This is a genomic window from Streptacidiphilus albus JL83, from assembly GCF_000744705.1.
GTDB lineage: Bacteria > Actinomycetota > Actinomycetes > Streptomycetales > Streptomycetaceae > Streptacidiphilus > Streptacidiphilus albus.
Genome location: NZ_JQML01000001.1, coordinates 5,319,983 through 5,374,921 on the forward strand (window position 1 = coordinate 5,319,983; position 54,939 = coordinate 5,374,921).

At 73.0% G+C, this 54,939-nt stretch carries 55 protein-coding genes (2 of these 55 only partly in view); 28 read left to right on the top strand and 27 right to left on the bottom strand.

Annotated elements, in window-relative coordinates:
- On the top strand, positions 1–91 hold the 3' portion of the coding sequence (locus tag BS75_RS48455) for a hypothetical protein (protein ID WP_156164281.1). Its footprint begins 86 nt before the window's first position; only the last 91 of its 177 coding nucleotides appear in the window; its start codon lies off the left edge, out of view; the stop codon is at positions 89–91.
- 10 nt (positions 92–101) lie between these two features.
- Here BS75_RS48455 and BS75_RS44680 read toward each other — a convergent pair whose 3' ends face one another.
- From BS75_RS44680 to BS75_RS23245, 5 genes are all read right to left on the bottom strand, one after another.
- A complete protein-coding gene (locus BS75_RS44680; RefSeq protein WP_052069637.1) occupies positions 102–842 on the bottom strand; it encodes a maleylpyruvate isomerase family mycothiol-dependent enzyme in 741 nt (246 codons plus the stop codon).
- 49 nt (positions 843–891) lie between these two features.
- Positions 892–2,001, bottom strand: coding sequence for a ferritin-like domain-containing protein (locus tag BS75_RS23230; RefSeq protein ID WP_034089634.1), 1,110 nt, complete (start codon positions 1,999–2,001; stop codon positions 892–894).
- 130 nt (positions 2,002–2,131) lie between these two features.
- Positions 2,132–3,700: an aldehyde dehydrogenase family protein gene (locus BS75_RS23235; RefSeq protein ID WP_034089635.1), complete on the bottom strand. Its 1,569-nt coding sequence runs from the start codon at positions 3,698–3,700 to the stop codon at positions 2,132–2,134.
- A gap of 142 nt (positions 3,701–3,842) precedes the next feature.
- Positions 3,843–4,466, bottom strand: a complete 624-nt coding sequence (locus BS75_RS23240) for a TetR/AcrR family transcriptional regulator (protein WP_034089636.1) — start codon at positions 4,464–4,466, stop codon at positions 3,843–3,845.
- A gap of 119 nt (positions 4,467–4,585) precedes the next feature.
- Positions 4,586–5,479: an HhH-GPD family protein gene (locus tag BS75_RS23245; protein WP_034093609.1), complete on the bottom strand. Its 894-nt coding sequence runs from the start codon at positions 5,477–5,479 to the stop codon at positions 4,586–4,588.
- A 159-nt stretch (positions 5,480–5,638) separates the two neighbouring features.
- On the opposite strand from BS75_RS23245, the gene BS75_RS23250 reads away from it, so the two are divergent.
- Complete coding sequence (locus tag BS75_RS23250; RefSeq protein WP_034089637.1) at positions 5,639–6,436, top strand: hypothetical protein; 798 nt, start codon at positions 5,639–5,641, stop codon at positions 6,434–6,436.
- 25 nt (positions 6,437–6,461) lie between these two features.
- On the opposite strand, the gene disA is transcribed toward BS75_RS23250, so the two are convergent.
- Positions 6,462–7,568, bottom strand: a complete 1,107-nt coding sequence (gene disA, locus BS75_RS23255; protein ID WP_034089638.1) for a DNA integrity scanning diadenylate cyclase DisA — start codon at positions 7,566–7,568, stop codon at positions 6,462–6,464.
- A gap of 123 nt (positions 7,569–7,691) precedes the next feature.
- On the bottom strand, positions 7,692–9,251 hold the full coding sequence (gene radA, locus BS75_RS23260) for a DNA repair protein RadA (RefSeq protein WP_034089639.1): 1,560 nt from the start codon (positions 9,249–9,251) through the stop codon (positions 7,692–7,694).
- 136 nt (positions 9,252–9,387) lie between these two features.
- Here radA and BS75_RS23265 point away from each other — a divergent pair, with 136 nt between their 5' ends.
- Complete coding sequence (locus BS75_RS23265) at positions 9,388–11,214, top strand: BACON domain-containing protein (protein ID WP_156164282.1); 1,827 nt, start codon at positions 9,388–9,390, stop codon at positions 11,212–11,214.
- A gap of 90 nt (positions 11,215–11,304) precedes the next feature.
- Here the strand turns inward: BS75_RS23265 and BS75_RS23270 are convergent, their stop codons facing one another.
- Together BS75_RS23270 and BS75_RS23275 are read right to left on the bottom strand one after the other, a co-directional pair.
- A complete protein-coding gene (locus BS75_RS23270) occupies positions 11,305–12,114 on the bottom strand; it encodes a hypothetical protein (RefSeq protein WP_034093611.1) in 810 nt (269 codons plus the stop codon).
- Between the two features lie 52 nt (positions 12,115–12,166).
- A complete protein-coding gene (locus tag BS75_RS23275) occupies positions 12,167–12,982 on the bottom strand; it encodes an AIM24 family protein (RefSeq protein WP_081982534.1) in 816 nt (271 codons plus the stop codon).
- 156 nt (positions 12,983–13,138) lie between these two features.
- Between BS75_RS23275 and BS75_RS23280 the strand changes: the two genes are divergently transcribed.
- The 3 genes from BS75_RS23280 (at position 13,139) to BS75_RS23290 (ending at position 16,217) form a co-directional block, all read left to right on the top strand.
- The gene (locus BS75_RS23280; RefSeq protein ID WP_034089640.1) at positions 13,139–14,074 is read left to right on the top strand and encodes a Ppx/GppA phosphatase family protein; all 936 of its coding nucleotides are present in this window, start codon (positions 13,139–13,141) and stop codon (positions 14,072–14,074) included.
- 522 nt (positions 14,075–14,596) lie between these two features.
- Positions 14,597–15,412: a sugar phosphate isomerase/epimerase family protein gene (locus BS75_RS23285; protein ID WP_174515105.1), complete on the top strand. Its 816-nt coding sequence runs from the start codon at positions 14,597–14,599 to the stop codon at positions 15,410–15,412.
- Positions 15,413–15,455: 43 nt separating this feature from the next.
- Positions 15,456–16,217 carry a class I SAM-dependent methyltransferase gene (locus tag BS75_RS23290; protein WP_034089641.1) on the top strand — a complete coding sequence of 254 codons (762 nt, stop codon included), beginning with the start codon at positions 15,456–15,458 and terminating at the stop codon, positions 16,215–16,217.
- Here the strand turns inward: BS75_RS23290 and BS75_RS23295 are convergent.
- Positions 16,214–17,872 (bottom strand): IS1634 family transposase, encoded by a 1,659-nt coding sequence (locus BS75_RS23295; protein WP_197091885.1) that lies wholly within the window; start codon positions 17,870–17,872, stop codon positions 16,214–16,216. The genes BS75_RS23290 and BS75_RS23295 overlap by 4 nt on opposite strands.
- 219 nt (positions 17,873–18,091) lie before the next feature.
- Between BS75_RS23295 and ilvD the strand changes: the two genes are divergently transcribed.
- The gene (ilvD, locus tag BS75_RS23300) at positions 18,092–19,936 is read left to right on the top strand and encodes a dihydroxy-acid dehydratase (protein ID WP_034089642.1); all 1,845 of its coding nucleotides are present in this window, start codon (positions 18,092–18,094) and stop codon (positions 19,934–19,936) included.
- 69 nt (positions 19,937–20,005) lie between these two features.
- Positions 20,006–20,506, top strand: a complete 501-nt coding sequence (locus BS75_RS23305; RefSeq protein ID WP_034089643.1) for a hypothetical protein — start codon at positions 20,006–20,008, stop codon at positions 20,504–20,506.
- Positions 20,507–20,542: 36 nt separating this feature from the next.
- On the opposite strand, the gene BS75_RS46845 is transcribed toward BS75_RS23305, so the two are convergent.
- Together BS75_RS46845 and BS75_RS23315 are read right to left on the bottom strand one after the other, a co-directional pair.
- Positions 20,543–20,869 (bottom strand): SCO2583/SCO2584 N-terminal domain-containing protein, encoded by a 327-nt coding sequence (locus tag BS75_RS46845; protein ID WP_034089644.1) that lies wholly within the window; start codon positions 20,867–20,869, stop codon positions 20,543–20,545.
- A gap of 66 nt (positions 20,870–20,935) precedes the next feature.
- Entirely contained in the window at positions 20,936–21,400 is a 465-nt protein-coding gene (locus BS75_RS23315; protein ID WP_042439918.1) for a hypothetical protein, read from the bottom strand.
- Between the two features lie 300 nt (positions 21,401–21,700).
- Here BS75_RS23315 and proC point away from each other — a divergent pair, with 300 nt between their 5' ends.
- Positions 21,701–22,510 carry a pyrroline-5-carboxylate reductase gene (gene proC, locus BS75_RS23320; RefSeq protein WP_034089645.1) on the top strand — a complete coding sequence of 270 codons (810 nt, stop codon included), beginning with the start codon at positions 21,701–21,703 and terminating at the stop codon, positions 22,508–22,510.
- Positions 22,511–22,552: 42 nt separating this feature from the next.
- Positions 22,553–23,203: an HAD family hydrolase gene (locus tag BS75_RS23325; protein WP_034089646.1), complete on the top strand. Its 651-nt coding sequence runs from the start codon at positions 22,553–22,555 to the stop codon at positions 23,201–23,203.
- A 28-nt stretch (positions 23,204–23,231) separates the two neighbouring features.
- On the opposite strand, the gene BS75_RS44690 is transcribed toward BS75_RS23325, so the two are convergent.
- Complete coding sequence (locus BS75_RS44690; RefSeq protein WP_052069640.1) at positions 23,232–24,767, bottom strand: M23 family metallopeptidase; 1,536 nt, start codon at positions 24,765–24,767, stop codon at positions 23,232–23,234.
- A gap of 277 nt (positions 24,768–25,044) precedes the next feature.
- Between BS75_RS44690 and BS75_RS23335 the strand changes: the two genes are divergently transcribed.
- The 7 genes from BS75_RS23335 (at position 25,045) to BS75_RS23360 (ending at position 31,410) form a co-directional block, all read left to right on the top strand.
- A complete protein-coding gene (locus BS75_RS23335; protein ID WP_042439919.1) occupies positions 25,045–26,277 on the top strand; it encodes an MFS transporter in 1,233 nt (410 codons plus the stop codon).
- Positions 26,274–27,437, top strand: a complete 1,164-nt coding sequence (locus BS75_RS23340) for an acetoin utilization protein AcuC (RefSeq protein WP_034089647.1) — start codon at positions 26,274–26,276, stop codon at positions 27,435–27,437. Before BS75_RS23335 ends, BS75_RS23340 begins: the two co-directional genes overlap by 4 nt.
- Positions 27,438–27,517: 80 nt before the next feature.
- Positions 27,518–28,369 carry a phosphatase gene (locus BS75_RS23345; protein ID WP_152646134.1) on the top strand — a complete coding sequence of 284 codons (852 nt, stop codon included), beginning with the start codon at positions 27,518–27,520 and terminating at the stop codon, positions 28,367–28,369.
- 125 nt (positions 28,370–28,494) lie between these two features.
- Positions 28,495–28,704 (top strand): helix-turn-helix domain-containing protein, encoded by a 210-nt coding sequence (locus BS75_RS23350; protein ID WP_030261033.1) that lies wholly within the window; start codon positions 28,495–28,497, stop codon positions 28,702–28,704.
- A gap of 202 nt (positions 28,705–28,906) precedes the next feature.
- Positions 28,907–29,005: a 30S ribosomal protein bS22 gene (locus BS75_RS46850; RefSeq protein ID WP_003948845.1), complete on the top strand. Its 99-nt coding sequence runs from the start codon at positions 28,907–28,909 to the stop codon at positions 29,003–29,005.
- A gap of 207 nt (positions 29,006–29,212) precedes the next feature.
- Entirely contained in the window at positions 29,213–30,283 is a 1,071-nt protein-coding gene (locus BS75_RS23355) for an NAD-dependent epimerase/dehydratase family protein (RefSeq protein WP_034089649.1), read from the top strand.
- Complete coding sequence (locus tag BS75_RS23360) at positions 30,283–31,410, top strand: lysophospholipid acyltransferase family protein (RefSeq protein ID WP_081982535.1); 1,128 nt, start codon at positions 30,283–30,285, stop codon at positions 31,408–31,410. The genes BS75_RS23355 and BS75_RS23360 overlap by 1 nt, the downstream gene beginning before the upstream one ends.
- Before the next feature lie 72 nt (positions 31,411–31,482).
- Here BS75_RS23360 and BS75_RS23365 read toward each other — a convergent pair whose 3' ends face one another.
- The 3 genes from BS75_RS23365 to BS75_RS23375 form a co-directional block, all read right to left on the bottom strand.
- A complete protein-coding gene (locus tag BS75_RS23365; protein ID WP_034089650.1) occupies positions 31,483–32,709 on the bottom strand; it encodes a DUF5667 domain-containing protein in 1,227 nt (408 codons plus the stop codon).
- 201 nt (positions 32,710–32,910) lie between these two features.
- Positions 32,911–33,732 (bottom strand): ECF subfamily RNA polymerase sigma factor, BldN family, encoded by an 822-nt coding sequence (locus BS75_RS23370; RefSeq protein WP_042439920.1) that lies wholly within the window; start codon positions 33,730–33,732, stop codon positions 32,911–32,913.
- Between the two features lie 395 nt (positions 33,733–34,127).
- Positions 34,128–35,075: an HAD family hydrolase gene (locus BS75_RS23375; RefSeq protein ID WP_034093619.1), complete on the bottom strand. Its 948-nt coding sequence runs from the start codon at positions 35,073–35,075 to the stop codon at positions 34,128–34,130.
- Positions 35,076–35,156: 81 nt separating this feature from the next.
- On the opposite strand from BS75_RS23375, the gene BS75_RS23380 reads away from it, so the two are divergent.
- From BS75_RS23380 to hemB, 6 genes are all read left to right on the top strand, one after another.
- Positions 35,157–35,438, top strand: a complete 282-nt coding sequence (locus tag BS75_RS23380) for a glutaredoxin family protein (RefSeq protein WP_034089651.1) — start codon at positions 35,157–35,159, stop codon at positions 35,436–35,438.
- A gap of 263 nt (positions 35,439–35,701) precedes the next feature.
- The gene (locus BS75_RS23385) at positions 35,702–36,568 is read left to right on the top strand and encodes a redox-sensing transcriptional repressor Rex (protein WP_034089652.1); all 867 of its coding nucleotides are present in this window, start codon (positions 35,702–35,704) and stop codon (positions 36,566–36,568) included.
- Positions 36,569–36,590: 22 nt separating this feature from the next.
- Positions 36,591–37,946, top strand: coding sequence for a glutamyl-tRNA reductase (locus BS75_RS23390; protein WP_042439922.1), 1,356 nt, complete (start codon positions 36,591–36,593; stop codon positions 37,944–37,946).
- 113 nt (positions 37,947–38,059) lie between these two features.
- A complete protein-coding gene (hemC, locus tag BS75_RS23395) occupies positions 38,060–39,085 on the top strand; it encodes a hydroxymethylbilane synthase (RefSeq protein WP_034089653.1) in 1,026 nt (341 codons plus the stop codon).
- Entirely contained in the window at positions 39,082–40,749 is a 1,668-nt protein-coding gene (locus BS75_RS23400; RefSeq protein ID WP_034089654.1) for a bifunctional uroporphyrinogen-III C-methyltransferase/uroporphyrinogen-III synthase, read from the top strand. Before hemC ends, BS75_RS23400 begins: the two co-directional genes overlap by 4 nt.
- A 6-nt stretch (positions 40,750–40,755) precedes the next feature.
- Positions 40,756–41,754: a porphobilinogen synthase gene (hemB, locus tag BS75_RS23405; RefSeq protein ID WP_042439923.1), complete on the top strand. Its 999-nt coding sequence runs from the start codon at positions 40,756–40,758 to the stop codon at positions 41,752–41,754.
- A 170-nt stretch (positions 41,755–41,924) separates the two neighbouring features.
- Here the strand turns inward: hemB and BS75_RS23410 are convergent, their stop codons facing one another.
- The 3 genes from BS75_RS23410 to BS75_RS23420 all read right to left on the bottom strand — a co-directional run bounded on the left by BS75_RS23410 (position 41,925) and on the right by BS75_RS23420 (position 43,037).
- Complete coding sequence (locus BS75_RS23410; RefSeq protein WP_042439924.1) at positions 41,925–42,263, bottom strand: hypothetical protein; 339 nt, start codon at positions 42,261–42,263, stop codon at positions 41,925–41,927.
- Positions 42,264–42,324: 61 nt separating this feature from the next.
- A complete protein-coding gene (locus BS75_RS23415) occupies positions 42,325–42,666 on the bottom strand; it encodes a hypothetical protein (protein WP_034089655.1) in 342 nt (113 codons plus the stop codon).
- Positions 42,667–42,698: 32 nt separating this feature from the next.
- Positions 42,699–43,037 carry a hypothetical protein gene (locus BS75_RS23420; protein WP_042439925.1) on the bottom strand — a complete coding sequence of 113 codons (339 nt, stop codon included), beginning with the start codon at positions 43,035–43,037 and terminating at the stop codon, positions 42,699–42,701.
- Between the two features lie 414 nt (positions 43,038–43,451).
- On the opposite strand from BS75_RS23420, the gene BS75_RS23425 reads away from it, so the two are divergent.
- On the top strand, positions 43,452–44,105 hold the full coding sequence (locus tag BS75_RS23425) for a hypothetical protein (protein ID WP_034089656.1): 654 nt from the start codon (positions 43,452–43,454) through the stop codon (positions 44,103–44,105).
- Positions 44,106–44,191: 86 nt separating this feature from the next.
- Here the strand turns inward: BS75_RS23425 and BS75_RS23430 are convergent, their stop codons facing one another.
- From BS75_RS23430 to BS75_RS23445, 4 genes are all read right to left on the bottom strand, one after another.
- Positions 44,192–44,578, bottom strand: a complete 387-nt coding sequence (locus BS75_RS23430) for a hypothetical protein (RefSeq protein ID WP_034089657.1) — start codon at positions 44,576–44,578, stop codon at positions 44,192–44,194.
- Between the two features lie 91 nt (positions 44,579–44,669).
- The gene (locus BS75_RS23435; RefSeq protein WP_034089658.1) at positions 44,670–44,921 is read right to left on the bottom strand and encodes a chaplin; all 252 of its coding nucleotides are present in this window, start codon (positions 44,919–44,921) and stop codon (positions 44,670–44,672) included.
- A 41-nt stretch (positions 44,922–44,962) separates the two neighbouring features.
- Positions 44,963–45,205, bottom strand: coding sequence for a chaplin (locus BS75_RS23440; RefSeq protein WP_034089659.1), 243 nt, complete (start codon positions 45,203–45,205; stop codon positions 44,963–44,965).
- A 206-nt stretch (positions 45,206–45,411) separates the two neighbouring features.
- Positions 45,412–45,654, bottom strand: coding sequence for a chaplin (locus tag BS75_RS23445; RefSeq protein ID WP_034089660.1), 243 nt, complete (start codon positions 45,652–45,654; stop codon positions 45,412–45,414).
- 208 nt (positions 45,655–45,862) lie between these two features.
- On the opposite strand from BS75_RS23445, the gene BS75_RS23450 reads away from it, so the two are divergent.
- Positions 45,863–46,105 carry a chaplin gene (locus tag BS75_RS23450; protein ID WP_034089661.1) on the top strand — a complete coding sequence of 81 codons (243 nt, stop codon included), beginning with the start codon at positions 45,863–45,865 and terminating at the stop codon, positions 46,103–46,105.
- A 177-nt stretch (positions 46,106–46,282) separates the two neighbouring features.
- On the opposite strand, the gene BS75_RS23455 is transcribed toward BS75_RS23450, so the two are convergent.
- Positions 46,283–46,639 carry a chaplin gene (locus BS75_RS23455; RefSeq protein WP_042439926.1) on the bottom strand — a complete coding sequence of 119 codons (357 nt, stop codon included), beginning with the start codon at positions 46,637–46,639 and terminating at the stop codon, positions 46,283–46,285.
- Positions 46,640–46,846: 207 nt separating this feature from the next.
- Between BS75_RS23455 and BS75_RS23460 the strand changes: the two genes are divergently transcribed.
- Entirely contained in the window at positions 46,847–47,446 is a 600-nt protein-coding gene (locus BS75_RS23460; protein WP_152646135.1) for a hypothetical protein, read from the top strand.
- A gap of 21 nt (positions 47,447–47,467) precedes the next feature.
- On the opposite strand, the gene BS75_RS23465 is transcribed toward BS75_RS23460, so the two are convergent.
- Positions 47,468–49,555 (bottom strand): carbohydrate binding domain-containing protein, encoded by a 2,088-nt coding sequence (locus BS75_RS23465; RefSeq protein WP_042439927.1) that lies wholly within the window; start codon positions 49,553–49,555, stop codon positions 47,468–47,470.
- 377 nt (positions 49,556–49,932) lie between these two features.
- Between BS75_RS23465 and BS75_RS23470 the strand changes: the two genes are divergently transcribed.
- Both BS75_RS23470 and BS75_RS23475 read left to right on the top strand, forming a co-directional pair.
- Entirely contained in the window at positions 49,933–51,453 is a 1,521-nt protein-coding gene (locus tag BS75_RS23470; protein WP_408022598.1) for an SDR family NAD(P)-dependent oxidoreductase, read from the top strand.
- Positions 51,450–53,516: a hypothetical protein gene (locus tag BS75_RS23475; RefSeq protein WP_042439935.1), complete on the top strand. Its 2,067-nt coding sequence runs from the start codon at positions 51,450–51,452 to the stop codon at positions 53,514–53,516. The genes BS75_RS23470 and BS75_RS23475 overlap by 4 nt, the downstream gene beginning before the upstream one ends.
- An 18-nt stretch (positions 53,517–53,534) precedes the next feature.
- Here the strand turns inward: BS75_RS23475 and BS75_RS23480 are convergent, their stop codons facing one another.
- Positions 53,535–54,221: a DUF1707 SHOCT-like domain-containing protein gene (locus BS75_RS23480; RefSeq protein WP_081982536.1), complete on the bottom strand. Its 687-nt coding sequence runs from the start codon at positions 54,219–54,221 to the stop codon at positions 53,535–53,537.
- 103 nt (positions 54,222–54,324) lie between these two features.
- Positions 54,325–54,939: the 3' portion of a G1 family glutamic endopeptidase gene (locus BS75_RS23485; protein ID WP_052069643.1), read on the bottom strand. 174 nt of this gene lie beyond the right edge of the window; the window shows 615 of its 789 coding nt (coding positions 175–789); its start codon lies beyond the right edge, outside the window; it ends in the stop codon at positions 54,325–54,327.

Sequence of the window (54,939 nt, forward strand, 5' to 3'; positions counted from 1 at the left end):
GGAGGACTTCTGCGAGCGCTGGGAGTCGGGCGGGGCCGGGGTCCGGCAGTGGCGGCGGCGCACTGCCGGCACGGCCGGCCGGCCGGAGTAGGCCCGCCCCGCTACTGCGACTCCTCCTGGAGGCGGGTCCGCAGCGCCGACAGGACCTCCGGGTCGCCCGCCTCGACGACCGAGGAGACCCAGGTGACCGGCCGGTTCCAGATGTGGAGGAACAGGTCGGCCGGGTCGCCGGTGACCGAGGCGTCCGCCGCGGTGCCCTCCGCCGCGTGCTCCAGCTTGTCGGTCCGCAGGGTGAGCGCCCAGCGGCGGTCGGCGCAGCGCAGCTCCACCGTCCGGTCGGCGCCTAGGGCCAGCTCACTCCGGTCGCCGAAGTCGTGGGCCAGGAAGCCCACCACCTCGTCGACACCGTCGGCGGCCAACTCCGGGTCCACCGGCGTGGTCAGGCCGGCCGCCAGCTCGGCGTCGATCCGGTGGACGGCGGTCTCCAGGGCCATCCGCCGGAACCAGAAGCCCACGGTCTGGTTGGGCGGGAACCAGGTGTACGAGGGCTGCGCCGGTCCGTGCTCGGCGAGCCGGGCCAGCAGGGCGTCGCGCCGACCGGTGAACCAGTCCGCCAGCGGCTCCAGCTCCTCGGGCGCGGGTTCGCACTCGCCGTCCTTCGGGTCGCGGTCCAACTCCATGCAGACCAGCTTGTGTTCGTAGACCTCCCCGACATGGCGGAGCAGGTCGAGCGCGGTCCACTCCGGGCAGGACGGCACACCGGAGGCGGGGGCGGAGCGAACGGCCGCGAGCAGCAGGTCGCTGTCGGCGCGGACGAGTTCGAGGTAGCGGAGATCATCCATGCCGCCATCCTGCCCTACCCCTCCGACACCCGGGTTCGGTGGCCGAAGGTCAGTCCGTCTCCGCGCCGGCGGCGATGGCCTCCTCGACCTCGGCGATCCTGGCCCCCTCCTCGGCCGCGAAGCGCTGCGCGTCCAACTGCTCCGCGATCTCCTCGTCCTGCTGCATCAGCAGGTCGAGGTTGGAGTCGCCGAGTTCGAAGACCCCCATGTCGACGTACGCTTGCTGGAGCCGCGGCCCCCAGAGGCCGATGTCCTTGACGCAGGGCACTATTCGGGAGAACAGCAGCTTCCGGAAGAAGCTGAGGTACTCGCTGTTCTCGCTGAGCTCCTCGGCGTCGGCAAGCGGGATGCCGAAGTTCTCCAGCACCTCGACGCCGCGCAGCCGGTCCCGCATCAGGTAGCAGCCCTCGATCACGAACTCCTCGCGCTCGGCCAGTTCGGCACTGGTCAGCTGGGCGTAGTAGTCGCGCAGCGCCATCCGGCCGAAGGCGACGTGCCGGGCCTCGTCCTGCATGACGTAGGCGAGCAGTTGCTTGGGCAGCGGCTTGGTGGTGGTGTCGCGGAGCATCCCGAAGGCGGCCAGGGCCAGGCCCTCGATCAGCACCTGCATCCCGAGGTACGGCATGTCCCAGCGCGAGTCCCGGAGGGTGTCGCCGAGCAGCGACTGGAGGTTGTCGTTGATCGGGTAGAGCATGCCGATCTTGGTGTGCAGGAAGCGCGAGTAGAGCTCGGCGTGGCGGGCCTCGTCCATGGTCTGGGTCGCCGAGTAGAACTTCGCGTCCAGGTCCGGGACCGACTCGACGATCCTCGCGGCGCAGACCATCGCGCCCTGTTCCCCGTGCAGGAACTGGCTGAACTGCCAGGAGGCGTAGTGCCGGCGGAGGTCGGCGCGGTTCTGCTCGCTGAACTTGGCCCAGTACGGGGTGCCGTAGATCGTCAGCGCTTCGTCGGGGAGACCGAGCGGGTCGTAGGGGTCGACCTCCAGCGACCAGTCGATCCGCTTGACCGCGTCCCACTGCTTGTCCTTGCCCTTCTGGTACAGCGCCAGCAGCCGCTCGCGGCCGTCGTCGTACTCCCAGTTGAAGCGGGCGGAGCCGGAGGCGGGGACCGTCCAGAGACCGTCGGTGACCGGGTTGGCGTAGAGATCGTGGGTGGACATGGACGCGCTCCTCGACGTGTGCGTTGCGGTGGCTGTGCAGGGGGCACACCAGGAGCGTCACACGAAGTTACTGACGGGTCAACAGGTCGGTCGGGGGCGGTTCGCATCCCGGGGCGGGCGGGTTCGCCGGTCAGCGCGGCGGGTAGAGCGAGTAGTGCGGGAAGTTGCCGTACAGGCGCTCCTCGGCGCCCTCGGGGCCCTGGGTCACGGCCTGCACCAGCAGGTCGCCGCCGACGAACGCGCCCTTCCAGGAGGCGCCGAGGCCGCCGAAGACCTCCTCCCGGTCGCCGCGCGAACGGGGCCGGTTGACGCCGACCTTGAAGGCCAGCAGGTCGGGGGAGATCCGCTCGGCGAACCCGGCGTCGTCGGTGGCGATGCTGGCGACCAGCGAGCCGTTGCCCGCGTTCATCGCCGCGAGCAGCTCCGACTCGGTGTCGACCAGCACGATCGAGTCCAGCGGCCCGAAGGGCTCCGAGTGGTGCAGCGACCAACTGCTGGGCGGTTCCAGCAGGCAGGCCGGGGCCAGGTAGGCGCCGGTGTCCTGGCCGTCCAGGAAGACGCCGTCGGCGAGCGTCCCCCGGTGCAGCGGGACGGCGCGACCGGTCACCGCCTCGTCGAAGCGGCGGCCGAGCTCGGCGGCCTTGGCGGCGTGGATGACCGGGCCGAAGTCCAGCTCCGGGAAGGCGGCGTCCGGGTCGGACCCGTCCACCGCGAGCGGGTGGCCGAAGCGCAGGTCGCCGACGACCGCCAGGTAGGTCTCCAGGAAGGCCGGGAAGAGCCGGCGCTGGACCACGTAGCGCGGGTAGGCGGTGCAGCGCTGCTTGGCGTACTCGAAGCCCTTGCGCAGGTGCCCGGCCAGGGTCGGCCAGTCGCTGAAGTCCCAGACGCCCCAGGTGTTCAGCCCCTCCTGCTCCAGGAAGTGGCGCCGGTTCAGGTCGGCCAGCGAGGTCGCCGCGCGACGGCCGTTGGCCCGCCCGCCGACGAAGGCCAGCGCGCCCAGGCCGGGGGAGCGGATCAGCGCGTCCGCGATCTGCGAGCCCATGCCGGAGAGCAGGGTGACCGGCAGCCCCGCGCGGCGCATCAGCGCATGGGCCAGGGTCAGGCAGTGGAAGCCGCCCTGGGACGGCGTCTTGGCGATGACGGCGTTCCCGGCCAGCAGCTGCACCAGCTCCGCGTGGACCTGGACGCTCATCGGGTAGTTCCAGCTGGCGATGTTGGAGACCGGTCCGGGCAGCGGCTGCCGGGGCTCGGCCCCGTCGGCGCCGAGCTGCCGGCCGATGTTGGCCAGGTACCAGCGCACGCCGTCCAGCGCCCGGTCGACGTCGGCGCAGGCCAGCCGCCAGGGCTTGCCGATCTCCCAGACCAGCAGCAGGGCGAGCAGGTCGCGCTGGTCGGCCAGGGCGTCCACGGCGGCGGAGACCCGCGCCGCGCGCTCGTCCAGCGGGGTCTTCGACCAGGTGCGGTGCTCGGCGATGGCGAACTCGACCGCCGCCGTCGCCTCGTCGATGCCCACGCGCGGCGGACCGGGGATCGCGCTGCCGTCGACCGGGGTGGTGTGCTCGCCGGGGACGCCGACGGCCTGCCAGTCGCCGCGGACCAGGTTGAGCAGCCGGTCGGCGGCGAAGGCCTCGGGGGCGGCCAGGACGCAGCGGGCGTAGGTGTCGGCCCAGGACGTGCCGGATTTGAGCTGGAGGGTCACGGTGCGCTCCTGTTCGAGAGGAGGGAGCGTTCGGCCTTGCAGACATTCCAGCCTCGCACGGCAGCGGCGGCGAGGGGTACCGGGGCTGCGCCGGGAGTGGGGCAGCTCACGTCGGACCGGGGCCGGGGCGGTGCGCCCCGGGTCAGTGCGCGGCGGGCTTGCCGACCGGCTGCGCCTCCTTGCCGATGGTCTCGGCGACGTCCAGCGCGACCCGGAGGGCGATCTCCTGGCGCTCCTCCGGAGTGGGCAGCTCGATGCTGTTCTGCGACTCGGTCGAGCACGCCTCGGCCACGAAGTGGGTGACGTTGATCACCATCAGCGACATCGCCGCGCGGACCCGGTCCTCGAAGCTGGGGTCCGGCCCCTGCAGCAGCTGGGTCAGGGCGATCATGCGCTCCTTGAACCGGGTGCCGACGCTGAGCTCGCGGATGGTCGGCTGGTTCTCGTGGAAGAAGCGCAGCAGCCGCTGCCGGTCGGACATGCCCTCGGCGAAGCGCCGCAGGATCTCGTCCCGCAGCGCGGGGCTGTAGGGCTGGTCCAGGCCCCAGGCGATGGCCTCGTCGATCGGCGCGGACATGGTGTCCACGATCCCGGCGAGGATGTCCTCCTTGGTGCGGAAGTGGTAGTACAGGGCGGCCTTGGTGACCCCGAGGCGGTCGGCGATCTCCCGCAGTGAGGTCTTCTCGTACCCGTGCTCGGCGAAGAGTTCCAGGGCGACGTCGATAATGCGCGCCCGGGTGTCCCCGCGAGGTGTCTGGGTCGTCATCGCTCCGCCTGTGAACTTTGAAGATGAGGTGTTCGAGTCTGAGCTTACCGTGCGCCTGGCGACGAAACTAGCCGGTCGGCAAGTAGGTTGATCGGGCGCGGCGCAGTTCAGCGCACCGCTCAGGAGCCGGGCGCGTGTCCGGGCAGTCGGTAGACGCCCGGAGCGACCGGTTCCACCAGCCCGTCGGCGACCAGCCCGTCCAGTGCGCGGGCCCGCTGGACGGCGTCCGGCCAGACCGCGTCCAGCGCCTCCTGGGGCACCGTCGAACGGGTCGCCCGGAGCACCGCGAGCAGCTTGCCGCGCACCTGGCGGTCGGTGCCCTCGTAGGTCTGGCCGCGCCGGGCCGGCCCCTGGTGGGCGGGGCTGCCGGCCAGCCGCCAGGCGCAGCGCCGGGCGACCGGGCAGTGCCCGCAGTCGGGCGAGCGGGCGGTGCAGACCAGGGCACCGAGCTCCATCACCGCGACCGCCCAGGTCGCCGCGGTCTCGTCGGCCTCGGGCAGCAGCGCGGTAGCGGTGCGGCGCTCGGCGGCGGTGGTCGCCGTCGGCGGGAACTCGACGCCGTCGACCAGCCGGGCGAAGACCCGGCGGACATTGGTGTCCAGCACCGGGTGGCGCTGCCGGTGGGCGAAGGAGGCGACGGCGGCGGCGGTGTACTCGCCGACGCCGGGCAGGGCGAGCAGCTCGGCGTGGTCGGTGGGGACCTCGCCGCCGTGGCGCTCCACCATCGCGGTCGCCGCGGCGTGCAGCCGCAGGGCGCGGCGCGGGTAGCCGAGCCGGCCCCAGGCCCGGACCGCCTCGCCCGGGGGCTCGGCGGCCAGCGCGGCCGGGGTCGGCCAGCGCTCCATCCAGGTCGCGTACATCGGCAGGACCCGTTTCACCGGGGTCTGCTGGAGCATGAACTCACTCACCATCACCGCCCAGGCTCCGGCCTCGGGCTCCCGCCAGGGGAGTTCGCGGGCGTTGGCGGCGTACCAGGCGAGGATCTCGCGGTGGAGTGCGGTGTTCGTGTTCATGGCGATGTCGATGGTCGCACACACCCGGTCACCCCGGTGTCACCGGAATGGTCCCGTGAAACCATTCAGTCGGACGATCAGGCCGATGATGTGAAAGAAGGGTCCACCGGTACGGCGGTGTTGCTCTGACCGGGGGTTGATCTCTCGTAAGGTTTGCTCGTGCCTTCTTTGCGCAATCCCGTCGGGCCGCTGCCCTCGTCCATCTACTGGCGGCGGCGCTTCGTCGCGCTGGTCGTCCTCGCGGCCGTGGTCGCCCTGATCGGGTGGCTGCTCTTCGGCGGCGGCGGGACGAAGAAGCCGCTCGCGGACACCGGCAGGACCGGCCCCGCGCAGTCGATCACTCCGGGCCCCACCGGCGGCGGGTCGAACGACGGCACGGTCGGCGGCCCGTCCGGCAGCCGCAGCCCCTCGGCGGGCGCCTCGGCCGGTTCCCCGACCGGCGGCGGGACCGGGAGCCCGCAGCCGGTCACGGTCACCGGGGGCGGCGCCACCGGTGGCGGCAGCGGCGGCAACGGCGCCAACACGGCCGGGACCATGGCGCTGCCGGTCTGCCAGGCGGCCGACCTGGAGCTGACGCTGACCAGCACCGAGCAGAGCTACGGGGCGACCCAGTGGCCGGTCTTCCAGCTGGGGATCAGCAACACCAGCGGCGCGGCCTGCCGGACCGACCTGGGGGCCAAGTCCGCGGTCGTGGTGGTCAGCACGGGCGGCAACTCCCATGTCTGGTCCTCCGCCGACTGCCCGGCGCTGACCAGCTCCCAGTGGTACGCCATCCCGGCCTCCGGCACCGCGCTCACCGCCGACTTCGAGTGGGGCCGCACCACCTCCGCGCCGGGGTGCACCCCGGGCGCGGGCGGGGCCGCGGCCACGCCGGGGACGTACGTGGTGCAGGTCAGCCTGCAGGGCGTGACGGCCGAGCCCTCGTACACCTTCAAGCTCGCCCAGTTCGGCAGCTGAGGCCGGCCGGTCCGGCCCCGGCGGCTCAGACGTAGCGCTCCAGGATGGAGGACTCGGCGAGCCGGGACAGCCCCTCGCGGACCGAGCGGGCCCGGGTCTCGCCGACGCCCTCGACCGCCTGGAGGTCGTCCAGGCTGGCGGCGAGCAGCTTCTGCAGCCCGCCGAAGTGCTCGATCAGCCGCTCGATGACGGTGTTGGGGAGCCGCGGGATCTTCGCCAGCAGCCGGTAGCCGCGCGGGCTGACGGCGGAGTCCAGCGCCTCCGGCGAGCCGGGGTAGCCCAGGGCCTTGGCCACGGTGGTGAGTTCCAGCAGCTCCGGGTGGCTCAGCGCGTCCAGGTCCACCAGCACGTCGTGCACGGTGCGGCCGCGCTTGGCGGCGCGCTCCGGGAAGTAGTCGCGGGCCACCAGCTCGCGCTCCGGCTCGACGCCGGCGATCAGCTCGTCCAGCTGCAGCGAGAGCAGCCGCCCGTCGGTGCCCAGCTCGACCACGTAGCCGGCGATCTCACCGGCGATCCGGCGGACCATCTCCAGCCGCTGGGCCACGGCGGTGACGTCACGGACCGTCACCAGGTCCTCGATCTCCAGCGCGGAGAGGGTGCCGGCCACCTCGTCCAGCCGCAGCTTGTAGCGCTCCAGGGTGGCCAGCGCCTGGTTGGCCCGGGAGAGGATCGCGGCCGAGTCCTCGATGACCCGCCGGACGCCGTTGACGTACAGGGCGATCAGCCGCATCGACTGGCTCACCGAGACCACCGGGTAGCCGGTCTGCTTGTTGACCCGCTCGGCGGTGCGGTGCCGGGTGCCGGTCTCCTCGGTGGGGATGGTGGCGTCCGGGACCAGCTGCACCCCGGCCCGGACGATCCGGGTGATGTCCTTGTCGAGCACGACCGCGCCGTCGAGCTTGCACAGCTCGCGCAGCCTGGTCGCCGAGAACTCGACGTCGAGGATGAAGCCGCCGGTGCTCAGCGACTCGACCATCTTGTCGAAGCCCAGCACGATCAGCCCCCCGGTCCGGCCGCGAAGGACCCGCTCCAGCCCGTCGCGGAGGGCGGTGCCGGGGGCTACGGCACTGATGGAGGCCCGCATCAGGGCCTCCTCGCGGGAGGATCGTTCCGCCCGGTCGTTGGCTGCCACGGGACGACTCCTCCGGTGGGGTGGGGTGTGCGCGTCCGAGTTTACCGGTGGGTGCGGACCGGCGTGGCTGGATATTGCCGGGCTGGGGCCGGATGAGGGTATTGAGGTGGAATGCCCGGTCTGCTACTGCGGCTCGATCTCCTCCCACCCGTCCATCAGTTCGGCGGCGTCGTCCGGGATGTCGTCCGGGCCGTCGAGGAAGGAGGGGGCCGGGACCCGGGCGCCGTTCCGGGAGCCGCCGCGGCCGCCGTCCCGCGCCGCCGGCGGGGCCGAGGCGCCGCCGGACCGACCGCCGGAGCGGCCCGAGCCGCCGCGTCGGCCCGGGATCGCCGCCATCGCCTCGGCGATGTTGGCGACCTCGGTGACCCGCATCCCCTTGGGCACCTTGCCCGGGTCCGGCGGCACCAGCGCATGGGTGAAGCCCAGCCGGGCGGCCTCCGCCAGCCGGCGCTCCACCCCGGTCACCCGGCGGACCTCGCCCGCGAGGCCGACCTCGCCGATCGCCACCAGGTTGGGCGGCAGTGGCGTGTCCGCCGCCGAACTCGCCACCGACAGCGCGATCGCCAGGTCCACCGAGGGCTCACTGAGCTTCACCCCGCCCACCGTGGCCGTGTAGATGTCCAGCTTGCCGAGCCGGACGCCGGCGTGCCGCTCCACCACCGCCAGGATCATCGCGATCCGGGGGGACTCCAGGCCCGAGGTGGTCCGCCGGGGCGAGGGGATCTGCGAGTCGACCATCAGCGCCTGGACCTCGGCCACCAGCGGACGGCGGCCCTCCAGGGTGACCGTCAGGCAGGTCCCCGGGACCGGCTTCTCACGCTTGGTCAGGAACAGCCCCGAGGGGTCGGCCAGGCCGACGATGCCGGAGTCGCTCAGCTCGAAGCAGCCGACCTCGTCCGTCGCCCCGTAGCGGTTCTTGATGCCCCGGATGATCCGCAGCCGGGCATGCCGGTCGCCCTCGAAGTGCAGCACCACGTCCACCAGGTGCTCCAGCAGCCGGGGACCGGCGATCGAGCCGTCCTTGGTCACATGGCCGACCAGCAGCGTCGACATCGCCCGGCTCTTGGACGCCCGGATCAGCGCCGCCGTCACCTCGCGGATCTGGGCCGGGCCGCCCGGGGCGCTGTCCAGCTGCGCCGAGGCGATGGTCTGCACCGAGTCCAGGATCAGCAGCGACGGGTTGACCTGCTCGATATGGCCGAGCACCGCCCCCAGGTCGGTCTCGGCGGCGAGGTAGAGGTGCGGCGACAGGGCGTTGATCCGGTCCGCGCGCAGCCGGACCTGACTGGCCGACTCCTCGCCGGTGATGTAGAGCGTCGGATGCTCGGCGCTGGCGGCCTTCGCCGCGACGTCCAGCAGCAGCGTCGACTTGCCGACGCCGGGCTCGCCGGCCAGCAGCGCCACCGCCCCCGGCACCAGCCCGCCGCCGAGCACCCGGTCCAGCTCGTCGATGTTGGTCGGACGGGAGGTCGCCACCCGGGCGTCGACCTGCCCGATCGGCAGCGCGGCGCTGCTGACCGGCCCGGCCGCGGTGGTCCGCACCGGGACCGTGCCGACCTCCTCGATCGTGCCCCAGGCATTGCACTCGGTGCAGCGGCCGGTCCACTTGGGCGGGGTGGAGCCGCAGTCGGTACAGCGGTACGAGGAGCGGGGGGCCTTGGACGACGTCGTTCGGGCTGCCATGCGGTGAACGCTACCGCGCACCACTGACAGCGGCCCCGCCCGCTCCGGCGGGCCGGAAGCGGCCACAGTCACTCGAAAGGGGGAGTCGTCGGGCAAGGCCCGGTCGCCGCCGCCGCTGCGCCCTAGCGTCGTACAGGTGACCTCCCTGACCCAGCCCCAGGCCAGAGCCGTGCCCCGGCAGCGCTGCCTCGACGAGGCCTGGGAACAGCTGACCGACGCCCTGTACACCTACTGCCTGTCGGTGCTCTGCGACGAGGACCAGGCCGCCGCCGCCATGCGGCAGATCCGTCGGCTCTCGGTCCGGTACCGGCGCCGGCTGCACCGGCCGGGACTGCTGCGCGCCTGGCTCTACGCCCTGGCCCGGTACTGCTGCCTGCTGCGGATGGAGCAGGAGGCGGTGGCCGCGCGGCGCCCGGAGCGGCCGGGCGGCGGCCGGCACTCCGCCGAGCACGTCCGGCTCAGCCGGCTGGCCTGGCCCGAGGCGGCCGGCACCAGCCCGATCCAGCGCGAGGCGCTGGAGCTGACCGGTCGGCACGGGCTGGACCTGGAGGAGCTGGCGGCGGTGCTGGACCTCGGTCCCGACCAGGCCGGGGCGCTGCTCACCAGGGCCACCTGCGAGTTGGAGCGGACGGCGACGGCCCTGGTCGTGCTCGGCCTGGACGCCTGCCCGGAGCTGCGGCGGCTGGGCGCGGACCGGGGACCGGTGCTCGGCCCGGCGCTGCGCGGCGAACTGGTCCGCCACCTCGACTCCTGCCCCACCTGCCGGGGGACGGTCGAGCGGGCGGCGGCGGACGGCCCCTGGCCTGGCACCCTGCGCACGCCCGGCAGGCTGCCGCTGGTGCAGGCCCCGGCCCGGGTCCACGCGGACGCCGCCGGGGCCGAGGGTCTCCTCGGCCAGTTCGGCCGCCGCGAGCCGGGGCGAGAGCCTGGGCGCGAGCCGGGCCGTGAGCCGTCCGGGGCGCCCTCGCGCCGCCGTCCCCGGGAGGCCGACCGCCCGGTCCCGCTCTGGCGGCAGCGGAGAGTCACGGCCGCGATGCCGGAGCAGGAGCCGCGCTTCGACCGCCGGGGCTTCCCGGTGCACCGCAGCCTGCCCAGCCAGCGGGCGGCGCTGCTGCGGCAGCGGGCGGTGGCCACCTCGGTCATCGCGGCGGTGGTCGCCGCGCCGGTGGTCGCGCTCTGGGTCACCCACCACCACCGGCACGCGGTGCCCGCCTACCCGGTCTCCGCCGTCAGCGTGGACACCCCCGACCCGCGTCCGCCGGCTCCCGAAGGCGGGGGCCTCCCGGAGCCCGGCACGGCCGCGCCCACCACCGCGACGTCCGCGCCCGGCGCGGGGTCCGGCGTCGTCGCGACGGTCGCCGGCGGCACCGGCACCGGAACCGGATCCGCCGTCCCGGGGGGCCCGTCGGCCGGTCCCGGGAAACTCCGGGTCACCGCCGCCGAGGTCGGCGGGCGGACGGTGATCACCCTCGCCGACACCGGCGGCACCGCCGTGAACTGGCAGGCCGTCAACACCGCCCCCTGGCTCCGGCTCAGCCGCGACCAGGGCACCCTGGCACCGGGCGAACAGGCGACGGTGCTGGTGACGGTGGACGAGTCGCAGCTGCCGAGCACCGCCTGGAGCGCGCAGGTGGTGGTCCAGCCGGTCGGTGCGGTGGTCACCCTCCAGGGTCCGGGGACCCAGCGGGCCGGAACCCCGCCCCCGCCCCCGACCGGTACGCCGACCTCGGCCCCGACCCCGACCCCGACGCCGACCCCGACGCCGACGCCGACCGGCGGTCCCAGCTCGGGGAGCTCCGCCCCGCCCAGCGGCGGCAGCAGCCCGACGTCCGGGCCCTCGGCCACCCCCTCCGCCCCGGCCGGCAGCTCCGGCCCCTCGGTCGGGCCGAGCGATTCGCCGACGGCCACGACCGCGGCGGACCGCCCCCGGAGCGGCAGGCACCGCCGTCCCGCCTACGCCTGAGCCGCAGGGGCGGAGGGCTGCGGCGCCCTCCGCCCGGTCGTCGGCTGTTCAGCCGTCAGCCGTCAGCCGTCAGCCGTCAGTCGCCGGTCGTCAGCCGTCGGCCGGGTGCGGGGCCACCGGCCCGGCGGGGCCGCTCAGCCGCTGCTCGCACATCTCGGCCAGCAGGGCGTAGCCGCCCGCGCCCATCAGCTCGATCAGTTCCGGCCGGTAGCTGAGGTACACCGGCTCGCCGCCGACGTGGGCGTCCGGGCTGCCGGTGCACCACCACTGGAGGTCGTGGCCGCCCGGGCCCCAGCCGCGCCGGTCGTACTCGCCGATGGTGACCTGGAGGTAGCGGCTCTCGTCCGGGCGGTCGATCCAGTCGTAGGTCCGGCGCACCGGCAGCTGCCAGCAGACGTCGGGCTTGGTCTCCAGCGGCTCCTTGCCCTCGGCGAGCGCCAGGGTGTGCAGCGAGCAGCCCGCGCCGCCGGGGAAGCCGGGCCGGTTGAGGAAGATGCAGGCGCCGTCGACCCGGCGGGTGCGCGGCTCGCCGTCCTCGTCCGGCTCGCTGATGCCCTTGGGGCCGTTGCCCTGGCGGTGGTACTGCCAGGTCTCCGGGGTGAGCCGGGCGGCGTGGCCTGCCACCCGCTTCCGGTCGTCGTCGTCGGACCAGTGGGCGCCCAGGGTGCAGCAGCCGTCGCTGGCGCGGCCGGGCCGGATGCCGTGGCAGCCGCGCCCGAAGACGCAGGTCCAACGGGAGGTCAGCCAGGTCAGGTCGCAGCGGAAGACCTGCTCGGCGTCCTCCGGGTCGGCGAACTCCACCCAGGCCCGGGCGAAGTCCAGCGGGACCTCGCGCTTGCGTGCGGCGGCGGCGGCCTTCTTCGCAGCCTTCTCGACTGCCTTGCGATCGGTGAGGGTGATGTCTACGGCTGGCACCCGTCCAGCCTATGTCCTGCGCCGCGCGGTTCCGGGCTCACTCGACCCGGGTCGAGAAGAGGCCGCCGGTGGCGCCCTCCTTGTCGCTGCCCTCGGCCTTCCGGAGCGCGTTGGCCAGGCCCTCCAGCGTCATCGACTGGAGGATGACCTTGCCGTGGCCCTGGAGCGTCGCCAGCGACAGGCCGTCGCCGCCGAACATGGCGTTCATCACGCCCTGGCGGTTGAGCGCGCCGACCCGCTGGACGTCGTAGCTGATGCCCTCCTCGAAGGCGACGATGCAGCCGGTGTGGACCTGCAGTGCGCCGCCGAAGTCCTGCAGTTCCAGGTCGATGAAGTTGCCCGCACCGCCGATCAGCACGGTGCCGGTGCCGGTGAACCGCTCCAGCACGAAGCCCTCGCCGCCGCGCATCCCGGCCCGCAGCCCGGAGAAGGCGATGCCGAAGTTGACCGTCGACTCGGCCGCGATGAAGGCGTCCTTCTCGGCGATCCAGGCGCGGCCGCCGTTCAGCTCCAGCGCCCGCATCTCGCCGGGGATGTGCCCGGCGAAGCCGAGGGTGCCCTCGCCGCCCTGGGCGGTGAAGTACTGGAAGGCGGCGCTCTCGCCGGCCAGCATCCGCTGGCCGACCTGCATCGCGGTGCCCATCGCCTGGCGCAGCAGCCCGCCCATGCCGCCCTGCTGGCCGACGCCGCCGGCGCCCTGCTGGCCGCTCGGGGTGGAGAGCCGGGTGTCCATGCTGACGTTGGTGGTCTTGAAGAGGAACTTCCCGGCCTCGCTGTAGACCGTCTGCCCCGGCTGGAGCTGGACGACGGCCATCTGCATGGCATTGCCGACGATCTGGAGCTGCAGGGCCACGGCGGTTCTCCTCGGGCGGGGCGGGCGGGCAAGGGGCAGGGCGGTCTACGACATGAGAACGACGTCCTCGGGGAGCCGGTTCCGGGCGGTCGCCGCATCGGAGTCGGGGATCCCGTGTGGTGATCGAAGCACAGCGATCGCGTAGCGTGGAGAGCTATGCGACTTGGCGTGCTCGACGTGGGATCCAACACCGTCCACTTCCTGGTGGTGGACGCGCACCCCGGTGCTGCTCCCGTGCCCGCGTACTCGCACAAGATCGAGCTGCGACTGGCCGAGCTGCTGGACGAAGAGGGCGCGATCCGCGAGGACGGCATCGAGCGGCTGGTCGGCATGGTCGACTCGTCGATGCGGGTGGCCGAGGACAAGGGCGTCGAGGAGGTGCTGCCGTTCGCGACCTCCGCCGTGCGGGAGGCCGCCAACGGCGAGGAGGTGCTGAAGCGGGTCCAGCGGGAGACCGGCGTCGAGCTCCGGGTGCTCTCCGGCGGGGACGAGGCGCGGCTGACGTTCCTGGCCGCCCGCCGCTGGTACGGCTGGTCGGCGGGACGGCTGCTGCTGCTGGACATCGGCGGCGGCTCGCTGGAGATAGCGTGCGGCGTCGACGAGCAGCCGGACGCTGCCGTCTCCCTGCCGCTGGGCGCGGGCCGGCTGACGGCCGGCTGGCTGCCGGGGGACCCGCCGACCGCCGAGTCGGTCCGCGCGCTGCGGCGCCATGTCCGGGCGCAGATCGCCCGCACCGTCGGCGACGTCGCCCGGGTCGGCGCGCCGGACCAGGTCGTCGGGACCTCCAAGACCTTCAAGCAGCTGGCCCGGATCACCGGTGCCGCGCGCGAGGCCGACGGCATGTACCAGAAGCGGCGGCTGACCCGGCAGGGCCTCGCCGCCTGGGTGCCGAAGCTGGCGGTGATGACCACCGCGCAGCGCTCGGTGCTGCCGGGCGTGTCCGAGGGCCGGGCCCGGCAGTTGCTCGCCGGGGCGCTGGTGGCGGACGGCGCGATGGACCTGTTCGGCGTGGAGGAGCTGGACATCTGTCCCTGGGCGCTCCGCGAGGGCGTGATCCTGCGGCGGCTGGACCAGATGGACGGCGTCCAGTAGGGGGTTGTCCCGCCGGACGCCCGACGCGCATACGCTGTGTTCCGTGGCGGATCCAGCGGACGAAGAGTCGACACGGGAATCGCGCACCGAGGGCGCCTCGGGCCGGAACCGGGGCGCGCGTGCGGCCAAGGCGACCGGCGTCGCCGCGAAGCGGGCCGTGGCGGTGAAGAAGGCCGTCGCGCAGTCGGCCGCGGCCAGGACCGCGGCGGCCAGGACCGCCGCCCAGGAGTCCACGGCGAAGAAGAAGACCGCCGAACGGGTGGGCAAGGTCGCCAAGGCGGCGAAGGCCGCGAAGGCGGCGCGCGCGGCCACCGCCGGGCCCGAGCCGGGCTCGGCAGCGGGATCGGCAGCGGGATCGGCGCCGGGGGCGGCAGCAGAGCCCCGACCGAAGCGGCGCCGGAGCGCGGCCGAGCCCCCGCCGCGCCGCCGACCGCCGCCCTGCGGACGCCGCGCCCGCCGACCCCGCTCACCGTCAAGGAGCGCGCCCGCTCCGGCGGCCTGCACCTGCCGACCAGTCCGGCCATCTTCGTGCCGGACGCCAAGGTCGCCCTGTCCACCGCCTCCGTCTATCCGGAGAACACCGCCGCCGCCTTCGAGATCGCCGGGCGCCTCGGCTACGACGGGGTCGAGGTGATGGTCTGGACGGACCCGGTCAGCCAGGACATCGAGGCGCTGCGCCGGCTCTCCGACTACCACGGGGTGCCGATCCTCGCGGTGCACGCGCCCTGCCTGCTGATCACCCAGCGGGTCTGGGGCACCGACCCGTGGACCAAGCTGGTCCGGGCCCGCGCGGCGGCGGAGAAGCTGGGCGCGACCACCGTCGTGGTCCACCCGCCGTTCCGCTGGCAGCGGCAGTACGCGCGGGACTTCGTCCAGGGGATCTGGCAGATGGCGGGCGAGACCGACGTCCGCTTCGCGGTCGAGAACATGTACCCCTGGCGCTACCGGGACCGCGAGGTCGCCGCCTACGCGCCCGACTGGGACCCCACCACCGAGGACTACCGGCACTTCACCGTCGACCTCTCGCACGCCGCCACCGCCCGGACCGAGGCGCTGGAGATGGTCGACCGGATGGGCGACCGGCTCGCCCACGTCCACCTCGCCGACGGCTCGGGCTCGGCCAAGGACGAGCACCTGATCCCCGGACGCGGCACCCAGCCCTGCGCCGAACTGCTGGAGCGGCTGGCGGCCGGCGGCTTCGACGGCCATGTGGTGCTGGAGGTCAACACCCGCCGCTCGCCGGGCCCGGTGGAACGCGAGGCCGAACTGGCCGAGGCGCTGGCCTTCACCCGGCTTCATCTGGCCACCGCCGCCCGACTAGGGTCGGGACAGCACTGATCGGACGGTCACGGATCGAACAGTAGGGACGGTAACCCCCCTCATGACCTCACTTCACGGCTCCGCGCTCTCCAGTTCCTTCGGGGCGGTCGCGGCCTCCTACGAGGCCTCCCGGCCGACCTATCCCGACGCGCTGTTCGACGCGATGGAGGAGCTGACCGGCCGTCCGCTGCGGGGCGCCCGGGTGCTGGACGTCGGGGCCGGGACCGGCATCGCCAGTCGGCTGCTGCGCGCCCGGGGCGCCGAGGTGGTCGCGGTCGAGCCCACGCCCGGCATGGCGGCGCAGCTCCGGTCCACCACCCCGGACCTGCCGCTGGTGCGCGGCGACGGCAACGCCCTGCCCTTCGCGGACGCCAGCGTCGACCTGATCACCTACGCCCAGGCCTTCCACTGGACGACGCCGGGGAAATCGATCCCGGAGGCCCGCCGGGTGCTGCGCCGGGGCGGTGCGCTGGCGCTGTTCTGGAACGTCAAGGACCGCAGCCAGGGCTGGCCGCAGGCGCAGGAGCAGCGCATGATCGCGGCCTGCCCCGACTACCACGGCTACGGCGGCGTCAACGACTCCCGGGTCGAGCTGGCCCGCGCCGGGCTGCGCACCCGGGAGACGGTGCTCCGCTGGAGCCGCCGGATACCGCTGGACCAGGCGGTCGAGGACCTCGGCTCGCGCTCCTACGTGGCGGTGCTGGAGCCGGGCCGCCGGGCGGAGGTGCTGGCGGCGGAGCGGGAGGCGCTGCGCCAGGTCTTCCCGGACGGCGTGGTGGTCGAGGAGTTCGACCTGGACCTGACGGTCGGCCTGGCCGGCTAGCTGTGTCCTTCGCACATAGGGAAACGTGTGTCGAGCCAGCGGGGGTGGGTTGGGTCGACTTCGAGTATGTCTAGGAGTCGGGCCTGGATGCCTTCGCTGACTAGGACGACTGGTGGGCTGGTGGCGGTGCCGCTGCGCATACGCAGGTCGGACAGTGCGGTCAGGATCAGTTCGCCGGTCGGCCGCAGGGCCTGGTTGCTGCCGGGCTGGAGGCCGTGCATGGTGCGCTGGTCGCCCAGGGCCTGGCGGACCTGGCGCTCGATCAGGGAGAAGACCAGCAGGGCCAGGCAGATCACGGTGATCAGGGCGGCGATGCGGCGGTTGTTCTGCAGGAACATCGGCGCGATCGCGAAGGGGCCCTTGACGTGGCTGTAGCGGCGTTCGACGGTGCCCTGGCCCTTGTAGTGCAGGAGCACCTGGGCTGCGGTGGCCTGGTCGGCGGGCAGGTTGGTCAGCAGCGTGTACCAGCCGTCGACGGCCGCTTCGGCGTCGACGGCGTCCTGGTCGAATGACCAGGTCAGGGTGGGTTTCCCGTCCGGGCTGGTGCTGACATCAGTGTGCAGGTAGGCGGTGACGCGGCGCTTCTTGGCGATCACCGCGACCGTGTCGGCGACCTTCCTGGCGTCGGGGTAGTGGCGGGTGCCCAGGTTGCGCTGGATCTTCTCCAGGTCCTCGCGGGCCCGGGCCAGCTTCTTGGTGCGGGCCTTGAGCTGTCCGGTCGCGTTGGAGCTGGAGTGGACCAGGATCCGGCGCATCGTCAGCGCGGGGTCCTTCCTGCGCCGGCCCTTCCAGGTGAACCGGTCCTCCATGACTCGGTAGAGGGCGCGCTGGTCAGCTGGCTTGTCGGCGTCGCGTTCGGCGGTGTACTCCACGGGTTCGGCCGACTGCAGGTCCAGAGCGGCGTAGACGGCGCTGTCGACGCTGGCGGCGGCAGCCGGAGCCAGGAAGTGGACGCCTTCGGCCGTCATCGCGGACACGTTGTCGTAGGTCAGCAGTTTGCTGTCGCCTACCAGCAGCAGGTCCGGGCGCTTCGCGATCTGCCGCAGGGCGGTCATCGCGTCCACGACCTGGGAGACCTCGGCGGCTCCGCCGCTGAAGGCGCGGTGGGTGACGGGGATGCCGCCGTCGCCGGTGACCGCCAGTCCGGCCTGGATCTGCTTCAGGTCGGTGCGCCGGTCCTTGGGGTGCCCGAACTTGACCACTGGGTAGTCACTGTCGGGGTTCTCGTAGGCGCCGTAGAGGGAGACGCTGGTCATGTCCCAGTGGCAGCGTGAGGCGTCGATGCCGAACTCGGTGATCGCCTTGGCCCCGATGGAGCCGACGAGTTCGTCCAGGTGCGGGGCGACGGCGTCCAGCGCGCGGGCGATGCGGTCGTCGTTGAGGAAGTCGGCGTGGATGCCGAAGACGTCCTCCACGGCCCATTGCTCGGCCCAGCGGGCCACCTTGAACAGGGGCGTCGGCGAGGACAGCCGGTTGGCGATCAACGCCTCGACGACCTGTCCGTGGGTGAGGTGGGCGACATCGCGCACCGGGCACAGTCCGTCGATGATGCCGGCGATGTCCAGCCGGCGCAGGAAATGCGCACAGGCCGGCAGCGCCCCCAGCCGCTTCTCCACCACTGCGGTGATCAGAAGCTCGGCTCGGGGACGCTGCACACGGGAACGGTCGCGACCGACGAAGACAGGCACGCCACCATCAACGCGCACATCCCGGCGACGACACCGCCGAGGACTAGGAATCGCCACAAAGAGTCATGTGCGAAGGACAGGGCTAGCCGCCGGGGGCGCGCGCACCGTTCCGCATGCCGGACCCGTTGTCCGATGGGCGGGCAGTCGGCGTAGGCTCGTTCGTCAACGACGAAGGAGTTGAGGACAGTGCCCGAGCTGAGGTCTCGTACGGTCACCCACGGTCGCAACATGGCAGGAGCCCGCGCCCTCCTCCGGGCCGCCGGTGTAGCCCGCGAGGACTTCGGAAAGCCGATCATCGCGGTCGCGAACAGCTTCACCGAGTTCGTGCCCGGGCACACCCACCTCCAGCCGGTGGGCCGGATCGTCTCCGAGGCGATCCAGGCGGCCGGCGGCATCCCGCGCGAGTTCAACACCATCGCCGTGGACGACGGCATCGCCATGGGCCACGCCGGGATGCTCTACTCGCTGCCCTCGCGCGACCTGATCGCCGACTCGGTCGAGTACATGGTCCAGGCGCACTGCGCGGACGCGCTGATCTGCATCTCCAACTGCGACAAGATCACGCCCGGGATGCTGATGGCCGCGATGCGGCTGAACATCCCGACCGTCTTCGTCTCCGGCGGCCCGATGGAGGCCGGCAAGGCGACCCTGGTGGACGGCACCGTCCGCAAGCTCGACCTGATCAACGCGATCTCCGACGCGGTCAACGAGAACGTCTCGGACGAGGACATCGCCCGGATCGAGGAGAACGCCTGTCCGACCTGCGGCTCCTGTTCGGGCATGTTCACCGCCAACTCGATGAACTGCCTGGCCGAGGCGATCGGCCTGGCGCTGCCGGGCAACGGCTCGGTGCTGGCCACCCACACCGCCCGCAAGGCGCTGTACCAGGACGCCGGCCGCACCGTCGTCGAGATCACCAACCGCTACTACGGCCAGGACGACGCGACCGTCCTGCCGCGCTCCGTCGCCACCCGCGCCGCCTTCGAGAACGCGGTCGCGCTGGACATCGCCATGGGCGGCTCGACCAACACCATCCTGCACCTGCTCGCCGCCGCCCAGGAGGCCGAGCTGGACTTCACCATGGCGGACATCGACGCGCTCTCGCGCCGGCTGCCCTGCCTGTCCAAGGTGGCGCCCAACGGCTCGTACTACATGGAGGACGTGCACCGGGCCGGCGGCATCCCCGCCATCCTCGGCGAGCTCTACCGGGGCGGGCTGCTGAACGAGGACGTCCACACCGTCCACAGCGCGTCCATGGCCGACTGGCTGAAGACCTGGGACGTGCGCGGCGGCTCGCCCTCGGCCGAGGCCGTCGAGCTGTGGCACGCGGCCCCCGGCTGCGTCCGCTCCGCCAGCGCCTTCTCCCAGTCCGAGCGCTGGGACACGCTGGACACCGACGCCGCGAACGGCTGCATCCGCGACATCGAGCACGCCTACTCGACCGAGGGCGGCCTGGCGATCCTCTACGGCAACCTGGCCGTGGACGGCTGCGTGGTGAAGACGGCCGGGGTCGACGAGTCGATCTGGCGCTTCCAGGGCCCGGCCGTGGTGGTCGACTCGCAGGAGGACGCGGTCGACGCGATCCTCACCAAGCGGGTCAAGGAGGGCGACGTCGTCGTCATCCGCTACGAGGGCCCCAAGGGCGGTCCCGGCATGCAGGAGATGCTCTACCCGACCTCGTTCCTCAAGGGCCGGGGCATGGGCAAGGCCTGCGCGCTGATCACCGACGGCCGCTTCTCCGGCGGCACCTCGGGGCTGTCCATCGGCCACGTCTCCCCGGAGGCGGCGGCCGGCGGCACCATCGCCCTGGTCGAGGACGGCGACCTGATCACCTTCGACATCCCCGCCCGCACGGTGCGGCTGGAGGTCTCCGACGAGGAGCTGACCACCCGCCGCGCCGCGCTGGAGGCCGGTGACGGCTACCGGCCGAAGAACCGCGACCGCCAGGTCTCGGCGGCGCTGCGGGCCTACGCGGCGATGGCGACCAGCGCGGACCGCGGCGCGGTGCGGGACGTCTCCAGGCTCGGCTGATCGGATCCCCCAGCGGGCCGCCCGTACGCCTGACCGGCGCGGGCGGCCCGCTGTCGCATAATCGGAGGCGTGTCCGACACCAATGCCCCGGGCGGCACCGCCGCGCCCGTACCCGAGCCCATCCGCTTCTTCGGCACCCGCTGGGTGGTCCACGACGCCGGTTACTGGCTGCGCCGGGTCGCCGTCGGCCTCGGTTCGCTGGTCACCGCCTGCGTCGGGGCCGTGGTGCTGCGCATCGGCGTCGAGGGCGTCTTCATCGCCAAGTCCGGCGCACTGGTCAACGCGCTGCTGGTGCTCGCGGTCGCGGTCTGCACCCTGGTCGCCGCGGTCCGCACCTGGAACCTGCTCACCAGGGGCCGGTCCGCGCTGACCGGCTGGATGGCGGACGACAAGTCGGTCCTGCCGATGCTCGCCATCGGCTTCGTCGGCTCGCTCGCCGTCTACTTCCTGCGGAGCCTGGTCGAGGCCCCGGGCGAGGCGGAGAAGCGGGCCCGCTACGAGCTGGCCCTGGCGAAGGCCGCCCGCCGGCGCACCCCCGCAGGGGCGGGCGGCCGGCGCAGGCGCCGCTGACCCGGCGTCAGCGCCGCGGGCGGAGCCGGTCGCTCGTCAGAAGCGGATGATGCCCGGGTTGATCGCGACCAGCACCAGACCCACCGCGAGCACCAGGCAGAGCGGCAGCTGCCACCAGCGGTCGCCCTGTCGTCGCCGGGACGCCTCGGGCCGACGCCGGTACCAGCGCCGCGCGGGCGTCGGGTCGGGCCGCCAGGAGGTGTCGCCCGGCGGCTCGGCCTTCCACTTCGCGGCGAGCATCCGGGCGCGTGCCGAGCCCTCCTTCTCCTTCGCGTCGCGGACGAAGGCTTCGTCGAGGACCAGCCCCTCGAAGGGGTCGGACTGGTCGTCGGACGGGGGCGGGAGCTCGTCAACCGTGGTCACTGCGACATTATGGCGACAGTCAAACGTGTGTACGGAGAGATTTCGGCAAGAGCGTGCCGGGGGCGGTCAGTAGCCGCCCTTCTCACGGTTGCGGCGGCCGGCCACGACCGAGCCGACGACGCCGATGACCGCGCCGAGGAGCGCGGCGTGCCACAGCCCGGCCCAGATCGCGCCGAAGAAGCCCGATCCGCCGAGGAAGATCTGGCTCAGGGTGTAGGTGACCCACAGCCCGGCGGCCGGGACGGCCGCGGTCTGCCACGGGTGCTCCGCCGCCCAGCGGCGCAGCCTCCGGTCCCCGCCCTTGCTGCTGATGACCGAGCCCACTCCGCCGACGAGGAAGAACAGGCACAGTCCGATGCCCGCCGGGCCGGCGAGCAGGCTCAGCGACCAGTGGAGGGTGATCAGGTCGATGCCGGCGGCCGCTGCGGCGCCGACCACGCCGACGGCACCGGCGGTACGCCAGGGCCCGAGCGTCGCCGAGGCGACGGCGAGCTGGCCGGATTCGCGGGTCGAGACATCGCTGCTACTCATGCTTCAACGGTGCGCCTGCAGGGCCCCGAACGCTATAGGGGACAACCCTGAGATTAGCCGGGAAGGACTCCTTCTGACGGCGGATCGGGCAGGTGACAGGGGGATCGGGCCGACCGCGCCGCCGACCGGGCGCCGTCCGTGCCCCGACCGCGCCGCCGACCGCGCCGACCGTCAGGCGGACGGTCGGGACGGTCGGCGGGGGCCGGTGCGAGGATGGGCCCAGCCACCGGTCGGCCGCCCCGCAGCCGGTGCCCACCAGTCGCCGTCCAGCGGTCGGCACAGCCGCACGGGAGGTCCCCCATGACGCAACGAGTCGCCGTCCTCGGCACCGGCAAGATCGGCGAGGCGCTGGTCTCCGGCCTGCTCCGGGCCGGCAAGGCCCCGGCGGACGTGCTGGTGACCGCCCGCCGCCCGGAGCGCGCGGCGGAGCTGCACGAGCGCTACGGGGTGGAGGCGGTCTCCAACGCCGAGGCGGCCAAGTCCGCCGACACCCTGATCCTCACCGTCAAGCCCCAGGACATGGGCACCCTGCTGGAGGAGCTCGCCCCGCACGTCGCCGCCGACAAGCTGGTGATCTCTGGTGCGGCCGGGGTGCCCACCGCCTGGTTCGAGGAGCGGCTGGCGCCGGGCACGCCGGTGGTCAGGGTGATGACCAACACGCCGGTGCTGGTGGACGAGGCGATGAGCGTGATCTCGGCCGGCTCCCACGCCGGTGAGGCGCACCTGCTGCGCACCGAGGAGATCTTCAAGCCGGTCGGCCGGACCCTGCGCGTCCCCGAGTCCCAGCAGGACGCGGCGACGGCGCTGTCCGGTTCGGGCCCGGCCTACTTCTACTTCCTGGTCGAGGCGATGACGGACGCCGGCATCCTGCTCGGCCTGCCGCGCTCGGTCGCCGCCGACATGATCGTCCAGGCGGCGGTCGGCGCCTCGGTCATGCTCCGCGACTCGGGCGAGCACCCGGTCAAGCTCCGGGAGGCGGTCACCTCCCCGGCGGGGACGACCATCGCCGCCATCCGCGAACTGGAGAACCACGGCGTCCGCGCCGCGCTGCTGTCCGCGCTGGAGGCCGCCCGCAACCGCTCCCAGGAGCTGGCCTCCGGCAGCAGGTGAGCGGCCCGGCCGGGGTCGGAGCGTTCCGACTAGGGTGACCGGATGCGCTACGACTTGGTGATCTTCGACAACGACGGTGTGCTCGTGGACAGCGAGCCCCTGGCCAACCGGGTGCTCGCCGATCACCTCACCGAGCTGGGCTTCCCCACCACGCTGGAGGACTCCTACCGGGACTTCATGGGCGCGGCCGCGCACACCGTCCACGACGTGGTGGCGGCCCGCTTCGACGGGGCGGTGCTGCCGGACGGCTTCGACCAGGACTTCCACGCCCGGGTCTTCGCCGTGTTCCAGGAGCACCTCACCGCGGTCCCGGGCGCGGCCGAGCTGCTGAAGCGGGTCCAGGAGTCCGGCGTCCGCTACTGCGTGGCCTCCTCGGCGCACCACGCGTGGATCCGGACCGCGCTGACCAGGACCGGCCTCTCCGGCTTCTTCGCCGAGGAGCAGCTGTTCAGCGCGCAGGACGTCGGTCGCGGCAAGCCCGCGCCCGACCTCTTCCTGCACGCCGCCCGGACCATGGGCGTCCCGCCCGAGCGCTGTGTGGTGCTGGAGGACAGCCCCTTCGGCGTCGAGGCCGCCCGCGCCGCCGGCATGGACGTCTACGGCTACACCGCGCTCACCCCCCGCGCCCGCCTGGCCGCCGCGTCCGGCCTCTACGCCGACCCGGCCGAGGTCCCGGCCCTGCTCGGCCTCTAGCGCCGGCTCCGGCGCGCGGCGCGGCCGCTCAGTCCGGGACGGTGAAGCGGCGGCCGCGCAGCGGGGTGCCGCGGAGTTCGGCGATCCGGAAGGGGAGGCCGGTGCCGCCGCCGGGGGTCGGCCGGGAGGTGCGGGTCTCGGCGCGGAGGTGGAGGGCCGGCTCGGTGCCGTTGCCGGAGTTGCCGACGGCGGCGACCGGGGTGCCGGCGGTGAGGTGCTGGCCCCGGCGGACGGCGATGCTGTCCTTCCGCAGTCCGGAGAGCACCACCAGGGCGCGTCCGGTGTCGATGGCGACGTGGTTGCCCTCGGGGTGGCCGGCGTCCCGGCGGTAGGGGTCGTGGTCGGGCAGGCCGTCGACGGCGGTGACCACCACGCCGTCGCAGGGGCTGAGCACCGGGTGGCCGTGGATCGCGTAGCGCTCGTTGGCGGCCGGGGCGAGCCCCAGGGCCCGGCGGCCGCGCCACTGCGGGCCCTCGCCGAGCTGGACCAGGTCGACGGCGTGGCGGTGCGCGCGGCTGCCGCCGGCCAGCAGCGACTCCTCGGCGTAGCGGTTGACGGCCGGGCCGCCGCCCTCGCTCAGGGCGAAGCAGCCGCCGCGCAGCGGCGAGTCGAGGACCAGCGGGTGGGCGCTGGGCGAGGGGCGCAGCGGCAGCGAGCGGCGGTAGGTCCACCCGGCCAGGCCGTTCACCGCCGCGAACAGGAAGAGCTCGGGCAGGCCGGGGCGGCTCCACGGCAGGCCGGGGCCGAGCAGCGGCAGCGCCCGCAGGGCGGCCAGCACGGCGGCGGCGATCGGGAGCAGCGGCAGCACCCGGAACCACGGCGGCACCGTGTGGGCGGGGGCGGTGCGCAGCACGTACCAGGAGAAGGCGGGGGCCTGGAGCAGCAGCAGGGTCCAGCCGGTGGCGGTGTCGGTGAGGTAAGGGATCGTCAGTTCGAGGAGTGTCGCGACGGCGTAGCCGAGGACCGTGCGCTGGAGGACGGCCGCCGCCGGGGCGAGCGACAGCGGGGGCGCGGCCGGGCGGGGCGCGGCCGACGGGGCGTCAGGGCCGTTGCCCCGGTCGCCGGGTGCGCCGTCCTCGGGGCCGCCCCGGGCCGGGACGAGCGGATCCGCCGCCGCCCCCGACACCGGCTCCGCCCCCGACACCGCGTCCGCCCCGACACCGGCTCCGCCCCCGACACCGCGTCCGCCCCCGACACCGGCTCCGCCCCGACACCGGCTCCGCCCCCGACACCGGCTCCGCCGCCGGGGCCGCGTCCGCGCCGCGTCGTCGCCGGCCGGGGTGGGGGGGGACCACGCCGGGCGCGGGGCGCTGCCGGCCGCCAGCAGCGCGCCGGGGCCGGTGACCAGGCTGGTGAGCCGACCCTCCGGGTCCGTCGTCGCCCAGACCAGCTCCGAGCCGTGGGTGAACTGCAGCTGGTACAGCTCCCGGCGGCGGCGTACCTGGCGCAGCGCGCCGTGCCGCTCGTGCACCGCGTCCACCGTCTCCCGCAGCCGCTCCAGCGGGACCCGGGTCAGCAGCTCGGGGGCGAACCGGTCACCGGTGAGCCGCTCCGGGCCGAACACGGCGGTGAGGGCCTGGGCCGCGGGTCCGTGGGGGCGCGCTGCGGCGGAGGGGAGCGAGGAGGCGTTCGCGCGTACCCATGGGGACCCTTCTCTGACGGTCGGTGGACGGCGGACATGGTGTGTCCGGCTCCTCACGTTAGGTAGTGGGCCGGGTGGCGGGCGGCAGCGACGTGGGTTGCGGCTTGCGATCTTTTGACCGGGGGCCTTCCGGTGTGCCGAAGGAGTACGTACGCTCACGCCAACTTGTTCGGGTACCGGTGGGTAAGGACGTGCACGGATGACAGGCGAGTCGACGGCCACTGCCGGGGACGGGGCGGCGGAGGTCACCCCGAGGCTGCGGCAGGCGCGGACCGCGCTGCTGGTCAGCTATCTCGTCCAGGGCGCGGTCTTCGCGCTGCTGGTGACCCGGATCCCGGAGATCCAGACCCAGTACGGGATCAGCAACTCCATGCTGCCGGTGTTCCTGGCGGCGGTGCCGATCCTGGCCGGGGTCGGTTCGATCTCGATGGAGTGGGTGGTCAAGCGGACCTCGCCGCGCGCGGTGCTGCGGATCGTCCAGCCGCTGGTCTGTCTGACCCTGCTCGGCGTCGGCCTGGGCAACCAGCTCGCCGAGGCCGCCATCGCGCTCGGCGCCTTCGGGCTGATGGTCGGCGGGCTCGACGCCAGCGAGGCGATGTCGGCGGTGGCGCTGCAGCACCGCTACGGCCGCAGCATCGTCCAGGGCTTCTACGCCGCCTTCAGCCTCGGCGGCATCCTCGGCGCGGTGATCGCCTGGGCCGGCAGCCACTGGCACATCGGCCAGGCCGCGCTCTTCGGCACGACGGCCGCGGTGGCGATCCCGATCGCGGTGGTCGCCAGCGTCTGGTACGCCGGTCCGCAGGAGCTCGGCCGGGCGGTCCAGGAGGCCGCGGCCGCGGCCGCGCGGTCGATCCCGTGGAAGCCGCTGCTGCCGCTCTGCCTGGCCATGGCCGTGGCCTACATCGCCGACTCGACGGTCTCCAACTGGAGCGCCAAGTACATGCAGGAGCTGATGCACAGCTCCGGTGAGATGCAGCCGGTCCCCTACGCCGCCTACATGGTGGTCGCACTGCTGGGCCGGATGCTCGGCGACGGCCGGGTGCAGCGCTGGGGCAGCGCCCGGACGGTCCGGCTGGGCGCCGTCGTCTGCGCGCTGGGCTTCCTGCTGGTGGCCGTCGCGCCCGAGGAGTGGACGGCGGTGGTGGCCTTCGCCGTGGTCGGCCTGGGGGTGAGCGTGGTGGTGCCGCAGGTATTCGCGGCCGGCGGCCGGCTCTTCCCCGGGGACGCGGACGCCGCCGTGGCCCGGCTCAACATCTTCAACTACGTGGGCTTCCTGGTCGGATCGCCGCTGGTCGGCGCGGTGGCCGGGGGCAGCGGCTACCGGATCGCGATGCTGGTGCCGATGGTGCTGGTGCTGGCGATCCTCTGGGTCGGCCGGGCCTTCGGGGCCGTTGCGCCGCACCCGGTGGCAGTCGATACCGTGGCGGTATGACGTCGCTGCAGCTGTTCTGGGACGAGGCGGAGACCCGCTACGACTTCGGCCGGGGCCACCCGATGGACCCGGTCCGACTGTCGCTCACCATGGCGCTGGTCCGGGCCTTCGGTCTGGACCGGCTGCCCGGGGTCACCGTGACCGCAGCCCCGGCGGCGGGCGACTCCACGCTGGCGCTGGTGCACGAGCCCGGCTATGTGGCGGCGGTGCGCAAGGCCGCCGAGACCGGTGAGCCCGACCCCGGGCGCGGCCTGGGCACCGAGGACAACCCGGCCTTCCCGGCCATGCACGAGGCCTCCGCGCTGATCGCCGGGCAGTCGGTGGCGGCCGCGCAGGCGGTCTGGCACGGCAGCCGCGCGGTGAACTTCGCCGGCGGCCTGCACCACGCCATGCCCGGCGCCGCCTCCGGTTTCTGCGTCTACAACGACGCCGCCCTCGCCGTCGCCCGGCTGCTGGAGCTGGGCGCGGAACGGGTCGCCTACGTGGACGTCGACGTCCACCACGGGGACGGGGTGGAGGCGGTGTTCCGGGACGATCCCCGGGTGCTCACCATCTCCCTGCACGAGCACCCGCGCACCCTGTTCCCGCAGACCGGCTGGCCCACCGACGTCGGCGGCCCCGGGGCCGAGGGCAGCGCCGCCAATGTCGCGCTCCCGGCCGGGACCGGCGACGCCGGCTGGCTGCGGGCCTTCCACGCCGTCGTCCCGCAACTGCTGGCGGCCTTCCGGCCGCAGGTGCTGGTGAGCCAGCACGGCGCCGACACCCACATCGAGGACCCGCTGGCCCACCTCGCGGTCAGCCTGGACGCCCAGCGCGCGGTGGCCGCGTCGATCGCGGAGCTCGCCGAGCGGCACGCCGGGGGCCGCTGGCTGGCCCTGGGCGGGGGCGGCTACGCCGTCGCCGACGTGGTCCCGCGGACCTGGACCCACCTGGTCGCCATCGCGGCCGGCCGGCCGATCGCGCCGGAGACGGCCACCCCGGAGGACTGGCGGGCCGAGGTGTTCCGCCGCACCGGTCAGCGCGCCCCGGAGCGGATGACCGACGGCATGAGCGGGTCCTGGAAGGACTTCGAGGACGGCTACGACCCGGCCGACCGGCTCGACCAGGCCGTCCTGGCGACCCGGCGGGCGGTCTTCCCGCACCACGGGCTGCTGGTCTGAGCCCGGGGCTGTCCCGGTCCGCCCGTTCGGAAACGCGCGAATTCCGGCCAGCCCGCCGGGCCGGCTGTCACACTGGCCGCGTGATCGAAGGAGCCGAGCTCTACGGCCATCTGATGGACAGTCGGATCGCCGGGCAGGTGGCCACCCCGCGCGAGCACAATCTGCGGAACTACGCCCGCTTCGCCCGCCGCGACCCCGACCTGCTGCTCGGCCTCGATCCGGCGGGGAGCTGGACCGAGGCCGAGGTGCTCGCCCTGCTGGCCCGGCGCTGCGGGGTCTCGCCCGACCCGGCCCGTCGTCAGGGGCAGGACACCATCGACCCGGAACTGACGATCAGGGCGCTGGACGCCATGGCGGCGGTGCTCCGGGAGACCGCGGCGGCCCGCGGCCGGGTGCTGCTCGGCACCGGCCACCCGAGCCGGCTGCTCCTCTTCTACCGGCAGCTCGCCGCCGGACTGCGCGCCGCCGGCTGCGCCCTGCTCACGCCGGCGCGCGGGCAGCGCTTCGCGATGCACGCGCCGGAGGGCGCGCGCCCTGCCCGGCTCGACTACGTGGACGACGTAGGACTTGTGCGGGTGTATGAAGGGAACCCCCCGATCGGAGCCCCCGGCTCCGCGGCCCCCGACGCGGTCGGGTCGGCCACCCCGGTCCACACCCATTCGCCGCAGCCCGTCCGGATCGCCCTGGCCGCCCTGGCCGAGAGCGGCCACAACCGTCCTGACCTGCTCATCGGCGACCACGGCTGGGCCTGCGGGGCCGGCCGACTGGGCGTCAGATCGGTCGGCCTGGCCGACTCCAACGACCCCGCGGTCTTCGTCGCGGAGGCCGAGGGGGAGGTCGCGGTGACGGTTCCGCTCGACGACGGTGTGCGACCGGACTGCTACGGACTGCTGAGCGCCTACGTACTGCAACAGGCTGGTATGTCTCAGTAGTGATTGGCCACTTCTCCCTCTTCCCACTGGTATCACCCATAACTACTCTGGGGATACGCGTGTGTTGGCTGGAGTCACCGGAGGGGAAGCCGGTGCCCGTCACACGGATAAGGGTCGGTGTTGTCATGGCGTCTGGAGAGCGGCCTCTGAACGAGGTCAACTTCCTCACCGTGGCGGAAGTCGCCTCGGTGATGCGAGTGTCGAAGATGACCGTGTACCGCCTGGTGCACAGCAGTGAGCTGCCCGCGATCCGCGTGGGCCGCTCCTTCCGGGTACCGGAACAGGCGGTCCACGACTATCTCCGCGAGTCCTACGTGGGGCGGGAGACCGCGTAGGCGAAGACAGGAGCAGAGCGACGGACCATGCGGTCCGGCCGGGGAAACCACCCCGGCCGGACCGTGCTCAGCAGGGCATCGCGAGCGGCTCCGGGGGCGGATTACTCCCTGAGCCCAGGTTTCGGTACGCTGGTGGCTTACGTCAGTCGTTTGGACTCTGACTCCCGCTCCTGCGGGTTTGTCCAGTGAGTGAGGGTTGTCAGTGGGTTCCGTAATCAAGAAGCGTCGCAAGCGTATGGCCAAGAAGAAGCATCGGAAGCTTCTCAAGCGCACACGCGTTCAGCGTCGCAACAAGAAGTAGGACCTGACGTCGTCCCAGGACGGCGCCGAGGTCTTCCGCCGCCCGTACCGACCCCTGTGTCGGTGCGGGCGGCGGTCTTTTCTGTGCTCTTTTTGTCCCGCTTCGGACACAGACACCCCCTGATGACACGGTCGGGCAACACCGACGCGATACCGTGCACCAAGAGGTCCGGGGACCTCTGCGCCGGCGGCGGGAAGGGACTGTCCGATGGGAAAGGTCGTACTCGTCACTGGGGTTGCCCGGCATCTGGGCAGCCGCTTCGTCCAGACGATCCGCAGGCAGCCGGGTGTCGACCTGGTGGTCGGCGTCGACGTGCAGCCCTCCGTGCACGACCTCGTCGGCGGGATCGACGACGGCCGACTGGCCGGCTACACCTTCGTCCACGCAGACATCCGGCGGCCCGTGGTGGCCCGGATACTCGCCGAGCACGAGGTCGACACCGTGGTGCACCTCAATGTGAGCACCACCATGCTGGGCTCCACCAGCCGCTCCACGGTCAAGGAGACCAACGTCATCGGCACCATGCAGCTGCTGGCGGCGGTGCAGAAGTCGCCCACCGTGCAACGGCTGGTGGTGAAGTCGACGACCAGCGTGTACGGGTCCGCGCCCCGCGACCCGGCCGTGTTCAACGAGCAGATGCAGCCCAAGATGCTGCCGAGCGGCGGCTTCGCCAAGGACGCGGTGGAGGTCGAGGGCTATGTCCGGGGCTTCGGCCGGCGCCGCCCCGATGTCGCGGTCTGCGTGCTGCGCTTCGCCAACATCGTCGGCCCCGATGCCGACACGCCGCTGAACGAGTACTTCTCGCTGCCGGTCCTGCCGACCGTGCTCGGCTACGACCCCCGGCTGCAGTTCGTCCACGAGGACGACGCGGTCGAGGTGTTGCGGCTCGCCGCGGTCGAGCCCCGGCGCTCGACCACCAACAGCGGTACCTTCAATGTCGCGGGGGAGGGCGTGCTGCTGCTCTCCCAGGCCGCGCGGCGGCTCGGACGGCCCACTGTGCCGATGCTGCTGCCGGCGGTCAGCTGGGTGGCCGGACTGGCCCGGCAGACCAGGGTGCTGGACTTCTCCCCGGAGCAGATGCGGATGCTCACCCACGGCCGGGTGGTCGACACCCGGCACCTGCGCGAGAACTTCGGTTACACGCCCGGCTACAGCACCGAGGCGGCCCTGGCCGACCTGGCCCGCTCCACCGGTGCGGGACTGCTGCCGCCGGAGCAGGTGGCCCGCTGGACGTCCCGGGTGGCAGAACTGCTGCCGACCGACAGAGGAGGCAAGTGATGACTTCGGCGAGGGAACACGCGGTGACGGAGGCCAAGGTCATCCCCATCGGGACGAAGCGGGCGGGCGGCGGCCGGGCCGCGCGCGGCGCAGCGGCGCCGGCGCCGCTGCCGGTGCCCGACCCGGAGCCGCGGTCCGGGCCCGCCGGTGAGCCCGCCGACGAGCCCGCCGCCGACGAGCCCGCCGCCGACGAGCCCGCCGCCGGCGGCCTCGCCGACAGCGTCGCGGCCGCCGTCGGCGGCGTGCTCTCCGGGCCGCTGGGCGGCCTCGCGGACCGGTTCCTCGGCAAGGGCTGGGAGGACCGGGCCGCCGGCGGCCTGGACTTCCTGCGCCGCCGGCTGACCGGCGAGTACGAGATCGACGAGTTCGGCTTCGACGCCGAGCTCACCGACAAGGTGCTGCTCAACGCCGTCCGTCCGATCGCCGAGAAGTACTTCCGACTGGACGTCCGGGGCGCGGAGCACCTGCCGGTCGAGGGCGGGGCGCTGGTCGTCGCCAACCACTCCGGGGTGCTGCCCTGGGACGCGCTGATGACCCAGGTCGCCATCCACGACCACACGCCGAGCCAACGGCACCTGCGGATGCTCGCGGCCGACCTGGTCTTCGTGCTGCCCGGCGTCAACGAACTGGCCCGCAAGGCCGGGCACACCCTCGCCTGCAACGAGGACGCCCAGCGGCTGCTGGAGCTGGGCGAGATCGTCGGGGTGTGGCCGGAGGGCTTCAAGGGCATCGGCAAGCCCTTCTCCGAGCGCTACAAGCTCCAGCGCTTCGGCCGGGGGGGCTTCGTCTCCTCGGCGCTCAAGGCCGGGGTGCCGATCATCCCCTGCGCCATCATGGGCGCGGAGGAGACCTATCCGATGATCGGCAACGCCCGGACCCTGGCCCGGCTGCTGGGCCTGCCGTACGTCCCGCTGACGCCGACCTTCCCTTGGCTCGGACCGCTGGGCATGGTGCCGCTGCCGACCAAGTGGACCATCCAGTTCGGCGAGCCGATCCCCACGGACAGCTACCCGCCGGAGGCGGCCGAGGACCCGATGCTGCTGTTCAACCTGACCGACCAGGTCCGGGAGACGGTCCAGCACAGCCTCTACCGGCTGCTGGTCCAGCGCCGCTCGGTCTTCTTCTGAGGGTTGGGCCCCGTCCGCCCAGGGGCCCGGCAGCCGATGGCTGCCGGGCCCCTGGGCGCTGTCGACGCACCGTCAGCCGGTGGCTCCGGTGCCGGTCCCGTCGCCGGAGAGGCCGAGGCCGAGGGCCGGCAGCAGGCCGGGCAGCAGCGGCGGCATGGTGACCCCGCTGCCGGGGGCCGGTGCGGCCGAGGGGCTGCTGTCGTCCGGGCTGCCCGGCGTCGAGGGGGAGCTCGACGGGGCGGCGCCGCTGCCGAGGACCCCGGTCAGCCCGTTGACCAGGCTGCCGCCGGAACCGCCGGTGCTGCTCGGGGTGGAGACCGGCGCGCTGCCGCCCATGGTCCCGGTCCCGGAGGTGGTCGCCCCGCTCGGGGCGGCGGCCTGGCCGGAGCGGGAGCCGCTGCCGGCCCCGCCGACCACGGACGAGGACGAGCCGGTGCCGGGGGCGGACAGCGATCCGCTGCCGCTGGTGGTGGTCCCGCCGAGGTGCAGCGGGGCCAGCTCTTCGCTTATTCCGGAGAGCAGTTGCTGCACCCGTCCGGCCTCGGGGTCGGCCTGGCTGGGGAGATGCGGGGCCAGCGCGTCCAACTGCCGCTGCTGGGAGCTGGCGAAGCCGGCCAGGCTCTGCATCGGGGCCAGCGAGTGGCTCTGCTGGTAGATCGCCTGCAGCAGGTTCCGGCCCTGGGTGCCCTCGGCGTTCATGTCGCTGAGCGCCTTGGTGACCTCGGCGATGACGTGCGGGCTCAGCTCGTGGTCGCTGCCCTCGTGGCGGTCGACCAGCTGCTGCGCCTCGGTCATCCGCTGCGAGGCCTCGCTCAGCAGCAGCCGGCCGCGCTCGGCGTCCGAACCGGCGAAGTCCAGCCGCCAGTTCTCCAGGCCGCGCTTCACCCCGTACAGCGGATCGCCGGGAATGGCCGAGGAACTGGCCGCGGCGACGCCGCCGAAGGCACTCACCACCACGCCGGCGGCCAGGCCGCTGACGGCCAGCCGACGGCCCCAGCGGGTGCTGGGCCGGAAGCGGCCGGCGGCCGCGCCCGCCCGGTGGACGCCGCGGGCCCGCTGCGGGGGCACCGCCGTACTGCCGCCGCCCGCGTAGGCGCGTTCGAACTCGGCCATCAGCTGGGCGCGCTGGACGGTGCGCACCTCGGGTGCGAGCCCGGGGATGTTCTGGGAACCCAGGGTGTCCAGGGCATCCACTGCGGCCAGAAGTTCCGTGAACTGCTGGGCGGCAGTGCTGGGACGGTCCTCCACCGCATCGGCGAAGGCTTTCGCCCTGCGGTGTTCAAGCACGTTGGCTGTCATGGGCAGCACCTCCTCTCGTCGTTGTCGACAACTCGGCCGACCGGACGGTTGCGCAGTCGTGCCTCGGACCACCCCAAAGGGTGACGCACGGCCCCGGAAGGGCCTTGCACACTGTGCAACGAGCGGCGGGGACGCTCGGTTACGCAGCCTCGATCGTGCGGGTGACGGGTGTGCGGGTGACGGGGCATCGGCGGATTCGTACTACCGGGCGTCGCTCGGGAGCAGCCGGGCCAGCGTCCGTACGGCCCGGTACTGGAGGGTCTTGATGGCGCCCTCGTTCTTGCCCATGATCCGCGCGGTCTCCGCCACCGAGAGCCCGTGCAGGAACCGCAGGGTGACGCACTCCTGCTGCTGCGGATTGAGCCGGTGCACGGCGTCCAGCAGCGCGGCGTTGGAGAGCGACTCCAGCACGGAGTCCTCCGGGCTGCGCTCGCACTCGTTGGAGTCGAGCATCTCGCCGGTGGTGACCTCCAGCCGGAAGCGGCTGGACTTGAAGTGGTCGGCGACCAGGTTCCGGGCGATGGTCACCAGCCAGGCCCCGAAGTCGCGGCCCTGCCAGGTGAAGGTGCCGATCCGGCGCAGCGCCCGGAGGAAGGTCTCGCTGGTGAGGTCCTCGGCCGTGGCCCGGCTGCCGACGCGGTAGTAGATGTACCGGTAGACCGTGTCGGCGTAGTGGTCGTAGAGGCGGCCGAAGGAGTCGCTGTCGCCCTGCTGGGCCTGCTCCACCAGCCGCATCACCGGGTTGTCGGCGGAGTCCTGCGGCTCCTCGCGGTCCCAGGAGGGGTTGCGCGGGCGGGAGGAGGCGGGGGTGGAGGTGCGGGTGCGCTGGGCGACCGGCGTCCGCGGCGGCTGGGGGTAGGGCGTGCCGACGCCGCCGCCGGCCACGGCGAGCACGGCGGGGGCGAGGGCGCCGGGGGGGAACAACTGCTCGCGCAGGAGAGTGCGCAGCAGGTCCAGCCCGCCTGCGGCGGCGCCGTGGGCGAGGGAGGGTGCAGGCGCGTCGTTCCGGACGTGTGGGTACACGGGACTCCCAGAGGCAGAGCTGTTTACGTGCAGTGCGGGACCGCTCACCCAACGTGGGACACATGGGTACCGGCGTGCGTCTGACGAGAATAACGCTTCGTGCAGCAACGGCTACACCCTGTCGCTGAATTGGCCGCTCTAGTCACATCTGTTACGAGTTGATAGCACTATGTGACCGAATCTGCCCGACCGCTTCTGACGACCTCTGCCACTGGTTGATCAAGTACCGATGCAGGCCGATCGATCCGGCGCGGTTTCCCCGACATGTCCCCCGACAACCCCGAGATTTCCGGCATGGCGGAGTGATCAGAAGCGATCAGTTCGGAAAGGCGCACAGAGAGTGCGCAAGCCGGGTCCCCGGGGCCGAGCGAACCGGAGCGAACGGGGCGAACGCCTCAGCGGTGGCGCCGGTTGCGGTAGATCGCCATCGCGGCCACCGTGCCGCCGGCCGCCGCCCCCAGGCCCGCGGCGGCGGGGATGCCCACCCGGGCCGCCTTGCGACCGGTCCGGAAGTCCCTTATCCGCCAGCCCTGCTCCCGGGCGTGGCGGCGCAGCCCGGCGTCCGGGTTGATCACGTAGGGGTAGCCGACCAGTGACAGCAGCGGGATGTCGTTGGAGGAGTCGCTGTAGGCCGCGCAGCGCGCCAGGTCCAGCTGCTCGCGGGCGGCCAGCGCCCGCACCGCCTCGGCCTTGGCCGGTCCGTGCAGCGGCTCGCCGACCAGCCGTCCGGTGTAGACGCCGCCGACGGCCTCCGCCACCGTGCCCAGCGCGCCGGTCATCCCCAGCCGGGAGGCGATCACCCTGGCCGCCTCCTGCGGGGCGGCGGTCACCAGCCAGACCCGCTGGCCGGCCTCCAGGTGCATCTTCACCAGCGCCCGGGTGCCCGGCCAGATCTTCTCGGCCATGTACTCGTCGAAGACCTCCTCGCAGATCCGCTCCAGATCCGCGACCCGGTGGCCCTGGACGATCGACAGGGCGCTCTCCTTGGCGTCCGCCATGTGCCCGGCGTGCTCGGCGCCGTTCAGCCGGAAGTAGGTCTGCTGCCAGGCGAAGCGCAGCAGTTCGCGGGAGCTGAAGAACTTGCGCTTGTAGAGCCCCCGGCCCAGGTAGAAGATCGCGGCGCCCTGGACGATGGTGTTGTCGCAGTCGAAGAAGGCGGCGGCCCGGGGGTCGCCCGCCACGCCCGCCACGTCCTCCGCGGTCGCGGCCGCGGGCTCGGCGGCGGGCTCTGCGGTGGGCTCTGCGGTGGTCTTCGCGGCGCCGAGGGTGGCCTCGGCGGCAGCCTCGCCCGCGAGCACGGCAGAGGAACGCTTCTCCTTCGGGAGCTTTCGCAGCGTGGCCATGGTGTCGAGCATAGCCAGCGGAGCCGTTTCACTCCGTATCGCGGATGTGGAAGGGGCGTTAACGGGGCGCAGAATGTGCGGGTGACTTCTCTGCTGCGCCGAGGCGCCTCCCGCAAGGGCCCGTCCGACCATGTGATCACCCTGATCGGCAAGCCCGACTGCCATCTCTGCGAGGACGCCCGCGCGGTGGTGGCCGGACTGGCCGAGGAGCTGGGGTTCTCCTGGGAGGAACTGGACATCCTCCAGGACGAGGAGCTCTACCGGAAGTACTGGGAGCAGATCCCGGTCACGCTGGTCGACGGCAGGCAGCACGACTTCTGGCGGGTGGACCCGCAGCGGCTGCGGAAGGCACTGGGCGCCTGACCGGCCCCGGCCGGGCATGGCGGGTTCACCGCCGGTTCACCGTCTTATGAGATGGGACGTTCGTACGTTTACCATCAAGAGGTTTTGTGCCGGGGGGCCGACCTTGGAGGAGTGACAGCGTGCCCACCGGCTCACACCGGCACTCCGGTGCACCGTGCGTGATGCGCGTCACTCCTCGGGGACAAAACGGACACTATCTTTGTGCACACGTTCACAAACGCATAGCCTGGCGGTCGCAGCCCAGCTTCACCCACAGGAGCACCGTGGCAACTGGACGTTCCACCCCATCCAACCCGCCCGCGGGCCGGGCGCCTTCGGGCCGCTCGCGCGGTCGGGGCATTCCCGACGCCACGGTCGCGCGGCTCCCGCTCTACCTCCGGGCGCTGACCGCGCTCTCCGAGCGTTCCGTTCCCACGGTCTCATCCGAGGAACTGGCCACTGCCGCCGGGGTCAACTCGGCGAAGCTCCGCAAGGACTTCTCCTACCTGGGCTCCTACGGCACCCGGGGCGTCGGCTACGACGTCGAGTACCTCGTCTACCAGATCTCCCGCGAGCTGGGCCTGACCCAGGACTGGCCGGTCGTCATCGTCGGCATCGGAAACCTGGGCCACGCCCTCGCCAACTACGGCGGCTTCGCCTCGCGCGGGTTCCGGGTCGCCGCCCTGCTGGACGCCGACCCGGCGCTGGCCGGGCGCACCGCCGCCGGCCTGCCGGTCCGGCACATGGACCAGCTGGAGGAGATCATCCGGGCGGAGCACGTCTCCATCGGAGTGATCACCACGCCCCCGGGCGCGGCCCAGCAGGTCTGCGACCGACTGGTCGCGGCCGGGGTCACCAGCATCCTCAACTTCGCACCGACGGTGCTCTCGGTGCCGGACGGGGTGGACGTCCGCAAGGTCGACCTCTCCATCGAACTGCAGATCCTGGCCTTCCACGAGCAGCGGAAGTCCGGCGAGGTCCCGTTCGCGGACGAGCCCCCGGCCGCGGTCTCGCGCCCCGGCAGCGGGGCGAAGGCGGTGGCCGCCGCGGCGGCGCGGGCCGTGACCCGGGCCCGCGGCAAGGCCGTGACCGGTCCCGGCCGCGGTGACGACGGCGACGACGGCGACCTCTCGGCGGTGATCCCGGCGTGAATCCGGAAAGAGAGGCAGAAGCATGAGTCTGCTGGTACTCGGCCTCAGTCACCGCACCGCGCCGGTCGGGCTGCTGGAGCGGGCGGCACTCACCGGTGACGCACCGGTGCAGTTGCTCCACGCCGCCGCCGCAGCCGGTCCCGTGGGTGAGGCGGCCCTGGTCAACACCTGCAACCGGATCGAGCTCTACACCGACGTGGACAAGTTCCACGCCGGTGTCGACGAGCTGTCCGCGCTGTTCGCCGAGCACACCGGCATCGGCCTGGAGGAGCTCACCGCGCACCTGTACGTCCACTACGAGGACCGCGCCGTGCACCACCTGTTCTCGGTGGCGTGCGGCCTCGACTCGATGGTGGTCGGCGAGGGGCAGATCCTCGGCCAGCTCCGGGACGCGCTGTCGCTCGCGCAGGAGCAGAGCACGGCCGCCCGCAGCCTCAACGAGCTGTTCCAGCAGGCGCTGCGGGTCGGCAAGCGGGCGCACACCGAGACCGGGATCGACCGGGCCGGCCAGTCGCTGGTCACCTTCGGCCTGGAGCGGATCGCCGACGCGGCCGGCCCGATCGCCGGCAAGCGGGCGCTGGTCGTCGGCGCCGGCTCGATGAGCTCGCTGGCGGCGGCGACCCTGGCCCGTGCCGGGGTGGCCGAACTGGTCATCGCCAATCGGACGGCGGCGCGGGCCGAACGGCTGGCGGCGACGCTGGCCGAGTACGGCGCGCGGGCCATCCCCTTCGCCGGTGTCGCCGAGGCGCTGGCCGGGGCCGACGTGGTGATCTCGTGTACCGGGGCGGCCGGGATCGTCCTCACCGCCCGGGACATCGCCGCCGCCGCAGCCGCGCGCGCGGGGGAGATCCCGCTCGCCCTGCTCGACCTGGCGATGCCCCGGGACGTCGACCCCGGCGTCCAGGCCCTGGACGGGGTCCACCTGGTGGACCTGGAGTACCTGGCCGAGGCCGCCGCCCGCGCCGACGGCGCGGCCGGGGCTTTGGACGTCGACGCGGTTCGCCGTATCGTCGCCCAGGAAGTGGAGTCCTTCGGCGCCGCACAGCGCGCCGCGGCGATCACTCCGACCGTGGTCGCCCTGCGCGCCATGGCCTCCGGTGTGGTCAGCTCCGAACTGGAACGCCTCGACGGCCGTCTGCCCGGCCTCGAAGCCCGCGTCCGCGCCGAACTGGCGCAGACCGTCAACCGGGTCGTCGACAAGCTGCTGCACTCGCCCACGGTGCGGGTCAAGCAGCTGGCCGGGGAGCCGGGGGGCGCCTCCTACGCGGAGGCCCTGCGGGAGCTGTTCGATCTCGACCCCGCCGCGGTCCAGGCCGTCGCGGGGGCACCGGCGCGCGTTCCGGCGCAGGTGCCGACCCTGGGGGGTGGCCTGGGATGACCCCGTCCCTGCCGCACATCGTCCAGCCGCGCAGCGGCCGGCCCAGCAGCGGCCCGCAGAGCAGCGCCGGGACGAAAAGCGTCCATACCGAGCACGACCGGGATGATCATGTCATGAGTGGCCAACTCAGCAACACCCCCCGCCCCGCCGGGGCCGCCCTGCGGCTCGGCACCCGCCGCAGCGCCCTCGCCATGGCGCAGTCCGGCATGGTCGCCGAGGCGGTCGCCGCCGCCACCGGCCGCCCGGTGGAGCTGGTGGAGATCACCACCTACGGCGACACCTCGCGCGAGCACCTGGCGCAGATCGGCGGCACGGGGGTGTTCGTCTCCGCGCTGCGGGACGCGCTGCTCGACGGCTCCGTCGACTTCGCCGTGCACTCGCTGAAGGACCTGCCGACGGCCGAGCCCGACGGGCTGCGGCTGGCCGCGGTGCCGCTGCGGGAGGACCCGCGGGACGCCCTGGTCGCCCGGGACGGGCTGGGTCTGGAGGAACTGGTCGAGAAGTGCGCGCACGGCGACCGCCCGGCCCGGATAGGCACCGGCTCCCCGCGCCGCGCGGCGCAGTTGAACGCCTGGGCGGCAGCCCGGGGGGTGGACCTGGAGACGGTCGCGATCCGCGGCAACGTCGACACCCGGATCGGCTTCGTCCGCTCCAGCGAACTGGACGCCGTCGTGCTGGCGGCGGCCGGGCTCAGCCGGCTGGGCCGGCTGGCCGAGGCCACCGAGATCATCGCGGACACGGTGATGCTGCCCGCGCCCGGACAGGGCGCGCTGGCCATCGAGTGCCGCGCCGCCGACGCGGAGCTGGTCTCCGCGCTGGCCGTCCTCGACGACGCCCCCACCCGGGCCGCCGTCACCGCCGAGCGTGTGCTGCTGGCCGCGCTCGAAGCGGGTTGTTCCGCCCCCGTCGGGGCCCTGGCCGTCGTGCGACGTGGCGCGGCCGGCCAGGAGGCCGAGGAGCTGCACCTGCGTGCGCTCGTCGGCACCGTCGACGGTGCGTCCGTCGTGCAGTTGTCCACCACCGGCGCCTTCGCGCCCGGGGCGGCGTCCGAACCGGGAGCGGCGGCCCTCGGCCGCGAGCTCGCGGAACGGATGCTGGCCGCGGGTGCGGCCGGTCTGATGGGGGAGCGAGTCAAGTGAGCCCCACTCATGACATCCATGGAGCGGTCCGCCGCTCGGCCGGCCAGGTCACCTTCCTGGGTGCGGGGCCGGGCGACCCCGGCCTGCTGACGCTGCGCGCGGTGGAGGTGCTGGCCTCGGCGGACGTGCTGCTGGCCGACCCGCTCACGGCCGATGCCGTCCGCGTCCACTGCCCCCCGGGCGTGGAGCTGCACAGCGCGGACCCGACCGCCTCCGGCGACCCGGACGCCCTGGTCTTCGGCGGCAGCGCGGTCTCCCGGCTGTTCCCGGCCGTCCAGGCGGGCAAGCACGTGGTCCGCACCGTCGACGGCGACCCCGGGCTCGACGGCCGGGCCGCCGAGGAGATGCTGGTCTGCGCGCAGGCCGGGATCGCCTTCCAGGTGGTGCCGGGCATCGCCCAGACCGTAGGCATCCCGGCCTACGCCGGGGTGCCGCTGCGCAGCGGCACCGGCACCGACGTCCGCTTCGTGGACGCCCGGCAGCCGCTGACCGACGGCAACTGGGGCAACCTCGGCGGCTGCGACGCCACCCTGGTGGTCCGCACCCTGCTGGGGGCGCTGCCCACGGCCGCGCAGACCCTGGTCGCGCACGGGCGCAAGCCGGACACCCCGGTCTCGGTGACCCTGGAGGGCACCACCACCCGGCAGCGCACCTACACCGCGACCCTGGGCACGCTGGCGGCCGAGCTGAAGGCGGCCCGGGTGCTGCCCTCGCCGGTCTCGGCCCCGGTCGACCCGGCCAGCAGCGTGATAGCCGTCGTCGGGCCGCAGGTGGCCCAGCGCACCGCACTCTCCTGGTTCGAGACCAAGCCGCTGTTCGGCTGGAACGTGCTGGTGCCGCGCACCAAGGACCAGGCCGGGGCGCTCTCCGAGCAGCTCCGCTCCTACGGTGCGGTGCCCTCCGAGGTGCCGACCATCGCGGTCGAGCCGCCGCGCACCCCGCAGCAGATGGAGCGGGCCATCAAGGGCCTGGTCACCGGACGCTACGAGTGGATCGCCTTCACCTCGGTGAACGCGGTGAAGGCGGTCCGCGAGAAGTTCGAGGAGTACGGCCTCGACGCCCGGGCCTTCGCCGGGATCAAGGTCGCGGCGGTCGGCGAGACCACCTCGCAGGCCCTGGTCGACTTCGGCGTCAAGCCGGACCTGGTGCCCAGCGGCGAGCAGTCGGCGGCCGGGCTGCTGGAGGACTGGCCGCTCTACGACCCGGTCTTCGACCCGATCGACCGGGTGCTGCTGCCGCGCGCCGACATCGCCACCGAGACCCTGGTCGCCGGCCTGGTCGAACTGGGCTGGGAGGTCGACGACGTGACGGCCTACCGGACCGTCCGCGCCTCGCCGCCGCCGGCCGAGACCCGGGAGGCGATCAAGGGCGGCGGCTTCGACGCGGTGATCTTCACCTCCTCCTCGACCGTCCGCAACCTGGTCGGCATCGCCGGCAAGCCGCACAACGTCACCGTGATCGCCTGTATCGGTCCGGCGACGGCCAAGACCGCGGAGGAGCACGGGCTGCGGGTGGACGTGCTCGCCCCGGCCCCGTCCGCCGCCGCCCTCGCCGAGGCCCTGGCAGACTTCGGAGCGGCCCGCCGTGACGCAGCCACGCAGGCGGGCGAACAGGTGTACCGCCCGAGCGAGCGCCGCCCGGGCTCCCGCAGGAAGGCCCGCTGATCTCTCATGTCCTATGACCTGCCCATCGAGACGCCGGTCGTCCGTCCGCGCCGGCTCCGGTCCACCCCGGCGGTCCGTCGGCTGGTGGCCGAGACCCGGCTGCACCCGGCCGAGCTGATCCTGCCGGTGTTCGCCCGCGAGGGCATCGCCGAGCCCATGCCGATCGGCTCCATGCCGGGCGTGTTCCAGCACACCCGGGACTCGCTCCGGAAGGCCGCGGTCGAGGCCGCGGAGGCCGGGATCGGCGGGCTGATGCTCTTCGGCGTCCCACTGGTGCAGGACGCGACCGGCTCCGAGGGCACCAATCCGGACGGCATCCTCCAGCAGGCGATCCGCGACGTCGTCGCCGAGGTCGGCGACCAGCTCGTGGTGATGTCCGACCTCTGCCTGGACGAGTACACCGACCACGGCCACTGCGGGGTGCTGGCCGCGGACGGCTCGGTCGACAACGACGCGACGCTGCTCCGCTACGCCGAGATGGCCGTGGTCCAGGCCGAGGCCGGGGTCCACATGGTCGGCCCGTCCGGGATGATGGACGGTCAGATCGCGGTCGTCCGCCAGGCCCTGGACGCCGCCGGTTACCAGGACGTCTCGGTGCTGGCCTACACGGCCAAGTACGCCTCGGCCTTCTACGGCCCCTTCCGGGAGGCCGTCGGCTCCTCGCTCAAGGGTGACCGCAAGGCCTACCAGCAGGACCCGGCCAACGCCCGGGAGTCGCTGCGCGAGCTGGAGCTGGATCTGGCCGAGGGCGCGGACCTGGTGATGGTGAAACCGGGCATGACCTATCTGGACGTGCTGCGCCGGGTCGCCGACATCAGCCCGGTGCCGGTGGTGTCCTACCAGGTGTCCGGCGAGTACTCGATGGTCGAGGCGGCGGCGGCCAACGGCTGGATCGACCGCGAGCGGATGATCCTGGAGACGCTGACCTCGATCCGCCGGGCCGGGGCCAACCAGGTGCTGACCTACTGGGCGGTCGAGGCGGCCCGGATGTTGGCGAACGGCTGAGTCCGGCGAACGGCTGAGCGCGGCGGAGGACAACGGAACGGCGGGCCGGGGAGCATGCTCCCCGGCCCGCCGTCATTGATCCTGGAGGGTCGTTCGATCGGGTGATCGTCTGGTCAACGGCCGCCGGGCGGCCGGTCGTGCCGTGGTGATTCGGCGCTGGTGAGGCGGAATCAGCCGATCAGGTGGGACAGCGCGCCGTCGCCCGCACCCTGGGTGGTGTGGCCGACGTTGCAGGTCTGGTGCAGCTGCTGGTCGGCGATCGGCAGGTCCGCCTGGACCGGGATGAGGCCGACCTGGACGTGGTGGACCTCGGGCAGGCAGATGTTCGGGTTGTCCAGGGTGTGGAAGTTGGGGCTGTTGTCGCCCCAGGTGCCGGTGACGTTGGTGCCGCCGGGGCCCTGGAGGGAGCTGGTCGAGCCGTCGGAGTTGCCGATGGCGGCGGCCGGGGCGGCGAGCAGGGCGACAGCACCGGCAGCCATGCCGACGGCGGAGAGAGCCTTCTTGATCATTTTCTTCTACCTTTTCGGGGGTTGATCCGTGGGAGGTGGTGCGTGACGGGCTGAGGGGACGTCAGCCGATCAGGTGGGAGCCGACGCCGTCGCCGGCACCCTGCGTGGCCTGGCCGTTCTGGCAGGTCTGGTGCAGCTGCTGGTCGGCGATCGGCAGGTCGGCCTGGAGCGGGGGGATCACTCCGACCTGCACGTGGTGCACCTCGGGCAGGCACACGTTGGCGTTCTCCAGCGTGTGGTAGCCGGGGCTGTGGTGGCCGTGGGTCCCGGTCACGTCAGTGCCGCCTGCGCCCTGGAGCGAATGCGTCGAGCCGTCGGAGTTGCCGATGGCGGCGGCCGGCGAGACCACCATGGCCGCAGCGGCCACGGTGAGGCCGACAACGGAGAGGGCCTGCTTCAACATGGAAGGGGTGCTCTTTCGTGCGTGGGGGTCGGTCAGCCGATGAGGTGCGAGAGCGGCGCGTCGCCGGCGCCCTGGGTGGCCTGGCCGACGTTGCAGGTCTGGTGCGACTGCTGGTCGGCGATCGGCAGGTCCGCCTGGACCGGGATGAGGCCGACCTGGACGTGGTGGACCTCGGGCAGGCAGATGTTCGGGTTGTCCAGGAAGTGGAAGTTGGGGCTGTTGTCGCCCCAGGTCCCGGTCACGTTGGTGCCGCCCGCGCCCTGGCCGGACAGGGTGGACCCGTCGCTGTCGCCGATGGCGGAGGCCGGCGCGGCGGTCGCGGCGAAAGCCGCAGCGGCGATTCCGACGGTGGCAAGGGCCTTCTTGATCATTGCAGATCCATTTCTGGGAGTGGGTGTTCTCGAACGTCCGGATCGTTCCGTTGAACGAATCCCATGAACTCTGGGGGCGCATCCACCGGGAAGGCCTCCGTCCTCCGGAACGGCACCGCGCAGGCGGCCTGCCGAACCTCTGGACCCAAGTCCTGCCGCACGGGCGGCGGTTGCAGTCTGATCAACGAAGGCACTGAGCAGGGGCAACGGCTATTAACTCGAATAGGTCAGTCGACAGCACGTGAGGATGAATCACGCCCGGATGCCGTAGTTGATTCGAGTGACAAGGCCGCACTTCAGGGCGAGTGAATCGTTCAGGCAAGATGCTCCTGGTTCGAACTACCAGCGAGCGTTTCAGCCGGAGCCCGGTTTCCGTACGCGCGAGCCGGTCCACGAACGGATGGGAAACCCTTGATGAGTGTCACTGCGCGGGCCGCCGCGATCGCCGTCGCCGCGTGCGCCTCGGTCGGCCTGGCGGCAGGGGTGAGCGCCGCGACTCCGCTCACCCCGGCCCAGTTGGAGGCCGCCCAGCAGGCGGCGTCGCTGAAGCAGGTCCCGTTCGACCTGCCGCTGGACGGGGCCGTCGGCGCGCTCACCGGGCAGACCACCAGCACCTCCGCGGTCAGCGGCACGCTCCCGGCCGCGCCGGTGCTGCCGCCGTCGGCGACCGCGCCGCAGGACCACCAACTGCTGCCCGACCCGCTGGTCCCCGCGCTCAACACCACCCGGGGCACCCCGGGGCTGGCCGTGGCGACCCCGGTGGCCGGGGCGCAGCAGGGTGGTTCCGGCGCGCTGGGCGTCGCGCTGCCGAGCGCCCCGCTGCGGGCCACCGGAGCGGCGGCCTCGCTCGGGCACCCGCTGTCCTACGGCTCCGCCGACGGCCGGGACGGGACCGGCCCGGCGCTCGACCTGAGCCGGCTCGACCCCTCGGTCACCGAGCCCCAGGTGCAGTCGAGCCCCGGTGGCTCGGCCGGTCTCACGCCGGACGCGAACACCCCCTCGCTGCTCCAGCGGGCCGACACCCTGGTGGCCCCGGTCGGCACCACGATGGACGACCTGAACCAGTAGCACCGCCCGGCACGGCGACGCCCCGCACGACGGACCTCCGTGGTGCGGGGCTCAGCCGCGGCCGGGAGCGGCCGGCCGAGGGGCGGTCAGCTGCCCGGCAGGGCGTGGGTCAGGCTGCCGACCAGCGGCACGCTGTCCAGCCCGCCGCCCGCGCTCAGCGGACTGGTGACCGCGGTCGTGGAGACCGGGCGGTCGCCGGGGCCGTCCGGGGCCAGGGCGACCCCGTTCGACAGCGGGTCGGCCGAGGACGCGGCCATCGGGTCGAGCCGGAGGGTCTTCAACGGGTGCGCGCTGTTGCCGACGGCGCCGGTCAGCCCGGACAGGCCGGCCGCGACATCGGTCTGCTGGAGCGAGGTGGTCGGCGGCTGCAGCGGCAGCGACTGCTCCGCCGCCCAGCCCGCGGACGCGGCCGGGAACGCGCCCACGAACAGCAGCGCACCGGTGGCGCAGGTCGTGGTCAGCACACGGAACATGGATGACTCCTTGGGGGGCGGAGGCTGGATGCGGTGCTGCCCCTCGGAACGGCTGTTCCGAGGGGCAGCACCGCGCGGTGTCCGAGCGGGCTCAGCAGCCCGGCTGCACGTTGGCGCAGCCGTTGCCGAAGGCCGGGTTCAGCGCACCGACGACGTTGACGGTGTCGCCGCAGAGGTTGACCGGGATGTGCACCGGGACCTGGATCAGGTTGCCGGAGAGCACGCCGGGGGAGTTGTGGGCGGCACCTGCGGCGCTCGCGTCGGCGGAGGCGACACCGGCGCCGGCCATCAGCGCACCGAGGGCGGCAACCGAGACGGCCGCAGCGACCTTGAACTTCTGCATGGGAATTCTCCTTGGAGGAACGAAAGAGCCGAACTGTTGGCTCAGCTGTTGTTGGCGCAGTGGTTGCCGAACGCCGGGTTCAGCGCACCGATGACGCTGACGGTGTCACCGCAGATGTTGACCGGGATGTGGATCGGGACCTGAATGACGTTGCCGGACAGGAACCCGGGGGAACCGGTGGCGGCACCGGCAGCGGTGGAGTCGGCGGCCGCGGTGCCCGCACCGGCCAGGGCGAGGCCGGCCGCGACGGCAGTAAGGGCCAGACCGGTCTTCACGTTGCGCATGGTTGCTATCTCCATCTCCTGTCGATCCCCAGTGGACCCGACACTGGACGAACGACGGATGCCCGCCGACGGACACGCCCGGAAAGCAAGGACCACCCGTGCAGCGGACAGGGATTCGGAGAGGTGGAGCGGGCTCGCACATGCGTCAGGGCTGCGCCCGGCACCGAACGGACGGTGCGGGCGCAGCCCTTCGGTCAGCCGCAGTCTCAGCCGTTGTTGACGCAGTGGTTGCCGAAGGCCGGGTTCAGCAGGCCGATGACGTCGACGCTGTCACCGCAGACGTTGACCGGCACGTGCACCGGGACCTGGATCAGGTTGCCGGAGAGGACGCCGGGGGAGTTGTTGGCAGCGCCCGCCGCGTCGCTGGAGGCCATCGCCGCGCCGGCGCCGCCGACGAGGATCCCGGCGGTCACGGTGACCAGGAGCGCACTGCGCTTGATGTTCTGCATGTCATTTCCCTATCGAACTTGTCGAGGTGAAGCGGGGTCTTCAGTCCAGCTCAACGAGCGGGCGGCGGGGAGGAAACGGCGGTGCCCGGCGGACCGCGCATCCGGGTGAATCCGGGCCGGAGCCGTATCCGAGCAGTTGGCGCGGCGTTGACCCCAGCGACCGTTCCGGCGACCCGTCGCCGTACCGAAGGACCAGGGAGAAACCATCATGAACAACGCTCTCAAGGGCGCCGCCGTGACCATCGCCGCCGCCGGGGCGCTTGTCGCCGGAGCGGGTGGGGCCTTCGCCAGCTCCAGCGCGGCCGGCGCGGCGAACAACTCCCCCGGCGTGGGCTCGGGCAACGCCGTTCAGGTCCCGGTGCACGTGCCGGTCAACGTCTGCGGTGACAGCGTCAACGTCATCGGCCTGCTGAACCCGGCCTTCGGCAACGGCTGCGCCAACAACGGCTGATCCAGCCCCGCGCCGGAAGCCCGGGCCCTCCCTGACCGCCCTCGTCCGAGGCGGTCGGGGAGGGCTTCGCCGTTCCGGTGGCGGCACAACGGGGGAGGGTTCGGGAACGGCGGGGGCCGGCCCCGTCCCGGAGGACAGGACCGGCCCGTGTGCGCCCGGTTCAGGGGTGACCGCAGGTCAGCAGCAGTCGTCGCCGCGGCCGTAGTGGTCGTCGCCCTCGTGGTGGAACCAGCCCTCGTGGTTCCAGCCCAGGTTGTGGTGCCAGCCCTCGTGGCTCGGTCCGTTGCCCTGCACCTCGCCGTTGGAGCAGGTGTTGCCGAAGGCCGGGTTCAGCGCGCCGACGACGTCGACGCTGTTGCCACAGACGTTGATCGGGATGCTGATCGGGATCTGGACCACGTTGCCGGACAGGACGCCAGGCGAGTTGCTGGCCTCACCGATGGCGTTCGCGTCGGCCGAGGCCACGCCGGCTCCGCCGAGCATCATTCCGCCGACCAGCATGGCCACCGCGGCTGCCTTACGCATTCTGCTCATGTCACTCCACTTTCGGTGTCGTCGTGCGCGGTCCCGGCCGGGGTGAGCCGGGCACCCGCGCTCTCCCCTGCAGTACAGCCACTCTTCGCGGCGAATGTGCCGGACACGACGTGACACTTCCCCGGTTCACCCACTCGGTGGAACCGCCGCCGGACGAGCCGCGGGGGCGCTGTCGGGGACCTCGGGAACGCTCCGCATAATGCAGACATGCGATTCCCCGCGAGCACCCCTCAGCCCCGCAGCGCCGTGTCCGACCAGCCCGGTGGCCGGCCGCCGGGCCGAGCGGGCGGCGGGCGCCGGGTCCTGTGCGCGGCCGCTGCGGCGGCTGTGGTCGCGGTGCTGGCCTCGGGCTGTTCCAGCGGCAGCAACGGTGGCAACGTCCAGCGGGTGTCGCCGGGGGTGGCCCAGTCCAGCGAGAGCACCAGTGCCGACGGCACCTCGTGGAGCATGCGGGCCCGCAACGTCGATCTGACGATCACCGACGCGGCGGTGCACCTGGGGGCGGCCGGGACGGCCCGGCTGGAGTTCACCGTGGACAACAAGGGGCCGGTCACCGAGCATCTGGGGATGGTCTCGGTGCCCGGCCTCGGTCAGGCGAACCTGGTGGGCAGCACCGGTCCGGTGAACGCCCTGTCCACAGCGGGAATCATGATCGACTCGGAGAGCAGCGCGACCTTCGGCACCGCGGCGCCGGCGGTCGCGCTGCCGTCGGCCAAGGGTCTGACGGCTGGGGGCACCACCCCGGTCCTGCTGGAGTTCGGCATCGCCGGACTGGTGCACCTCACCGTGCCGGTCCTGGCCGGCTGACCCTCGGTCCCGCGGTGACTGCTAGTTCACGGCCAGGTCGTCCGCGAAGACGTTGCCCTGCGAGTACCAGCCGTGGACGTACACCGTGACGGTGCCGGAGGCGCCGGTGGTGAACGTCACCGTCAGCTTGGTCCAACTGCTGGAGCTCGCCCAGGTGCTGGCGGTCGCGCCACCGCTGACGCCGAGGTAGGCGTAGCTGCCCTGGACCCAGCCGGTCAGCGTGTAGCTGTGGTTGGGGGTGAGCGTCAGGGTCTGGTCGCACTCGCCGGTCTGCGAGGCGGTCGGCGTGACCTGCAGCGCGTGGCTGCCGGAGTGGACCGGGGTGGTCACCACGGCGTCACCCGCCTGGCAGGTCCACGGGCTGAGGCTGCCGGTCTCGAAGCCGCCGTTGACCAGCGAGCCCGAGCCGGTGGAGGTCGCGGTGACGGTCAGGTTGTAGGTGATGGCGTGGGTGCCGGAGGCGGCGGTGCCGGTGATGGTGATCGGGTAGGTCCCGGCCGCCGTGGTGCTCGCCGCGCTCAGGGTCAGCGTGGAGCTGCTGCCGGAGGTGACCGAGGCCGGGCTGAAGCTCGCGGTCACGCCGGTGGGCAGGCCGCTCGCGGTGAGCGCGACCGACTCGGCGCTGCCGGAGGCGACGGCCGTGCTGACGGTGCTGGTGGCGGCGGTGCCCGCGGTGACCGAGGCCGATGACGGGCTGTCCGCCAGCGAGAAGTCGTTGCCGCCGGTGGAGGCCGCGGTGACGGTCAGGTTGTAGGTGGCGGTGTGGGTGCCGGAGGCGGCGGTGCCGGTGATGGTGATCGGGTAGGTCCCGGCCGCCGTGGTGCTCGCCGCGCTCAGGGTCAGCGTGGAGCTGCTGCCGGAGGTGACCGAGGCCGGGCTGAAGCTCGCGGTCACGCCGGTGGGCAGGCCGCTCGCGGTGAGCGCGACCGACTCGGCGCTGCCGGAGGCGACGGCCGTGCTGATGGTGCTGGTGGTGCTGGAGCCCGCGGCGACCGAGGCCGATGACGGGCTGTCCGACAACGAGAAGTCGTTGCTCGGCGGGGTGGACCCGCTGCTGGTGAACGGCTCCATGGCGTGGCTGAAGTCCCAGGTGTTCTGGGTGATGCCGGAGCAGGTGTCCGAGCCGGCCGTGCCGACGGTGCAGCTGTCGTTGTCGCGCTCCAGTGCCCAGAAGGCCAGCTCGGCCAGGCCCTTGCCGGTGGCCCAGGAGGTGACGTTGGCGGCGTCCGCGACCGTGGTGGTCTCGGCCGTGCCGTAGTCGTCGACGCCGGGCATCAGGGTGATCCCGATCATGCCCCAGAGCTGCGCCGGGGTCTTGGACGGGTAGAGCGACGCGAGCTGGCTGTAGAGGCCGGTCGCGGCGTTCTCGGCGTCGGTGCCCATCTCGTGGGTCGCGCCGTCGTAGTAGTCGAAGGTCATGATGTTGACCACGGAGATCACGGCGTTGTTGGCGACCGCGTTCTTCAGCACGGCCAGCCCGCTGGAGGCCAGGCCGCTGGTGGTGGTCGGCAGGGTGTACTGGAACTGCACGGTGCGCCCGTTGGCCGCTGCCCACGCCTCGACCTGGGCGATCGCCTGGTTGCGGCGGGTGATGCCGGCCGTGTTGGTGAGCGAGTTGTCCTCGGTGTCGAGGTCGATCCGGGTCGCGTTGTAGGTCGTGATCACGTTCTCGTACACGGCCGCGATCGAGGCGACGCTGGTGCAGCTGTCGGCGATCTCGGTACCGGTGTCGTCGGCGGTGTAGCCGCCGAAGGAGGGGATGACGTTCCCGCCCTTGGCCTGGATGGCGGCGATCGAGCTGCCGAAGGTCGCGGAGGTCAGCGGCTGGCTGGTGTCCCCGTTCCAGTAGGCGGTGCACGAGCCCTTGGTGGCGGCCTGGATGAACGCCATCGTCTCGTAGTTGGCGCCGGACTCGGTGGAGATCGTCGCGGGGTCGTCCCCGCTGTAGGCCTCGAAGTAGGGGGCGAACACCCGTGTGGGGAGAGGTGTCGCCGTGGCCGCGTGCGCTGTTCCGGCGCCGAACGCCACCAGCCCCGCCGAGGCGGTGACGGTGGCGAGCAGACCGGTGAACAGGGTACGCAGCGGGTGGTTGGTTCCTGGGCGTCTCATGCGGGGCTCCCGTGGGGGTGGGTGCTGGGCAATTGGTAGAGACCACTGGCTGGACTCCGACAATGTTTGGACTAGACCACTCAACTGTCAAGAGTCCTAACAGTTTTCGAGTGCAACGAAAGGACTCGGGCCGCATCCTCGATCGGACCCCTGCGTGAGGGTCGAGTAAGAGATCGACATGGGGTCCGCCGGCGGCTCGGGGGCGGGGGCGGCCGGTCGGAAGTTCGGCAATTCCCAGAGAACTGCCAGGTTTCCCCCCGATGAATGCAGAGTGAAACGGTCTAGGGTGAGCGCTTGGAAGCCGGGGGGTAAGAGTTGGGTAACCGCCCGTTCCTGGCGCGGACGGCACCCGGCATGAGCAAGTGGAGACCACCATGGTGCAGCAGAGGCCGACCCGGGGACGCGTCACAGCCGTCGTCCTCGGCGGAGGCACCGGCGAACGCATGGGGATGAACATGCCCAAGCAGCTGCTGAAGGTCTCCGGCCGACCGATCCTGGAGCACACCGTCGCGGCGCTCGCCGCCTCACCGGAGATCGACGACCTGCTGCTGATGATGGCGCCCGGCCACCTGGCCGCCGCCGAGCAGATCGCCGCCCGTGCCGGAGGCGGGAAGGTGCTGGCCGTGCTGCCCGGCGGGGCCACCCGCAACGAGACCACCGAGCGCGCCATCGCCTGGATCACCGCCGAGGACGAGGCCCTGGCCGGCCCCGCCGCGCCGGCCGCGGAACGGCTGGTGCTGTTCCACGACGCCGTCCGTCCGCTGGTGCCGCCGCGGGTCATCGCCGACTGCGTGGCCGCGCTCGGCCGCTACCAGGCGGTGGACGTCGCCATCCCCTCCGCCGACACCGTGGTGGTCACCCGCACCCACGGCGACGAGGGCGAGTTCATCACCGAGGTGCCCGACCGCTCCCGGCTCCGCCGCGGCCAGACCCCGCAGGGCTTCCGGTTGTCGACCATCCGCCGGGCCTACCGGGCGGCCGCGCTCGACCCCGCCTTCCAGGCCACCGACGACTGCTCGGTCGTCCTCAAGTACCTGCCCGACGTGCCGATCCACGTGGTGCTCGGGGACGAGCAGAACATGAAGGTGACCCAGCCGCTGGACGCCTACCTGGTGGACAAGCTCTTCCAGCTCGGCTCGCAGCAGCCGCCGCCCGCGCTGGCCGAGGAGGACTACCGGGCCGCCCTGGGCGGCAAGGTGGTCGTGGTCTTCGGCGGCTCCTACGGCATAGGCGCGGAGCTGGCGCGGCTCGCGGAGCACTACGGCGCCCGGGTCTTCCCGCTCGGCCGCTCCACCACCGGCACCGATGTCACCGACCCGGAGCAGGTCGTCAAGGTGCTCGCGGACGTCGCGGCCCTGGCCGGCGGCGTCGACCACGTGGTCAACTGCGCCGGCGCGCTGCACATCGGCCGGCTGGCCGACTGCGACGACGCCACCATGTACGAGTCGCTGGCCGTCAACTACCTGGCGCCGCTGCGGATCGCCCGTGCCGCCTACCCGCACCTGCGGCGCAGCGGGGGCCAGCTGCTCTGCTACACCTCCAGCAGCTACACCCGGGGCCGGGCCGACTACAGCCTCTACTCCTCGGCCAAGGCGGCGGTGGTGAACCTCACCCAGGCCCTCGCCGACGAGTGGGGACCGGACGGGATCCGGGTCAACTGCATCAACCCGGAGCGCACCCGGACGCCGATGCGCCGCCGGGCCTTCGGCGAGGAGCCGGCCGACACCCTGCTCTGCCCGGAGCTGGTCGCCCGCACCTCGCTGGACGTGCTGGTGTCCCGGCTCACCGGCCAGGTGGTGGACATCCGGGTCGACAACCCCTCGGCCGCGCCCACCGTTCCGGCGCCACCCGCGGCCGCGTGCCGCGACGCGGCCGGGCGGCGGGTGTCGACCCGATGAGCGCGGCGCGCACCCTCCGGTCCCTCCGCGCCCGGCTCCGGAAGCCGCTCGTGGGCTGGACCGACGCCGGCCTGCTGGTCGGCCTGCTGCTGCTGGCGGTCGCCGTCGGGACGGCGCAGCCCTGGCTGTTCCTGCTCGGCTGGGCGCTCGCCACCGTCGCCGACTGGACCGCCTCCGACTGGGACCGGCCCAGCTCCGGCACCTGGCTGATGCGCACCCTGCGGGCCAACTACGGCGGCTGGGAGACCCGGGCGGCCGTCCGCGAACTGCTGCTGCTGGCCCTGCTGGCACGCACCGGACAGCCCGGGCTCACGGTCGCGGTGGTGGTCTTCGTGCTGCTGCGGCTGGAGCGGCTGCCCGCCGGACGGCTGATCGCCCGGACCCTCCGGACCCGGAACCAGCCGCTGCTGACCCGGAACATCGATCTGACGGACTGGCGGATCAGCGACAGCCCGCGGGTCCACCTGCGCGCCGCCGCCACCCAGAGCTACCTGGTCTGCGCCGCCTTCGGGGCTGCCGGAGCCGCGCTCGCGGCCGGCACCGGGGCCGGCTGGTGCCGCTGGGCGGGCTACGGGCTGACGCTGCTCGGCGGCCTGGTCTGGATCGCCGTGGTCCGCTCGGCCTGGCGCGCCAACCGCGCCACGGTGAGCCCGGAGCGCGCCTTCGAGCTGCTCCAGCGCTGGGTGCGCGACTACCGGCCGCAGACCGTGCTGCACATCTCCGGGGTCAAGGGCTCCGGCTACCAGTGCGACATGTGGTTCGAGGCCCTCGAAGCCCTGGACGGTCCGGTGCTGCTGGTGGTTCGCGAGCGGTACCTGCTCGACGAACTCGACGCCACCGCGCTGCCGATGCTCTGCGTCCCGGACGGCGGCGACCTGATGCGGCTGGACCTGGCCGGCGTCCGGGTGGTGCTCTACACCGGGAACGTCGGCACCAACATCGGCCTGCTCCGGCTGCCGACGGCCAAGCAGGTCTTCGTCGGCCACGGCGACAGCGACAAGAGCGCCTCGGTCAACCCGTACAGCAAGGTCTACGACGAGATCTGGACGGCCGGGCAGGCCGGGGCCGACCGCTACCTCCGGGCGCAGGTCGGGGTGCGGGCCGAGGACGTGGTCGGGGTCGGCCGCCCGCAGCTGGACACGGTCTCCACCCGGGTGCCCGAGGGCCCGGTGACCACCGTGCTCTACGCCCCGACCTGGGAGGGCTGGTACGAGGAGCCGGGCTGCACCTCGCTCGCCGAGGCCGGTGGGGCGCTGGTCCGGGAACTGCTCGCGGCCCCCGGCCGGGTGCGGGTGCTCTACCGGCCGCATCCACTCACCGGCAGGCGGCTGCCCCGGATGACCGCGGCCGACAACGCGGTCCGGGAGCTGCTGGCCCGCGCCAACACCGGCCGCGACCAGGCCCCGCCGACGGCGGCGCAGTCCGCCGCCCGGGTCGAACTGGCCGAGGTGCGGCGGGAGCTGGCGGCACTGGCGGCCCGGGGCGGACGTCCCGGCGCGGACGTCCTGGAGTGCGCCCGCGACGGCATCACCACGCCGGAGACGGTGCGGCGGATCGCCGAGCTCCGGCGGCGGGAGGCCGAGCTCTACTGGGCCTCCGCCCCGGCGACCGAGCACCGGGTGGTCGCCCCCGGCGACATCGCCCTCTACCCCTGCTTCAACGAGAGCCACGCCCTGGTCTCGGACATCTCCAGCGTGGTCTCCGACTTCGTCGCCAGCGGCAAGCCCTATGCCATCACCGACGTGGTCGGCCTCGGCGAGGCCGAGTTCCGGCGGCGCAACACCGCCGCCCGCGCCGCACAGATCCTGGACGTCCGGGGCGGCGGCATCGCCGAACTGCTGGCGGTCCTGCGCGGCGAGGCTCCCGACGAGCTGGCCGAGCAGCGCCGGGAGCTCCGGACCTATCTGCTGGGACCGGCGGAGCCCGCCTCGCAGCTGCGGTTCAACGCCGCCGTGGTCCGGCTGGCGGCGGAGGCGGAGGAGCGGAACCGGCTCCGGCTGGCGGAGCAGGAGGGCACCGCTCCGGCCCGGTCGGCGCTGGTCGGCAGCGCCGCGCACGGATAGGCGACCGGCGCCGGCCGCTCAGACGGTCGGCGCCGACCGCCGCATCAGCCAGTCCCAGAAGTTCCGGCGCGGCCCCCGGACGATCACGTTCCCGCTGCGGACATTGCCGGCCGCCTGCACCAGCAGCCGGACCGGAGTGCCGGGTTGGGGGTGGACGCGCTGGCGGACGTTGCCGCTGCGCACCTCGATGCCGTCGACCTCCACCGCCACCCCGGGCGGCACGACCAGCAGCAGGTTGCCGGAACGGACCGACAGTGCCAGCTCCAGCACCGGATGGGTGATCACGGCCTGGGTGAAGTCGAGCAGCACATTGCCGCTGCGGGTCTCCACCTCCAGCCGGCGCGGCACGGTCCAGGGGCCGACCCGCTGGAGGTTGCCGCTGCCGGTCTGCAGCCGGACCAGTTCCTTGGCCGGGACGGCCGGCCCGACCGGGGCCTTCGCGAGGGTCGGGGCGGTCGGCAGATCGCGCACCAGCGGGGCCAGTTCGCCGTAGGTCCGGGCCTCCAGCGCGGCCTCCAGCCGCTCGTCCAGCTCCTCGGCGGTGAGCCGTCCGTCGCCTGCGGCGACCCGCAGCAGCTCGACGATCTCGTCACGGTCCTCGTGGGAGGCGCGCAGGTCGGCGCGGTCACCCGTCGCGAGGGCGCTGGTCGCGGGCCGGACGGCCGGAGCACCCGGGGCGCGCTGGGGATCGGGGTATCGAGACATATCGCGAATTCTAACCGCAGTCCGGCCGCGATACGAGGGGCAGACGGCACTCCGCCGCGACCGGCTGCACGGCCGGTCGCGGCGGAGCTGCTCACCCGACTGCCTACAGGCTGTTCCAGGTGATGGAGAAGGCACCGCCGGAGAGCGAGGAGATGGTCGCCTCGGTGACGCCGGAGTCGGAGACCATGTTGATCCCGGTGGGGTTGGTGGAGCTCAGCGTGGCGCCGTTGACCGTCGACTTGCTGAAGTTCACCGTGCCGAAGTCGTCGAGCGGCAGCACGCCGCCGCTGTACGGGGCCTCGGCGATCACCTCGGCGGAGGAACGGGACAGGCCGCTCTCCTTCTTGGTGGTCTTCTTGCTCCAGCCCTCGGTGGAGTCGGTGAGGGTGAGGGTGTAGGTGTTGGAGGCGTAGCTGACGGTCTCGGTGATCACGTCACCGGGCTCGACCACGTTGTTGTAGGTGACCGGGTAGGCCGGGTACATCTCGTACCAGGCCGAGTACTCGGCCTGGCCGCCGGAGCAGTCGGCCTCGGTACCGGTCTGCTCGACGGAGTCGGAGCTGTAGCCGTCGAGCCCGACCCAGAAGCTGGAGTAGCCGTCGCCCTTGGAGCAGTTGACCGCGGGCTGGGTGAAGGTCGTCGACACGCTGGTGTAGGTCGAGCCGGTCGCGGCGTAGCCGGACCAGTTGTCGCTGGTGGTCGTCGCGTGCTTGACGCC

What these genes read in the sequence shown, in the direction of transcription:
- BS75_RS44680 (WP_052069637.1), bottom strand. Translation starts at nt 842, where the DNA reads ATGGATGATCTCCGCTACCTCGAACTCGTCCGCGCCGACAGCGACCTG.
- BS75_RS23230 (WP_034089634.1), bottom strand. Translation starts at nt 2,001, where the DNA reads ATGTCCACCCACGATCTCTACGCCAACCCGGTCACCGACGGTCTCTGG.
- BS75_RS23240 (WP_034089636.1), bottom strand. Translation starts at nt 4,466, where the DNA reads ATGACGACCCAGACACCTCGCGGGGACACCCGGGCGCGCATTATCGAC.
- BS75_RS23245 (WP_034093609.1), bottom strand. Translation starts at nt 5,479, where the DNA reads ATGAACACGAACACCGCACTCCACCGCGAGATCCTCGCCTGGTACGCC.
- radA (WP_034089639.1), bottom strand. Translation starts at nt 9,251, where the DNA reads ATGGCAGCCCGAACGACGTCGTCCAAGGCCCCCCGCTCCTCGTACCGC.
- BS75_RS23280 (WP_034089640.1), top strand. Translation starts at nt 13,139, where the DNA reads ATGCGACTTGGCGTGCTCGACGTGGGATCCAACACCGTCCACTTCCTG.
- BS75_RS23290 (WP_034089641.1), top strand. Translation starts at nt 15,456, where the DNA reads ATGACCTCACTTCACGGCTCCGCGCTCTCCAGTTCCTTCGGGGCGGTC.
- BS75_RS23315 (WP_042439918.1), bottom strand. Translation starts at nt 21,400, where the DNA reads ATGAGTAGCAGCGATGTCTCGACCCGCGAATCCGGCCAGCTCGCCGTC.
- proC (WP_034089645.1), top strand. Translation starts at nt 21,701, where the DNA reads ATGACGCAACGAGTCGCCGTCCTCGGCACCGGCAAGATCGGCGAGGCG.
- BS75_RS23325 (WP_034089646.1), top strand. Translation starts at nt 22,553, where the DNA reads ATGCGCTACGACTTGGTGATCTTCGACAACGACGGTGTGCTCGTGGAC.
- BS75_RS23335 (WP_042439919.1), top strand. Translation starts at nt 25,045, where the DNA reads ATGACAGGCGAGTCGACGGCCACTGCCGGGGACGGGGCGGCGGAGGTC.
- BS75_RS23340 (WP_034089647.1), top strand. Translation starts at nt 26,274, where the DNA reads ATGACGTCGCTGCAGCTGTTCTGGGACGAGGCGGAGACCCGCTACGAC.
- BS75_RS23350 (WP_030261033.1), top strand. Translation starts at nt 28,495, where the DNA reads ATGGCGTCTGGAGAGCGGCCTCTGAACGAGGTCAACTTCCTCACCGTG.
- BS75_RS23355 (WP_034089649.1), top strand. Translation starts at nt 29,213, where the DNA reads ATGGGAAAGGTCGTACTCGTCACTGGGGTTGCCCGGCATCTGGGCAGC.
- BS75_RS23360 (WP_081982535.1), top strand. Translation starts at nt 30,283, where the DNA reads ATGACTTCGGCGAGGGAACACGCGGTGACGGAGGCCAAGGTCATCCCC.
- BS75_RS23365 (WP_034089650.1), bottom strand. Translation starts at nt 32,709, where the DNA reads ATGACAGCCAACGTGCTTGAACACCGCAGGGCGAAAGCCTTCGCCGAT.
- BS75_RS23375 (WP_034093619.1), bottom strand. Translation starts at nt 35,075, where the DNA reads ATGGCCACGCTGCGAAAGCTCCCGAAGGAGAAGCGTTCCTCTGCCGTG.
- BS75_RS23390 (WP_042439922.1), top strand. Translation starts at nt 36,591, where the DNA reads ATGAGTCTGCTGGTACTCGGCCTCAGTCACCGCACCGCGCCGGTCGGG.
- hemC (WP_034089653.1), top strand. Translation starts at nt 38,060, where the DNA reads ATGAGTGGCCAACTCAGCAACACCCCCCGCCCCGCCGGGGCCGCCCTG.
- hemB (WP_042439923.1), top strand. Translation starts at nt 40,756, where the DNA reads ATGTCCTATGACCTGCCCATCGAGACGCCGGTCGTCCGTCCGCGCCGG.
- BS75_RS23410 (WP_042439924.1), bottom strand. Translation starts at nt 42,263, where the DNA reads ATGATCAAGAAGGCTCTCTCCGCCGTCGGCATGGCTGCCGGTGCTGTC.
- BS75_RS23415 (WP_034089655.1), bottom strand. Translation starts at nt 42,666, where the DNA reads ATGTTGAAGCAGGCCCTCTCCGTTGTCGGCCTCACCGTGGCCGCTGCG.
- BS75_RS23420 (WP_042439925.1), bottom strand. Translation starts at nt 43,037, where the DNA reads ATGATCAAGAAGGCCCTTGCCACCGTCGGAATCGCCGCTGCGGCTTTC.
- BS75_RS23425 (WP_034089656.1), top strand. Translation starts at nt 43,452, where the DNA reads ATGAGTGTCACTGCGCGGGCCGCCGCGATCGCCGTCGCCGCGTGCGCC.
- BS75_RS23430 (WP_034089657.1), bottom strand. Translation starts at nt 44,578, where the DNA reads ATGTTCCGTGTGCTGACCACGACCTGCGCCACCGGTGCGCTGCTGTTC.
- BS75_RS23435 (WP_034089658.1), bottom strand. Translation starts at nt 44,921, where the DNA reads ATGCAGAAGTTCAAGGTCGCTGCGGCCGTCTCGGTTGCCGCCCTCGGT.
- BS75_RS23440 (WP_034089659.1), bottom strand. Translation starts at nt 45,205, where the DNA reads ATGCGCAACGTGAAGACCGGTCTGGCCCTTACTGCCGTCGCGGCCGGC.
- BS75_RS23445 (WP_034089660.1), bottom strand. Translation starts at nt 45,654, where the DNA reads ATGCAGAACATCAAGCGCAGTGCGCTCCTGGTCACCGTGACCGCCGGG.
- BS75_RS23450 (WP_034089661.1), top strand. Translation starts at nt 45,863, where the DNA reads ATGAACAACGCTCTCAAGGGCGCCGCCGTGACCATCGCCGCCGCCGGG.
- BS75_RS23455 (WP_042439926.1), bottom strand. Translation starts at nt 46,639, where the DNA reads ATGAGCAGAATGCGTAAGGCAGCCGCGGTGGCCATGCTGGTCGGCGGA.
- BS75_RS23460 (WP_152646135.1), top strand. Translation starts at nt 46,847, where the DNA reads ATGCGATTCCCCGCGAGCACCCCTCAGCCCCGCAGCGCCGTGTCCGAC.
- BS75_RS23465 (WP_042439927.1), bottom strand. Translation starts at nt 49,555, where the DNA reads ATGAGACGCCCAGGAACCAACCACCCGCTGCGTACCCTGTTCACCGGT.
- BS75_RS23475 (WP_042439935.1), top strand. Translation starts at nt 51,450, where the DNA reads ATGAGCGCGGCGCGCACCCTCCGGTCCCTCCGCGCCCGGCTCCGGAAG.
- BS75_RS23480 (WP_081982536.1), bottom strand. Translation starts at nt 54,221, where the DNA reads ATGTCTCGATACCCCGATCCCCAGCGCGCCCCGGGTGCTCCGGCCGTC.